We start from the raw sequence: 55,415 nt of genomic DNA, 5'->3' as shown, positions 1-55,415 counted from the left end.
TCGCTGGCGGCGTCGTAGCGCATCGGCTCGGTGAGCCGGCCTTGATATTCGAGCCAGTAATCGCTCTGCTCGCGCAGCTGGCTGACGCTGTAGTGTGCAAAAAAGCTGGCATCGACGCGGCGGGTGGTGGCTTCCCAGTTCACGGCCTTGGCGCCGTTCTCGCAAAACTTTACTGCACCGTCTTCCGGCGAATCGCCCCAGGCGCAGCCTGGGCAGTCGAAGCCACCGTTCTGGTTGGTCTTCAGCAGCGCGCGCAGATTCTTCAGCGGCTGATTACTGTCGAGCCAGGAATACGCGACGCTGCGCAGCGCACCCCAGCCGGCGGCGGCGCCGGTATAGGGCCGATAATGCGGCTTTTCCGGCTGCAGGCTCATTCGTTGTACCCGTCGTCTGTATCGGCGGCCGGGCTGTAGACCCGTGGCGGACTGCGGTGGGGAATGTGAATCAGGTTGATGTTATGTCGCTGTGCCCATTGGGTCGCCAGACCGGTGGGCGCCGAGAGGCTGACCAGGGTGGGGATGCCGGCGCGCTGAACCTTGTGGATCAGCTCCAGGCTACAGCGGCTGGTGACCACCGCGACGCCGCCCGTGACGTCATGCCCGGCGCGGCTGAGTGCGCCGATCAACTTGTCCAGCGCGTTGTGTCGGCCAATGTCTTCACGGCCCAACAGGATCGAGCCCTGAGCATCCATAAACAGCGCGGCGTGCACCGCCCCGCAGGTCTTGCCGAGCGGCTGGTATTCGGCGATGCGTTGACGCAGGTCTTGCAGCCAATGCGCCGGGGGCAGCGGCGCGATCGGTAGCACCGGCAGCTGCGGCAGTGCCTGCTCCAGCGCCTCGACACCGCACAGGCCGCAGCTGGCACTGCCCGGTAGCTGGCGGCGTTGCTCCTTGAGCTTCCAGAACGCACGACTGGCGATCTCGACATCGGCCTGGCGACCGCTGCCGGTGCCGCTGATGTGAATGTCGTAGATCTCGCTGGCTTCTTCGACGATGCCACTGCCGAGGCTGAAGCCCACCACGAAATCTTCCAGGTTGGCCGGTGAAATCATCATCACCGCCTGGCTGATGCCGTTGTAGGCGATTGCCAGGGCGCATTCCTCGGCCAACTCGACCGGCTCTTGCAGCGTCTCGCCAATGGCCTTGAAGTGATAGCGTTGGCTGGCGTCAGCCGGCGCGCTGCTATCCGGGGAAGCGAGGGGGCGGCGTGGGGCGTTCATGAGCAGGCTCGATGGTTGATCGTTCGAACAGGTTTTTTTTGCCGACCGGCTGACTGTGCGCGGCTTAAGCAGGTTTTTCAACGCGTATTGCGTCTGTGCAGTCATGCGCCGTTCGTCCCGGCGGGCTCCATCACGATGCGTTACCGGCAAGCATCTCGCGCACTCGCGTGGCCAGATGGTCGATGGCGAACGGCTTGCTGATCATATCCATGCCCGCCTCCAGGAACCCGCTGCTGGCCGCCTGCTCGGCGTAACCGGTCATGAACAGCACGCTCAATTCAGGGCGATGCTGACGAGCGATATCCGCCAATTGTCGGCCATTCATTCCCGGCAAGCCGACATCCGAAACCAGCAGATCGATGCGTTCGCCGCTTTCCAGAATTTTCACCGCGGCGTTGGCCTCGGCCGCCTCCAGCGCTCGATAGCCGAGCATGCCCAGCACATCCAGCACCAGTTGACGCACGGCGGGATCGTCTTCGACCACCAGCACGGTTTCGCCTTGCAACGCCTGTGGCGGTTGCTCAGCCGGGTTGTCAGCCGCTGCCGGCATCGGCAGCGCATGGTGCGCCGGAAGATACAGCGTGACCTCGGTGCCTTTACCGATTTCGCTGCGGATCTGCACGTGACCACCGGCCTGGCGGGCGAAGCCGTAAATCATCGACAGCCCGAGTCCGGTGCCTTGGCCGATCGGTTTGGTCGTGAAGAACGGCTCGAATGCGGCGGCCAACACCTTGGGCGACATGCCGCAACCGCTGTCGATCACGCTGAGGGTGACGTAGCGACCCGGCGCCAGTTCGCCCACTTCAGCTTGACGCAACAGCTGCACATTGGCGGTGGCGATATACAGGCTGCCACCGTCGGGCATGGCATCGCGGGCGTTGATGACCAAGTTGAGCAGGGCGCTCTCTAGTTGGTTTTCGTCGCTGTTGGCGGCCCACAGGTCCGGCTGCAACTGGGCGTCGACCAGAATATGGCTGCCAAGGGTACGCACCATCAGGTCGCGCATCGATTCGACCAGCGCGTTCAGGTCGACCCGCTTGAGGTTCAGCGGTTGACGCCGGGCAAACGCGAGCAGGCGATGGGTGAGCGCCGCGGCACGGTTGGCCGAGGTGGCGGCGGCATCGATGAAGCGCTGGGTTTCGGCGTGACGACCGGTCTGGTTATAGCGCTGTATCAGATCCAGTCCGCCAATGATGCCGGTGAGCATGTTGTTGAAGTCATGGGCGATGCCGCCGGTGAGCTGGCCGACCGCTTCCATTTTCTGCGCCTGACGCAGGGCTTCCTGCGCCTGTTCGCGGCTGGCCATTTCCTTGAGTAGCCGCTCGTAGACCTCGGCCAGTGCGGTGGTGCGCTCCTGCACGCGGCTTTCCAGGGTTTCGTTGAGTTCGCGCAGGGCCTGTTCGGCGCGCCAACGCTCGGTGACATCCTGCGTCAGGACAAAGAAACCTTGCACCTTACCTTCGCCGTCATGGTGCGGCAGGTAATGCATCCAGGCCCGGCGCAGCTCACCGTCGCGGTGGGGCATGGACGCCTCGAAGATGGCTTCTTCGCCGATAAGGGCGGCCTTGATCCGTTCGCGGCGCTCGTTATAGGCGCGCTCGCCGATCACGTCTTTCAGATGCATCCCATAAATGGTGTCGGGAGGCTGGCCGAACCAGGTTTCATAGTGGCGGTTGTTAAAGCGATAGCGCTCGTCCCGGTCGACGTAGCCGATGAGCACCGGCAAGGCGTCGGTGATCATGCGGATCTTTTCTTCACTGCGGCGTAGCGCTTCCTCTTCGCTACTGCGCAGGCACAACAGTTGCCCGGCGATCTCCTGGCCATCGCGGATGGGGCTGAGGGTCAGATCGAGCCAGACGCCGTCAGATGCGCCCTCTCCAGGCAGGCAGTGATTGCGCAGCAGGCATGCCTGGCTGCGTTGATGGCCGTTGCAGGCATCGACCAGCGCTGCCCAGATTTCACCCCAAGTGGAGGTGACCGATGCACCGAGCGCGGCGGGGTGGCGATCTCCGATCAGTGCCGCGTGGGCGTCGTTGTACAGCTGCACGCCGCTGTCGCCCCAGAGCACGCACATCGGCAACGGCGCTTCGAGCAAAGTGTCGAGCAGCACCCGCAGCGAGACCGGCCAGCTATTGATCGGGCCCAGCGGCGTTACGCTCCAGTCGTGGCGGCGGATGCGGCCGCTCATGTCGCTGTTGTCGTGCGGCCAGAATCGCGGATCTACTGCCATATCTCGTCCATCGATGCGGGTGGGCCATGCGGCGCACGTCGCGTTTAAGCGGCATTCATCTGCCCTATTGGCGCAGCTCGGGGCTGAGCCGCGTTGTATTGTTACCGGTCACCTCGTTATCTCGCTGAGCGGCTGCCTTAGCTCAGGCAAGCATGATCCCGGCAATCAGGCAGGCCAGCGGTATGCCTGCATTCAGGCCGGATAACCCTGCAAGCTGCGAATCAGCTCTAGGTAATCGTCGACGGCACAGAATTCTTCAGTGTTTTTTTGCCCGCGACGGCTGTCCGGTTCGCTGATGGCCAATAAATGCGCGACGCCGAAGCCGCGGGCGCTGCGCAAAACCGGCAGGCTGTCATCGATGAATAGCGAGGTGGCTGGATCGAAATCCAGATCCGCTTTCAAGGCATCCCAAAATTGCGCCTGCTCTTTAGGAAAACCGTAGTCATGTGAACTGATCAGACGGTCGAACCACGGTGCCAGTTCGATGCGTTCGAGTTTTAGAGACAGCGAGTCTCGATGGGCATTGGTGATTAGCACCACGCGTTTGCCGGCCTGGCGCAGGGCGGCGAGGAATTCGTCCGCCGCCGGGCGCAAGGCGATCAGGTCGGCGATCTCGCGCTTCATCTCACGGATCGGCAGGTTCAACTCGCGGGTCCAGTAGTCCAGGCAGTACCAGGTGAGCTTGCCCTCGTGTTCGGCGAAAAGCGGAGTCAGCTCCATTTCGGCCATGGTGCGACTGATGCCGTGCCGTTCGGCGTAGCGCTGCGGCAGGAATTCGAGCCAGAAGTGATTATCGAAGTGCAGATCCAATAGCGTGCCGTCCATATCCAGCAGGACAGTGTCGATCTCGGACCAGGGCAGTGAAGCGATCATGGCGGGCTCTCGTGGTTCGGCAATCGGATAATGGTGCGGCAGTGGTCGGGTCGATGCAAAGCGTTGACGGTCAGTGCAAAAAGCCGGGTTATGATTGCGGTTCGCGTTTCAAGGATATCCCCATGCGCCAGAAACCAACTGTGCTTGCCCGTGAGATCGTCGCCACTAGCCGTCTGTTCCGTGTCGAGGAGCTGCAGCTACGGTTTTCCAATGGCGTCGAGCGCACCTACGAACGACTGGTCGGCAAGGGCACCGGTTATGGCGCGGTGATGATCGTCGCGCTGGAAAGCGACGGCAGGGCGTTGCTGGTCGAGGAATACTGCGGTGGCACCGACACTTACGAGCTGTCGTTGCCCAAGGGGTTGATCGAACCGGGCGAAGATGTGCTGGACGCGGCCAACCGCGAACTGAAGGAAGAAGCCGGCTTCGGCGCGCGCAACCTTGAGCTGCTCACCGAGCTTTCGCTCTCGCCGGGTTATATGAGCCAGAAGATCCAGGTCGTGCTGGCCCGCAATCTTTACCCTGAACAGCTGCCGGGCGACGAGCCTGAGCCGATGCGAGTCGAGCGAATCGATCTGCGTGAACTGTCGAGCCTGGTCCAGAACCCGCAATTCACCGAAGGACGTGCCCTCGCCGCGCTTTACCTGGCGCGTGATCTGCTCACCCAGCGGGGAGAGTTCGGCCAATGAACCATCCTTATCTGACGCGGGTCATCGACCTGGTCCGCGCCGCCGGCGAGGCCATCCTGCCGCACTGGCGCAACGATGTGCAGGTACATGAGAAGGCCGACGCATCGCCCGTCACAGCCGCCGACATGGCGGCTCATCATTTGCTGGCCGACGGCCTGCGCGCGCTGGATGCGAGCATTCCGGTGCTCTCCGAGGAAGATTGTGCGCTGAGCTTGGCCGAGCGTGCCGGCTGGACGCGTTGGTGGCTGGTCGATCCGCTGGATGGCACCAAGGAATTCATTGCTGGCAGCGAAGAGTTCACCGTCAACGTCGCGTTGGTCGAGCAGGGCCACGTGCTGTTCGGCGTGGTGGGCATTCCGGCCAACGGCCGCTGCTATTACGGCGGCGCCGATTTCGGTGCATGGCGCGCCGAAGCCGATGGCGCCGCGCAGCCGTTGAAGGTGCGTCAGAGCCCAGCGGAAGGTTTTACGGTCGTCGCCAGCCGCCGCCATTCCAGCCCGGCGCAGGAGAGATTGCTCGAAGGCTTGCGTCAGCGTTTCGGTGAGCTGGTATTGGCCAACGTCGGCAGTTCGTTGAAGCTGTGCCTGCTGGCCGAAGGTGCCGCTGACTGCTATCCGCGCCTGGCGCCGACCTCGCAGTGGGACACCGCGGCGGCCCAGGGCGTGCTCGAAGGTGCTGGCGGCGAAGTGCTGGATGTCAGCGGCGCGACGCTGACCTACGAGGCGCGCGAAAGCTATCTCAACCCATCCTTCCTGGCGCTACCTCGCGGCGTTGACTGGCGCGCCGGACTGATCGAACTGGCGAACCGCTGAGCGAGGGCTCGCCAACCGGGCAAGCTGGAGCGGGTCCGGTATGGCTGTCTGTTTATGCCAATCTTCGAAGCCAGCCCCGTTGCAGCAGTGTTACGACTGCCGTGAACAGGCCAAACGCATGAATCGGATCGCTGGAGCGGCGTTGTGTCATCGAAAACCCCTACCGGGATACGACAATGGATCTGGCGCGCCTTCGTTCAAAGCGCGCTGATCCCGCTGGTGCTGGTCGAGGTGGTGCTGATCGCGGCCTACCTGCAGACCAACAATGCCATCCGTGATGCGCAGATCGAGCATCTGCGCGAGACCGCGCTGTCCGAATTACAGGCGGCGGCCGACCGTGAGTCGCGAATCATCAGTCAGCAGCTGCAACAAGTGGCGAGCGCCACGACGCTGTTTCGCAATTTCACCATCCGCGCGTTGGACGACACCGGCATCGAACCGCAACCGCCATTAACGCTTGGCTCCGGTGGTGTGCGCTACAGCCCGCGCGATGAGGGCGGTGCGGCGGGCTTCTATTCTGCTGTCACCGCGCCTGAATTGCAGGACCTGGAAAAGGTGGCGCGCTTGCGCCGTCTCGATCCGCTGATGAAGGAGCTGCATGTCGCCAACCCGCTGATCGCCAGCCTCTATTTCAACAGCTGGGATAGCTACAACCACATCTATCCGTGGTTCGACACCGCCGAGCAGTATCCGCCGGACATGGACATCCCGAGCTACAACTTCTATTACCTGGCCAGCTCCTGGCATAACCCTGCGCGCAAGGTCGTCTGGACGGACGTATACCTGGACCCGGCCGGGCATGGCTGGATGATGTCGGCCATCGCGCCGGTGTATCGCGGCGATTTTCTCGAGGGCGTCAACGGCATCGATATCACCGTCAGCGGCATTCTGAAGCAGATAGGCAGTCTGCGGGTGCCCTGGAATGGCTATGGCGTGCTGATCAGTCGCGATCTCAACATCATGGCATTGCCCGAGGCGGGCGAGCGCCAGTTCGGCCTCGACGAGCTGACCGAGCATTCATACGACGAAGCGATTCGCCGGGAAGTTTTCAAACCCGAGGACTTCCGCCTCGGTCGCCGGCCGGAAACCCGCGAACTGGCGCACGCCATCGCCGCGCAAACCGAAGGCGTGCAGCGCCTGAACCTCGATGGCCGCCAGCAGCTGGTGGCCTGGACCACGGTGGAACAGACCGGCTGGCACCTGCTGGCGGTGGTGGACGAGGCCGAAGTGTTCAGCCAGACCAATGCTTTGGCCAGTCGCTATCGGCAGATCGGCTACCTGCTGATCGCCGGGCTGCTGCTGTTCTATCTATTGTTCTTCGCTTATATGTGGCTGCGTGCGCGGCAGCTCAGTCAGGCACTGCTCACCCCCATCGCCAGCATCTCGCGAATGATGGACCAGATTGGCCATGGCCTGTGGCGACCGCAGCCGGTCGCCTCGGATATACGCGAACTCGACGATCTGGCACAGCACACCCAGGCCATCGGCGGGCAACTCGAGCTCAGCGAGGCGCAGCGTTCGCAAGCATCCAAACGTCTCGAACTGGTGCTTGAAAGCGCCACCGAAAGCCTCTGGGAAAACGACATGCGCAGCGCCACGCTGCAGTTCCGCGGGCGCCTGCCGGCCCGCTTCGGGCTGCCCTCGTCGCGGATCAGCGAAGCGCAGTTCCTGCAGCGCATCCATCCGCTCGATGTGCCCAAGGTGCGCGCCGAGTTGGCCCGCATGCATCAGGGCGATGCGCTGCGCTACGAAAGCGAGTTCCGCTTCGTCGATGCTCTTGGACAATATCACTGGCTGCTCAGCCGCGGCCGTGTGCTCGAACGCGACCCGCAGACTGGCGAAGCCACGCTGGTCGCCGGCACCCATGTGGATATCGATGCGATCAAGCGGGTCGAGGAGGACCTGCGCCAAGTCACTCAGCAAGCTCAGGTCGCCAATGAGGCCAAGACTCATCTGATTTCCAGCATCAGCCACGAGCTGCGCACACCGCTCAACGCGATCCTCGGGTTCGCCCAGTTGATGCGCATGGACTGCTCGCCCGAAGCCGATCCGGACGCGGCCGACTACCTCGACGAGATTCTGCTGGCCAGCCGGCACCTGAATCAGCTGCTCAGCGACATCCTCGACTGGTCGAGCCTGCAGGCCGAGCGGCCGCGGCTGGAGTTGAAGCGGGTCGAGGTCACCGCGCTGATGCGCGAATGTACCGAGCTGGTCGCGCTCGATGTGCAGCGCCATGGCCTGCGGCTTGAATTCGATCTGCCGGATGCACCCATCGAAGTACTGGCCGAGCCACGGCGCCTGCGTCAGGTGCTGCTCAATCTGTTGTCCAATGCGATCAAGTACAACACGCCGTCCGGGCAGATCCTGCTCAGCATCGAAACGGTGGCTGGGCAGGTGCGCCTGCTGGTCGAAGACACCGGCTTGGGCATCGACGAGGCGCTGCAGGCGCGGATGTTCGAACCCTTCCAGCGGCTGGGCCGCGAGAACTCGAACATCCAGGGCGCCGGGATCGGGCTGTCGCTGTGTCTGGAGTACGCCAAGCTCATGGGTGGCAGCATTGGCGTGAAGAGCGAACCGGGCGTCGGCAGCCGCTTCTGGATCGCCCTGCCGATGCTGGAGCCGCAACCCGTGCTGCCAGCCCGTGAGCGGCCGCGCATCGTCTATGTCGAAGACGATCCGGCTAGTCAGCTGCTGGTGCGCAAGGCCCTGGCCGACATGGGCGAGATCAGCGTGATCGGTAATGGCCGGCTGGCCTTGGAGCATTTGCTGGCCGATCCGCCGGAGCTGCTTCTGTTGGACCTGAACCTGCCCGAATTGAATGGTGAGGAACTGTTATCGCTGCTGCGCCAGACGCCGGCGACCCGTGAGCTGCCGGTCATCGTGCTCAGCGCCGCCAGCGAGGCGCGCAGCGGTTTCGATTGTCAGGGACGCTTGAACAAACCGCTGGACCTCGACGAATTGCGCCGGCTGGTCCGCGCTTGTTTGCAGGCGCCGGGTCTCAAGCCGAGCTGAATGACTCGCGGGTGTTAATCGGCCCGCTCACCGCAGAGGTCGAGGCCGAACCAATGTTCCACTTCCTTCTGCGACAAGCCGGTGCCGAGCAGCGAGAACAGCTTGCCCAGCGCCGCTTCGCGGGTCATCCCGCCGCCTGATACCAAGCCAGTGGCCGCCAGTTTGCTGCCGGCCGCATAGATGCCGAATTCGACATGACCTTGCGGGCACTGGCTAATTGCCGCCAATACCACGCCGCGTTCATGCGCTTCCTTCAACACACCCAACAGCTCGGCATCATCCGCCGGCCCGGTGCCGCTGCCGTAGCATTCGAGCAACAGGCCCTGCACGCCACTGTTCAACAGCGCGCGTATTTGCGCCGCCTGGATGCCTGGATACAGCGGCAACACCGCGAGGCTGACCGGGCGGCGTGGCTGACGATAATCGAGCACGGCAGGAACATTCGGGGCGCGCTGGCCGTGCCGCTGGCGAGGCGGGGCACCAAAGGCATCCAGCGTGGCGGTGCCACGCTTGCTGGCCCGCGCGCCATGCATCAGCTTGCCGCTGAAATACAGATGCACACCCGGCGCGACACCCGTGTGAAGCGCCTGCATGGCACCGAAGAGATTGCTCCAGGCATCGCTGCCGGACGCACCGGCCGGCAACATGGCGCCCGTCAGCAGCACCGGGACGTCGAGCCCAAGCAAGAGGAAGCTCAACGCCGCGGCGCTGTAAGCCAGGGTATCGGTGCCGTGCAGCACCAACACGCCATCGCAGCCGTCCTGCTCGACGCCGGCACGAATGGCCTCGGCGATCGCCAGCCAGTTGGCTTGGTTCATGTTGGCACTGTCGATGGGGGGTAACAGTTCGCGGAACTGCCAGTGCGGCAATGCCAGCTCGGATTGTTGGTCCTGCTGTTCGCGCAATCTGTTGGCAAAGCCGGAGGCGGGCATCAGGCCTTCCGCGCTCTGCTGCATGCCGATGGTGCCGCCGGTGTACAGCACCAGGATGTTTCTGGAAGCCGGCATAGGGGACTCCTAATAAAAAACAGGGGGCCGAGCCCCCTGTTCACGTGTGATCGCCGGGCGGCTTAGTGCTGATGCGCCTGGGTTCCGGCGAGCGTGCCGTCTGCGGTGGCTTCACCGATGGCCTTGGCCGGCCAGACGCTCGGGTCCAGATCCAGATCGGCGAAATTCTTCGGATCGAACACTGGCGACTCGACCCCCGCCTCGCGCTGGCGATCGTAGTCACGCATCAGGCGCAGGCCGACCTTGAACAGCAGCGCCAGGGCGATCAGGTTGCAGATGGCCAGCAGGCCCATGGTCACATCGGCAAAACCGAACACCGTACCCAGGTCCTGGATCGAGCCCCACATCACCAGGCCGATGACCATGATGCGGTAGACCAGCACCGGCCAGCGCTTGCCGGTAAAGAAGCCCAGCGCGTTCTCGCCAAGGTAGTAGTTGTAGATCAGCGTGGTGAACACGAACAGCAGCAGCGCCACGCTGATGAATACCCGGCCCCATTCGCCGACGACGGCGGCAACGGCGGTCTGGGTCAGGACCACACCGGCCATGTCGCTGCCCGGCTCGAACACACCGGAGAGGATGATGATCAGCGCGGTGCAGCTGCACAGCACGATGGTGTCGATGAACACACTCAGCGACTGCACGATGCCTTGCGCCACTGGGTGCTTCACCTCGGCGACCGCCGCCACGTTAGGCGCGCTGCCAAGCCCCGCTTCGTTGGAGAACAGGCCGCGCTTGACGCCCATGATGATCGCCGCGCCGATGCCGCCGGCAAACGCCGGTTCCAGGCCGAAGGCACTACGGAAGATGGTGCCGAACGCCTCTGGAATCTGTCCGGCGTTGCTGCCGATGACGAAGATCGCCATGGCGATGTAGGAGAACGCCATGATCGGGACGAGCACGTCAGCGAATTTGGCGATGCGCTTGATGCCGCCGAAAATGATCAGGCCGATCACCACCATCAGCACGATGCCGCTGACGAAGGTGGGCACGCCGAAGGTGTCGTTCATCGAACTGGCGACGGTGTAGGACTGCACGGCGTTGAAGCCGAAGCCGAAGGTCACCAGCAACAGCAGTGACACCACGATGCCCAGCCAGCGCTGGCCCAGGCCATGCTGGATGTAGAACGCCGGGCCGCCGCGATAGCCGCCGTCGGCTTCACGGCGCTTGTACAGCTGCGCCAGGGAGCATTCGAAATAGCTGGTGGCCATGCCGACCAACGCCACGATCCACATCCAGAAGATCGCGCCCGGGCCGCCGAGCATGATAGCGACCGAGACACCGGCGATGTTGCCGGCACCGACGCGGCCGGCGACGCTGAGCATCAGCGCCTGGAACGAACTGAGCTGGCCCGGCTGACGTTTGAAGGCCTCGCCGAAGATGCGGAACATGCTGCCGAAGTAGCGAAACTGGACGAAGCGCGAGGCGATGGTGAAGTACAGGCCAAGACCTATCAGCATCACGATGAGCAGCTTGCTCCAGATGAGATCGTTGAGGAGATCGAGCATGGCGGAAGGGTCTCTCTTGTTGTTTTGACGAATGAAAGAACGCAGCCTTGGAATGGTTGGCCAGACGCACCGGTCATGCAATTGCGCGGGTCGCGGCGAACTGGCGCGAGTTGATGCTAGAATCGCGCCGCTCGCATCATCGGAACGCACCATGTACGACCACCTCGGCGCCAATCTCAAGCTGCTCTGCAGTCATTACCGCTCAATCGCCGAGGTCTGCCGCAAACTCGCCATCAATCGTGCCCAGTTCAACAAATACCTCAATGGGCAAAGCCGGCCTACGGCTCATAACCTCAAGCGTATATGCGATTTCTTCGGTGTCGAGGGCTACGAGCTGGGTTTGCCCAGCGAACAGTTCAGCCAGCTGATTGGCCTGCGCAGTCATGACCAGGACCGCGTCGCCGCCAGCGACCCTTTGCTCGAGCTGTTCCAGCCGATGCGTGACAACGCCAGCAGTCTCGCTCGCTATTGCGGTTACTACTTCGAATACGCCAACTGCATGTCGGTGCCGGGGCAGATTCTGCTTTCTTTGGTGCACCTGCACGAGGATCGTGGCAGCTTCGTTTTCGAACGGCAGGAGCGGCAGGAACAATCGCGTGTGGACAGTCCCAAGGCCGAAGACTGGGTAGTGCGCTGCCGCTACCTGGGCGCCGCCTTTTATCTACAGGACCGCCTGTTTCTCATCGACTACGAGTCGCTGACGGGCAATGAGATGAGCCAGACCATCCTCATTCCCAGCTTCAAAAGCCGCATCAATCGCCTCAACGGCCTGAAGACCGGCGTCTCCAGCGGCGACCGGCGCACCCCGGCCTGCACCCGCGTGGTCTGGGAATATCTCGGTACAGAGATCAACCGGGTCAATGCCTACCGGCAGGTGATGCTCTACGGACTGGACGATCCGCGGATCGATCCAGAAATCCGCGAGCGGTTGGCGTCGGCGCAGATGCGCGATGGGTTGTTCGAGATTGAATAGCCGACCGGCGTTCGCCGGGTCCGGTGGAGATATTTCGCGCGGTGTCGGCGCTGATGCCATGGATGTGCTCTTTCTTCGCGAAGTTCTTGCCGCCCTCAGCCATGTTGAAGGGGCGGGAAGTTTTCGGTCTGCCGGACCATCTCATAGCCTTTCGGGAGTTCCGCCTGGGCGAACGCTGCGGCAATGAAAGAGCTGAGCACAGGGTAAGCGTAAGTAGCTTGCGCATGAGGCCACCAGGAAATCTGCGGGGTCTGCAAACCGCGGCTTGTGCCGTATCACGCTTTCGCCAGTAGGGCTGACGCCGCCTCGCCCGGATGGCGGCGCTGTCTGCAGCTTCTGCTGAACCGCCAAGTCAGAGCGGCCCGGCGTCTCTCATTCCTTGTTGCCGCTGTTGTATATGTCCTGATCCAACTCGTTCTCGCTGCGCCCGACCAAGGTGGTGGTCATCAGGTCACCGGCGACGTTCACGGTGGTACGCGCCATGTCGAGGATGCGGTCGATGCCGGCAATCAGCGCCACACCTTCGAGTGGCAGGCCGGCCGAAGTCAGTACCAGCCCGAGCATGATCAGCCCTGCGCCAGGAATGCCCGCAGTACCGACCGATGCCTGGGTCGCGGTGAGGATGATCATCAGATACTGCCCGGCATTGAGGTCGATGCCGAACGCCTGAGCGATGAACAGCGCTAGCACGCCTTGATAGATGGCGGTCCCGTCCATGTTGATCGTCGCGCCGACGGGCAGCACGAAGCCTGCCACGCCTTCCGACACGCCCAGGTTCTTGCGCGCGCACTCGATGGATACCGGCAGGGTGCCGGAACTGCTCGAGGTGCTGAAGGCGACCGCCAACGCCGGCGCGATGCCTTGCAGAAAACGCAGCGGACTGAGCCGACCGACCAGTCCCAGCAGGCCGCCGTAGACCAGCAGAACGTGAGCGATGCTGGCCAGGTAAATCACGCCGATCACCCCCGCCAGCGGCAGCAGGACCTCGGCACCGTGGCTGCCGATCACGCCTGCGGTCAGAGCGAAGACACCGATCGGCGCCACGCGCATCACCAGATCGGTGAGTTTGTAGAAGGTCTCGGCGAACCCATCGAACAGCCTTACCGCTGGCGCAGCGCGTTCACCGACCAGGTTCATGCTCACGCCTAGCGCAATGGCGAAAACGATGATCTGCAGAATGTTGCCTTCGGCGAATGCAGTGACCGGATTGCTTGGTACCAGGCCAACCAGGATGCTCACGAGAGAGGGCGCCTGCTTGGTCTCGGTCGTTGTGCTGGCCACCATGTTCATGCCCTCTCCGGGGCTGAACAGCGCACCGAACAGCAGCCCGATACTGACCGCAAACGCGGTGGTGACCAGGTAGATGACGATGGTTTTGACGCTGATCCGCCCGAGCTTGGCGCTGTCCTGCATGGAGGTGATGCCGGCGACCAGCGAGACGAATACCAGGGGCACGATGAGCATCTTGATGGCATTGAGAAAAAGCGTGCCGATTGGTGCCAGAACCAGTGCGTCCTGCTTGAAGGCGACGCCCGTGGCGATGCCCAGAGCCAGGCCGATGAGAATCTGTTGCCACAGGGCCAAACGGCCGAGCAGGCGCAGGGGTTTAGCGAGGGTGGTGCTCTGATACATGCGGATACCTGTTTGTTGTTCTTATTGAACGAGCCGTTTACCGCGGCTCGATAAGGGCGCCCGGCACATCGGGCGCTCCTTGTAGCGGGGATGCCTGGGTATCAGGCTTTCAGCGGCACCAATCTTGGCGCGATCATGTTTTCCGGGCGCAGGATGTCGTCGAGGGTGGCGTCGTCCAGCAGCTGCTCCTCGCGCACCAGTTCCAGCACGCCGCGGCCGCTGAGCAGCGCCTGACCGGCGATGCGGGTGGCGTTCTCGTAGCCGATGTAGGGGTTCAGCGCGGTGATCAGACCGATGGAGCTTTCCATCAGCTGACGGCAGCGATCCTCGTTGGCGGTGATGCCGACGATGCAATGTTCACGCAGCATGTCCATGGCGCGTTGCAGCAGGCGGATCGAGTCGAACAGTTTGAAGGCGATCAGCGGCTCCATGACGTTGAGCTGCAGTTGTCCGGCCTCGGCGGCCATGGTCAGTGCCAGGTCGTTGCCGATCACCTCGAAAGCCACCTGGTTGACCGCCTCGGGAATCACCGGGTTGACCTTGCCCGGCATGATCGAACTGCCCGGCTGGCGCGGCGGCAGGTTGATCTCGTTAATGCCGGTGCGCGGCCCGCTGGACAGCAGGCGCAGGTCGTTGCAGATCTTCGACAGCTTCACCGCCAAACGCTTGAGCATGCTGGAGAAAGTGACGAATGCGCCCATGTCCGAAGTCGCCTCGATCAGATCCGCCGCCGGCTTGAGCGGGTGACCGCTGATAGTCGCCAGGCGCTGCACGGCCAGGGCTTGATAGTTCGGGTCGGCATTGATGCCGGTGCCGATGGCGGTGCCGCCGAGGTTCACTTCCACCAGCAACTGCGGAGCGATCAGGCGCAGGTGCTCGAGGTCTTCGCCGAGCGTTGTGGCGAAGGCACGGAATTCCTGGCCGAGGGTCATCGGCACCGCATCCTGCAGCTGAGTGCGGCCCATCTTGAGGATATGCGCGAACTCGGCAGACTTGCCGGCGAAGGCTTGCACCAAACTGTCGAGGCTGGCCAGCAAGGTGTCGTGGCCCAGCAGCAGGCCGAGGCGAATGGCAGTGGGATAAGCGTCGTTGGTCGACTGCGCCATGTTCACGTCATTGTTCGGGTGCAGATGACGGTACTCGCCCTTGGCGTGGCCCATGTACTCCAGCGCCAGATTGGCGATCACCTCGTTGGCGTTCATGTTGGTGGAAGTGCCGGCACCACCCTGGATCATGTCGACGACGAACTGGTCATGATGCTCGCCGCGGATCAGGTGCGCGCAAGCCTGGCTGATCGCCGTGTGCTTGGCGTCGCTGAGGTGCCCCAGCTGGCGATTGGCGTCCGCCGCCGCCTGTTTGACCATCGCCAGCGCGACCACCAGCTTCGGGTAATGCGCCAGCGGTACGCCGGACAGATGAAAGTTGTGCACGGCGCGCAGGGTCTGGATGCCGAAGTAGGCGTCAGCGGGTACTTCGAGGGAACCGAGCAGGTCTTTTTCGAGGCGGAATGATGCAGCGGAGGACATGAGGATTCTCATCCGAGAGAAAAGCGGTGCTTACCGCGAAGGCCCATACCATAGGACTTGAGGGCCATAATCGGCCAATGCCGTAAAACGCTGGGTCATGCATTATTGGCATACCGAAGCTGTGACGCCGTTTCGCTGACAAGCGTTATTGCTAGGCATTCGACAGTAAAAACAAGCCAGCCAGGAGCCGACATGAACATCGAAACCAAGTGGCTTGAAGATTTCGTCGCGCTGGCAGCGACGCGAAGTTTTTCCCAGGCGGCAGAGCGGCGCTTCGTCACCCAGCCTGCGTTCAGCCGGCGCATCCGCAGCCTGGAGAACACGCTCGGGCTGACGCTGGTGAACCGTTCGCGCACGCCAGTGGAGCTGACCGAGGCCGGCCAGCTGTTCCTGGTCACGGCGCGAAACATGATCGAGCAGGTAGGTGAGGCGGTGCGCTACCTGCACAATCTCGAGGGGCAGCGCGGCGAAGTCTTGCAGTTCGCCGCCGCGCATTCGTTGGCGCTCGGTTTTTTTCCGGAATGGCTGGCTCGGCTGCGGCGTGATGGCGTCCCGGTAAGCAGTCGGCTGGTGGCGACCAACGTGGGGGAGGCGGTGCACTCGCTTCGCGAAGGTGCTTGCGACCTGATACTCGCTTACTACGACCCGGACGCAGCGCTGCAAATGGATCCGGAGCTATTTCCCTCTTTGTCGCTGGGCCGCACCGAGATCGTGCCGGTCTGTGCGGTGGATGCGGCTGGTGGGCCTCTGTTCGATCCCGACAGCGGCCAGACGGTGCCGCTGTTGGCCTACAGCGCTGGTGCGTCCCTGGGCCGCTCGGTGAATCTGCTGCTGCGCCAGCGCGGTCTGCGGTCGTCCACGGTGTACGAGACGGCCATGGCCGACAGCCTGAAAAGCATGGCGATGCAGCGGCTGGGTCTGGCCTGGGTACCGCGGCTGAGCGTGACCGCGGCGAACTGGTGATTTGCGGCGACGAACAGTGGCGGGTGCCGCTGGAGATTCGCCTGTATCGCTGTGCACTGGTGCGCAAGGCGCCGGTGCGACTGCTCTGGCGCAAGCTGGAAAGCGGTGCGGGGCAGGGCGTAGAAGGTCTGCTGGAGCGCTGAGCGAATTCCGAATCGGCGGCCGGTGGTCATCGTCTGCTGAGCGGACGTTCGGTCTCGGGTGCCGGCAGGCCAGGCCTTGCGATATACTGCGCGGCCTTCGGTCGGACCGATTCCGACCTTGTTCTGCACGGCCGCGCTGTTACCCAGCGCGGCCGTTGTTCCTGATGCGCCCAGGGCGCAAGCGAAGAGGCACGACGATGACCGCACTGGTAGGCGTGATCATGGGCTCCAAGTCCGATTGGTCCACCCTCAGCCACACCGCCGAGATGCTGGAAAAACTCGGCATTCCGCATGAAGTCACCGTGGTGTCCGCACACCGCACCCCCGATCTGCTATTTCAGTACGCCGAAGAGGCCGAAGCGCGCGGTCTGCGCGTAATCATCGCCGGTGCTGGCGGTGCCGCTCACCTGCCGGGCATGTGTGCCGCCAAGACTCATCTGCCGGTGCTTGGTGTGCCAGTGCAATCGTCGATGCTGTCGGGTGTGGATTCGCTGCTGTCCATCGTGCAGATGCCCGCTGGCGTCCCCGTCGCCACGCTAGCCATTGGTAAGGCCGGGGCGGTCAACGCGGCGCTGCTTTCGGCCAGCATCATCGGTCATGAATTTCCCGAGTATCACGCGGCGCTGAAGAAATTCCGCGACGAGCAGACGCAAACGGTGCTGGACAATCCAGATCCGAGGAACGCGTAAATGAAAATTGGCGTGATCGGTGGTGGCCAGCTCGGCCGCATGCTCGCCCTGGCGGGAACGCCGCTGGGCATGAACTTCGCCTTCCTCGACCCTGCGCCGGACGCCTGTGCCGCCGCCCTTGGCGAGCATCTGCGAGCGGACTATGGCGATCAGGACCACCTGCGCCAACTGGCCGATGAAGTGGATCTGGTGACCTTCGAATTCGAGAGCGTGCCGGCCGAAACCGTGGCCTTCCTTTCGCAGTTCGTTCCGGTCTATCCGAGTGCCGAGGCGCTGCGTATCGCTCGCGACCGTTGGTTCGAGAAGTCCATGTTCAAGGATCTCGGCATTCCCACACCGGAATTCGCCGACATCCAGTCTCAGACCGATCTCGACGCCGCGGCAGCCAGCATCGGCCTGCCGGCAGTACTCAAGACCCGTACCCTGGGTTACGACGGCAAGGGCCAGAAGGTGCTGCGCAAGGCTGCCGATGTCGCCAATGCCTTTGCCGAGTTGGGCAGCGTGCCATGCATCCTGGAAGGCTTCGTACCCTTCACTGGAGAAGTGTCGCTGATTGCCGTGCGTGGCCGTGATGGCGAGACCTGCTTCTATCCGCTGGTCCACAACACGCATGAAGAGGGCATCCTGCGGCTGTCGGTCGCCAGCAGCAATCACCCGCTGCAGTCGTTGGCCGAGGACTATGCCGGGCGCGTGCTGACCAAGCTGGACTACGTCGGCGTGCTGGCCTTCGAGTTCTTCGAAGTCGACGGTGGCCTCAAGGCCAACGAGATTGCGCCGCGCGTGCACAACTCCGGCCATTGGACCATCGAAGGTGCCGAGTGCAGCCAGTTCGAGAACCACCTGCGCGCCGTCACCGGTCTGCCGCTGGGCTCGACGGCAAAACTGGGCGAAAGCGCCATGCTCAACTTCATCGGCGAAGTGCCGCCGGTAGCGAAGGTCATCGCCGTCGAAGATTGTCACCTGCATCACTACGGCAAGGCATTCAAGACCGGTCGCAAAGTCGGCCATGCCACGCTGCGCTGCCCGGACCGCGCCACGCTGGACCGGCAGATCACCGCAGTCGAGTCGCTGATCGCCCGCGACTGACCCCGGCCGTCTGGCTTGCCGCATCCGGCAGCGAACTGCCTGGCCCGCCTCAGGTCCGAAGATACGTGACGCGTATTTTTCGGACCTGAGGAGACTGCCAATGGGCATCATCGGAACCATCATCATCGGCCTGATCGTAGGCCTCATCGCACGCTTCCTGAAACCTGGTAATGACAGCATGGGCTGGATCATGACCATCCTGCTGGGTATCGGCGGTTCGCTGCTGGCCACTTATGGCGGTCAAGCCCTTGGGCTCTACCAGGCCGGTGAAGGCGCAGGCTTTATCGGTGCGGTGGTCGGTGCGATCATTCTGCTGGTGATTTACGGCATGGTTACCAGCCGTAAACACTGATCCGTCGGGGCCGCGCCTTTGGCGGCCCCGTTCTCTTCGAATTCTTCGGTTCTCATGCGCTCGATAGTCATCTCTCTGCTGTTGTGTCTTGCCTCCGTCGCTCACGCTGCGCCAGCTGAAATCGATTGGCTCGAACTGATGCCCGCCGAGGACCGCAAGGCGCTGGAGGAGATGCCGGAAATCGAGCACAACTCCCCCGAAACAAACGGCTTCAGCGATCAGGGTGGGCTCAAACAGGAGGCCGGTCTGCCTGAGGTGATGTATTCGGCCAAGACCGTGCCGTCACTCAACGGTCAGCAGATTCGCCTCGGCGGCTATCCGGTGCCACTGGAAACCGACAGCAAGGGTCGCAGCACCGAGTTTTTCCTGGTGCCCTATCCGGGGGCCTGCATCCATGTGCCGCCGCCACCGCCGAACCAGATCGTGATGGTCCGCTATCCGGCTGGCATCGCTCTGGAGGACATTTACGCACCGCTCTGGGTGGACGGCACGCTGCGGATCGAGCCAGTCAGCAACGACCTGGCCGATGCCGCGTACGTGATCACCGCGGCCGAGGTGTCCCTGGTGGATGAAAGTGACCTCTAAGCCGAAACGGCCCCCAATACCGCTCGATCAGGCACAGCGTGAAGCGTTCCGCGCGCTCGCGGCCCAGACCGAAGGCATCGATGTACCGATCTATCAGAAATTCGAAAAGGACCCGCTGGAGCCGATCATCGGGCTCGGTCGCGCCGACGCGCCTATCGCCTTCTTCGGGCGGGATCCCGGTCGTGAAGAGGTCCGCTATGGCGAGCCATTCATCGGTGGCGGCGGCCAACTGGTGCGACGCGTGCTTTACCGGTATTTAAACGGCGAAGACATGCCGGATTTCGAGGCAGGCCGTGCGCTTGGCGCAGCCTTCTTCTGGATCAACACCGTGCCCTACAAACCGCTCGGCAATCGTGCCTGGTCGATGGCGGTCAAGCGTCGCTTTCACCCGCTCATGCGGCGGTTGCTCATCGATAACTGGCAAGGACGCGACATTGTCACGCTCGGTCGCGAGGCGTTTTTCTGGTTCGGTTTGGAGCAATCGCGCGAGCTGCGCCAACAGCTGGATGCATATTGGCAGCGCGACGACCGATTCACAGCGCATTTTGATATCGAACTGGCGACGGAGCAGGGCGTCACGCGGGCGTTTCGTCTGCATCCGTTGCCGCATCCCTCGCCGCGCAACCTGGCCTGGTTCAAACGTTTTCCGGCATTGCTGGAGGCGCGTCTGCAGCAGTTGCTCGATTGAACGACGTCAGTCTTCAGCGCCGTGCTGGCGCATGAAGCTACGGTCGATGTGATCTTTCCAGCGACCCAGCAGCTTGCCTTCAGCGGCCACTCCCGCCCAGCTCAGCATCGCTCCGTGGTGGCCGTCGGCCAATAGGGCGAGACTATGCGCCGGTGGATGATAGTGACGCAGTGGTTGGCCGATCGCCGCCTGGCCCAGGTTGGTCGCCAGCACGCCGGCCTGACGCACCGCTTGGACGCCGTTGCGTGCGGCGCCGGGAAGGCCCGCGCAGTCGCCGCTGGCAAACACATGCGGATGCGAGCGGCTCTGCAGCGACGGCGATATCTCGATGAAGCCGCGTGCATCCAGCCGCAGTCCAGATTCGCGCAACCATTCCAGTGGGCTGGGGCCGGTCGCGACGACTAGGCGTCGACCTTGCCAGCGGATCTGTCCGTCGCCAATCAGCGTGTTGCCATGCACCGCCTGGATCGGCGTCTGCTCGTGAACCTCCACTTTGGCATGTTGCAGGTGATGCAGCGCCAGGCGGCGCAGGCGCGGCGGATGTCCGGCAAGCAACTCGCCCTCGGTGAACAAGCTGAGTGCCGGCACCCGCCCGGCCATGGCCAGCGCCAGTTCGACACCCGCCGCACCGCCACCGAGCACCGCCACCCCTTCGGGAATTTCCTCCCACTGCTGCCAGCGGCGAATGAACTCGGCGAATGGCTTGACCGAAAGCAGCTCCATGCCGTCGCCGGTCTGTACTGGCAACCACGGCAAGGAGCCCAGGTTGAGCGACAGCCAGGTACTGCGCAACGTCGCGCCAGTTGCCAGCAACAGTTCGGGTGTTTCCGGAAGCAGCGCGACCATGGTGCCCTGGATGAACTCCACTTCTGCCGCTGCGCAGAGCTTGGGTAGCGCGACGCGGCACTGGCGCGTCTGGTATTGCTCGGCGATAAGGCCCGGCATCATGCCTGAATACCAGGCATGGGGTTCGGCCGAGACCAGGCCGATCCGGCCCATGGGGCGTTCCCGACTGGCCCACTGGCGCAGCACGCCGAGGTGGCTGTGACCCGCGCCTGCAAGTAGCAGGTCGTAGTCGTTATTCATGGCGCATCAGGCTAGAACTGATGCAAATGGGGTCGAGTTGATTGAGGTCTGTTCGTAGCAGCGTGGCATCCATGGAAATCCCCCTCCATAGCATTGCAACTGGCCGGCAAGCTCGCATCAGCCGCTACCGGATAGCCGTTTGGGCCAGCGGTTCGATGCTCGCTTGCAGTATAGATTCAATGCCGCGGAATACCTTGATCTCAGACGGGTGAAGGTCCTACAGCGCCTCGACGCCAATCGAGACGCTTAGGGTATGGCTGGCGCCGGCGTCCAGCCGGACCATGTCGTCCAATACATTTGCGGTCTCAATACAGACCATGCGCTGCCAGGCATCATCGGCGAATTGCGACAGGCGCTGCGCCTTGTTGATCCAGGGATTCCAAAGCACGGCCGAACGGGAGCCGCGGGTTTCCAGGGTTATTCGGCGATTGAGGCGCGGATCGCGCAGGCTCAAAGTCGGTGGCAAATCAAGGTAGATGCGATCGGTTTCGCCATTGAAACTGAGGCCGCCCTCTTGCTGGCGTTGCTGCCAGTTATCCAGAGTTTCGATATAGGGACGGCCATCCAGACCCTCCACCGTGACCTGATGGATATCGCTGATCGCGAAGTAGCTGTGCAGCGCCTGGGACAGAGCGACCGGGACGTGGCCCTGGTTGCGGCTGGTGAGCGACAGGTGCAGGCGCTGATCCAGGCGGATCTGCAGGCTCAGCTGGACGGCGTGCGGCCAGCCGGGCAGGGCGCCGTCGGCGTTGCAGATAAACTCCAGGGTGGCGCTGTTGGCATCGCTGCGTGAGCTTTTCAGCACCCAATCGATATTGCGCACCAAACCGTGCGCCGGGACCGGTTGGCTGCCTTGATATGCGTCCTGTATTGCTTGCGGATTGCGGGTGAGATCGCCAAACCAGGGCCAGCACACCGGAACGCCGCCACGCACCGCCTGACCCTTCTCGAATGCGGCCTCTTCGCTGAGCCAGATGATCGGTGTCGCATCGCCGTGGCGGTAGCTGAGCACTTGCGCGCCTTGCTCGGCGACGATCACCTCGGCATCGCCGTTGCGGAGGCGCCAGCAGGCAAGTTGATCCATTTCGATGCGCTGAATGTCGACGGGCATGGGCAGTCTCGTTATGGAATTAATGGCAGCTATTCCGACCTTACGAGGTCGGCGGGATTCCCCGCGACCTGGCCGTCGGACTGTCTATGAGAACTACCAGCTGGCAGCGAGGAACAAAGCGTCAGCCTCCAGCCGCTTCACCGCCCCTGACAGGCATCCACGCGCAGCCAGCGCTCCACCAGCTTGAAGCCCTGCATCAGCACGAACGCGATGATCAGATAGATCAGGCCAGCGGTGAGAAACATCTCCTCGTGCATATAAGTGCGTGCAGCGATCTTGCGCGCCATGCCGGTCAGTTCCAGCAGGGTGATGGTGCTGGCCAGGGCGCTGGCCTTGAGCATCAATATCACTTCGTTGCTGTACGCCGGCAGGCCGATGCGTGCTGCGCGCGGCAGGATGATGTGCCACAACGCCTGGCGACGGGACATGCCCAGTGCGCGAGCGGCTTCGACCTCGCCTGCGGGGACATTCTGGATCGCGCCACGCAGAATCTCAGCGATATAGGCGGCGGTGTGCAACGTCATGGTGATGATCGCGCACCAGTAGGGATCACGCAGAAAAGGCCACAGCACACTATCGCGCACGGCCTCGAACTGCGCCATGCCGTAATAGACCAGGAACAATTGCACCAGCAGCGGCGTGCCGCGGAAGAAGAAGATGTAGCCGTAGGGCAACGCGCGCACCGCGAAAATGCGCGAAGACCTTGCGATGCCCAGCGGCAAAGCAAGGATCAGCCCTGTAACGACCGACACGCCGACCAGCTGCAGCGTCAGCCAGGCGCCTTCGAGAAAGTCGGGTAGCCACTTGATGAACAATTCCCAACTCATGCGGCGCTCCTGACAAAACCGCGGCCGGCGCGCTTTTCGAGAAAGTACATGCCAGTCATGGCGATCACAGTCAGGCCCAGGTAGATGAGGGCGGCGACGACGAAGAAGGTGAAGGGCTCCTTGCTGGCGGTCACGGCGATTTGCGAGCTGCGCATGATCTCTTCCAAGCCGATCACCGAAACCAGCGCGGTGTCCTTCATCAATATCATGAAAAGATTGCCTAGGCCGGGCAGGGCCAGGCGCCACATCTGCGGCAGAATCAGCCGCAGGAAGATGCGGCGTTTGCCCAGACCCAGCGCCAAGCCAGCTTCGCGGTGGCCCTTGGGAATGGCGAGCAGGGCGCCGCGGAACACTTCGGTCGCATAGGCGCCGAAGCACAGGCCGAGGGCGATGGTGCCGGCGGCGAAGGGACTGAGGGCAAGATTCTCGATACCGAAAATCTCACCGATACCGCGTACCAGGCCGATGGTGCCGAAGTAGATCAGCAGTACCCAGAGCAGCTCGGGTACGCCGCGCACGATGGTCGAATAAGTGCCGCCGACCCAGCGCAGGGTCGCGTACGGAGAAGTCTTGGCGAGTGCGCCGAGCAGACCGAGCACCAGGCCCAGGGCCAGGGATGCGAGGGCCAGCTGAATGGTCATCCAGGTGCCGGCGATCAGCGCCGGACCGAATCCATGAAGGTCGGGAATCATATGGGCTCAAACACCAAAGCCCGGCCTACCAGTTGGGCGGCCGGGCTTTGATTCAGACGGGTCAATAAATGTTGAACGGGAAATATTTGGCGTTGATCTTCTCGTAAGTGCCGTCGGCAACGATTTCCGCCAGTGCCTTGTTCAGCTTCTCGCGCAGTTCATCGTTGTCCTTGCGCACGGCCATGGCGATCTTGTCGTTGTCGAACACCGGCTCGCCCTTGAATTCGAAGTCCTTGCCGGCGTCGCTCTTGAGCCATTCCCACTGTACGAAGGAGTCGGCGAGGATGCCATCGACGCGGCCCGAGGCCAGATCCAGATAGGCATTTTCCTGGGTGTCATAGAGCTTGATGTCGACGACGTCGTCCATGTTGTCTTCCAGCCAGGTGCCCGCAATGGTGGCGCGCTGGGCACCGATGACCTTGCCATCGAGATAGTCTTCGTCAGTTTTGAAATCGACCGATTTCGGTGCCACGAATTGCAGCTTGTTGGTGTAGTAATGATCGGTGAAGTCGACAGCCTGCTTGCGCTCCTCGGTGACGGACATGGAGGCCGCGAGGAAGTCGAACTTGCCGGCGTTCAGCGCAGGGATGATGCCGTCCCAGTCGGAGGTGACCACTTCGCACTCGACTTCCATCTTGGCGCAGAGGGCGTGGGCGATATCCAGGTCGAACCCGACCACTTGGCCGCTGGCATCGATCAGGTTGAAGGGCGGGTAGGCGCCCTCGGTACCGATACGCAGCTTGTCGGCGGCGAAGGCATTAGCGCCAATCATGAGGGTGGCGGCGGCGGTCAGCAGAATCTTCTTATAGCTTTTCATGCGGTGTTGCTCCATTAGCGATGGCTGGACATGAACTGTTTACAGCGTGCCGATTGCGGGTTGTCAAACACCTGCTCGGGCGTTCCTTGCTCTTCGATCCGGCCCTGGTGAAGAAAAACCACTTCACTGGAAACCTGTTTGGCGAAGTTCATTTCATGCGTGACGAGCAGCATGGTGCGACCTTCGTCGGCCAGCGACCGGATCACTGCAAGCACTTCTTGTACCATTTCCGGGTCGAGCGCCGAGGTCGGCTCGTCGAACAGAATCACTTGCGGCTGCATCGCCAGGGTGCGCGCGATCGCTGCACGTTGCTGCTGGCCGCCGGACAGCTGGCTGGGATAAACATGACGCTTGTCGGCGATGCCCACCTTGGCCAATAGCGCTTCGGCGCTTTCGGTGGCTTCGGCCTTGCTCAGGCCAAGCACGCGGCGTGGCGCCTCGATGATGTTGTCCAGCACGCTCATGTGCGGCCAGAGATTGAAATTCTGAAACACGAAGCCGAGCTTGCTGCGCATCAGATTGATCTGCTTGGCGTCCGCGGCAACCAGATCGCCGTCTTTGGCACGCTTCAGGCGCAACTGTTCGCCGGCGACGAGGATCTCGCCCTCGTTGGGGTTTTCCAGCAGATTGATGCAGCGCAGGAACGTGGATTTTCCGGAGCCGGACGAGCCGAGGATGGAGATCACATCACCGTCGCGCGCTGTCAGCGAGATGCCCTTGAGTACTTCCAGATCGCCGTAGCGCTTGTGCAGGTTGCGGATTTCCAGTGCGGATATGGCCTCAGCCATTGAGCTTCCTCTTCCCGGACCAGGGCATTGCATGGTCCTTTTCTGTGTAAATTGCGCTCCGGCCGACTGCTCGCCATCCTGGCGAGGCGCAAACCTAGCATGGGCTGGGGCATGCGCCAAGCGCGGCGCCATGCCGAACTTCGTGACCGGTTGGTCAGCAAGTGCTGGTCCCGTTGGCGTGCCCTTCTATGTATAGATTAATTTGCCGCTACCGGCGCGAAACGATGAGCGGAACAGCGAGATCGCTACGACTGCCGTCTGCGGAGTTCCTGCAGACGGCACGGCCGCGCGTGGCTTCGCTCATGGCTGATCGGATTTGGGCAGGTCGGGCTCGCCGCCCAGCATCTCGTCGTGCGCTTCCATTTTCCATGGCAGGCTGCCTGGGGAGATATGCAGGAAGTGCAGGTATTTCTCGAACTGATCGAGTATGTCGCTGATGATGTCCTGCTGGTCGTAGCCGTAGATGTCGTAATGCTGGCCACCGCGGCGCAGGAAGACCTCGGCGCGGTAATACTGCTCGTCGGCATCCGGCCCCTCCGAGAGCGCAAATGCGGGCATGGCATAACCGACCATGCGGATCTCGTAAATGAAATCCACCTGATCTTCCTTGATGACTTCCAGATAAACACGGGAGTTGGCCTCGTCTATATGCACCTCGGCGTTCCATTCCTGTCCGCTGAGCTCGCGCTGCACCCGGCGCATGGCCTTGAGCACGGTGCTGCCCATGAATTCCACGACATTGCCGCGATCCGGAAAACTGACCATGCCGGCCAGACGCTTCTTCCACAGGCCCGGGCCCGCGTTGCTGGCCAGGCGGCTGCCCTGCATATGACTTTGCAAGCTGGTTTCATGGTGGCCTTCGATGATCAGTGCGCGCCACATGCCCAGCGCGGCGATCAGCATGATGATGGCGAACGGCAGCGCGCTGGCGATGGTCATGGTCTGCAAGGCACTAAGGCCGCCCGCAAGCAGCAGGGCCGCCGCGACCACGCCCTCGGTTGTCGCCCAGAACACCCGCTGCCAGACCGGCGTATGAATGGCGCCACCGGCGGCCAGCGAGTCGATCACTAGCGAGCCGGAGTCCGACGAGGTCACGAAGAAGGTGACGATCAGCACCACCGCCAGGAACGAGGCGATGGAAGTCATGGGCAGCAGTTCGAACAGCTTGAACAGCGCGATGGCGTTGTCCGCCTGCACATCGGCGATCAGCGAGGTATAGCCTTCGACCATGATCAGGTGCAGTGCGGTATCGCCGAACACCGAGAACCAGAGGAAGGTGAAGATTGTCGGCACGAACATCACGCCGAAGACGAACTGGCGTATCGTCCGGCCGCGGCTGATCTTGGCGATGAACAGCCCGACGAAGGGCGACCAGGCGATGGTCCAGCCAAAGATGAACAGCGTCCAGTTACCGATCCAGTCGCTGCGCGAATAGGCCTGCAGATTGAACGTGCGTTCGATGATGTTGTTCAGGTAACTGCCGGTGTTCTGCAGGAAGGTCTCGAGAATGAAGATGGTCGGGCCGGCGAGGAACACGAACAACAGCAAGGCGATTGCAAGAATCATGTTTAGCAGCGAGAGGTTCTTTACGCCCTTGTCGAGTCCGGCTACCACCGAGCAGATCGCCATGGCGGTGATGACGACGATGGCGATGATCTGCACACCGATGCTGACCGGAATTTCCGGCCATAGATAGTTGATGCCGGCGTTGATCTGGGTGACGGACAGGCCCAGCGTGGTAGCGATACCGAACATCGTGCCGAGGATCGCAAATACATCCACCACATGGCCGATCGGCCCGTAGATGCGCTCCCCAATGATCGGATACAGCGCCGAACGCATCGAAAGCGGTAATCCATGACGGAACGAGAAATAGGCTAGCACCAGGCCGGTCAGCCCGTAGATTGCCCAGATGTGAAAGCCCCAATGGAAGAACGCGATCTGCATCGCCTGCTTGGCGGCATCGACCGTTTCCGGTGCGCCGGCGGGTGGGGAGGCGTAATGCAGCACCGGTTCGGCCACGCCGAAGAATAGCAGCGCGATGCCATAGCCTGCCGAAAACAACATGGCGAACCAAGCCGGGAAACTGTATTGCGGCTCGGCATGGTCCGGTCCCAGCTTGATGTTGCCCCACGGCGTCATGGCGATGCCGACGATGAAGATCAGAAAGAAGGCCACCGACAGCATGTAGAACCAGCCGAAGTTGGTGGTGATGAAGGCCAGCGTCGCGCTGAACACCTCGCCTGCCAGCTCGGGATTGCTCATCGTGCCGACCACCAGCAGCAGGGTCACGACCACTGCCGGGATGAATACGGGGAAGAGAATGATGGCCTTGGGTAGCTTCTTGTCTGCTTCCATATGTCGTTCTGGACTCTTGTTGGAGAGTGGGGCGGAAACGCGCTATGGCTCCGAAAACGAAACTGCTGTCAGAAGGGTAGACGGTGATTTGCCGGGGAATGCTCACCCGGTAATCGGAATCGATGAAGATGCGTTCGCATCAGTCAATTGAGAGAGGGTCGTCAGCGCGCACATGACTGGCGCGACCTTAAGGATTGAGTAACGGATGGCTTGTGCCGATCGAGACGATGCCAGCATGTTGTCGAAGCGGTTAATAAGCTGGTTCCAGCTGGTAGCGACGCAGTATTTTGGGCACCGTGCCGTCTGCTATGGCCGCACTCAGCGCCCGCTCGAAAGCATCGAACTGCGCCGCGCTGATCGTCTTGCGCGACAAGCCGATGCCGTAGGAGACCGCCTCAAGCTCTCCCGCCTCGCGCACGCCGTCGAGTTGTTCATCTTTGATCAAATGCCAAGCCACATCCTGATTGAGCACCGCCAGACCTTCTTCGCCGAAGCGCCCCGACTGCAGCATGTGCAGCAGGCGGCGATTGTTGGCGGTCAGTTGCATTTGCACGTCGGCAACCGATTTGAGGCGTTCGGACAGCACGAAGGAAGTGCCGGATGGGCCGTAGACGCCAATAATCCGACCGGCCAGATCGCTCGGCTGGCTGAATACGAAGGAACTGCCCTCGCGGGCGAAGACACTGTAGCGTGACGTTACCAGCATGCGGGTAATATGAAATTCGCGCTCGCGCTGCGGTGAGCGAACCACGGTGAAGATGCCATCGACTTCGCCCTGTTCGGCCAGGCGCAGCGCCCGCCGCCATGGGTGAACGACAATCGAGCATCCTTGGCGTAGACGCTCGCAGACCGCTTGCACGATTTCCACCAGCGGGCCATTTGCCTGATGTATTTCGGAATCGGTTTGGCTGAAGCCCTCGACCGCATAAGTGAAGGGTGGGAAATCCTCGGTGACAAACGTCCAATCTGCCGCTTTCGCCTGGACGCTAAGCATTAGCCAGATCAGTAAAATCGAGGGGAACGTCCGCACTGCTTGTGCTCCTGCCTGACCGGCCATCCTAGCTATCTGCCGTCCTGAATAAACTGAGACCTTTATATGTCATATTCGGCTAAATGGCAGCCTAGACCAGAATATCGTGGCGTCGACAGAAAAAATCCAACGTGTATATGGCGGGTCCGAGGCCTTGTTTATGGAAGGCGCACAAGAAGCGCAACCAGCCAAGCTTCCAGCTCCGGGTGAACGACAGGCTGACCGCAGCCGAGTAGCGCCATTCCCACCTGAGGTCCTTCACGTACTGCCAAGGTACGAAGTCAAGAAACGCTTCCTGCTTGTCTGAGAGCGCCCTGTAGGGGCCTCGGGCTATGTTGGCCGGATCGTCTCCCGAACATAGCGGGCCGCTGGCACAAATCGCAGGCAATAAAAAACCCCAAGGAGGTTAATTCGCTTGGGGTTTCTCGGTATTAGTGGTGCCAGGGACGGAATCGAACCGTCGTCTGTACCCCTTGCAGTTTCTGGCTTCGACCGATTCGTAAACTGGTCGGTGCCCCTAAAAATGCCCCTAAAACAAAAAATGCCCCGGTTTCGGGTCAGAATCTTACCTACCAGTGCCTACGCCTGCCAGCCTCACGCACGCGCAACGAGGAAACCGGGTTAGCGTTCAATCCGTAGGGCGGGACCGGTGTCGCAACGGACTGGCTCAGATTTCCACCCCCTCCAGGCGTATCGTGACGTTACCGTGTGGTCTTAGTGCTTCACTGGCCTGCCTGCTCCGGCCTGCTGTCAGGTGATCGGAATCTAAACCGATCTACTTTGGAAACCGTGGGGGCGCTTGATATACGTTGATTGTTTTTCAGCCTCACCCCTTGGGGCAACCTTGGGGTGCCTCCCCGTAATCACCCCGTCACCCTTGCACTAACCTTGCTGTGTCGCCTTGTTGCGATCTTGTTGTTCATCTCGCCCAATATCGCCCCAGCGCCTTTCCCTAATCTTACCGTCCGCCTCACCCTGATATCACCCTTCTGGCCTCGCGCGCGTACTGGTCACTAAACCGGCTTTCATGGGGTTGATGCCCCGAAACGGGGTAGTGCGTGAAAAGTGCGCGTGAACGTGCGCACTTCCGTGCGTACCAGCTTGCGCACCAGGACTGCGAACCAATAGCGCGAACATTGCACAGCCCTGCCGTGGTCGGCTTAGCGGGCCATGCCGGAATGCGGATTTTGGGGAAACAAGAATGTGGCTCCCCCTTCGTTCGGGCTGCCAGTCGCGTGAACTCTTGAGCCACCCCCCTTATAGGTTCTCCCGGTGGGGCCGTAGGGCTGCGGGTGATTCGTGCCGTGACCGTTCGCTATATACGGCGCTGGCTGGTGGGTTGGTTGTTGTTTCGTTGTCTCGCTCCAGGCTTCGCAGGTCGGGCGCTGGTGCTGGGCAATAGGCCAACTTGCGCCGGTCGTTTCCGCGTGGCTGGTAATCGTTGCGGGCTTGCTGGCGGGGCTTCCAGCGGAAGGCGGAACCGGAAGCGGGGTCAGCCCGGAAAAGTCGGTATGAAGCGAAAAGGCGGGGCGCGAATCACCCGTGACGGTGCCGGGGGCGGGGGAGAACCTAAGGGGAGTCCTCCCGTCCATAGTGGCCATGCCCGCGCCATCGTGCGCGGTATTCTAGGTTCTAGTCTGCGCTATGGCGCACTAACGGCGCTCGGCTCGCCCGACTCCCTTAGCTGTTCAAGAGCAATGCTGCAAAATATCTCCGCGACAACCGAAAACCCGGTTCCGCTACCAAACATAAATGGAGCGTCTCCGTTGTGCTTGCCGTCGGGGCTAGTCATGGTCAGCTTGCCCTTCTCTTTGATGCAATCAGAAATGCCGATACTCATTTCATATAGCGATACGGACTTTCCATCTGCAGCGGTGAAACGGGTATCAGCGGTAACAATGAGTCTGTTGTGCTCGTCCCGCCCCAAGCTCGCTGAGCCAGGCTTTCCATGGAGCACCGCGCCGCCATCTAAATCGACTAGCTTTGGCCAATCTTCGGCCGCTGCCGCGCCGCTAAGGCAGAGAACAATGAGAAGTAGTAGTTTCTTCATGGGACTTCCTGTCGCGTAGATATTGTTTGCCATCATAGCTAAGCGCACCCTGACCTTGCGCCAAGGCACGCTCGCTATCGCTCCAGCAGTTCGCAAGCATGCGACCAGTTCTGGCGTTCTTACTGCGCCATAAGAACTGGCGCGGCCTTGGTTATGCCTAGAAGCCCTTTTTGGACCGCCTGCTGTGTGCCGGGGCTGTTGCCTTGACCGAGCACAGCAGAGCGCAGCAAACCACTGTTCAGCGCAGAGTTTGCCGCCCTGCCAGCGCCCAACAGACCTATGCCGATAGGAATGCCACCTGCCCCCGCCCCGACACCAATACCGGTAGATCCGATAATCAACCGCTGAAGTGCGCCGTGAGGGCTCTCGCGAGTGACCATGAACTGTGCCGCAATGTCCGCCAGCTCCTGCAGGTCAGGGCTATTGACGTTCTTCATGTTCGCTAGACGAGCGATGGAGATATCACCCTCCGCGCCGTTCTTGGCGATCTTCTCCAGCTTAAGCATGTTGCCGTACTGCTGGCGAGTCGCTGCAAACTTGGCTGCCTCTTCCGGGCCAAGGCTGCGATCCAAGGCGCCCATTAGCGACTTTTTCAGGTCAAGCGCGTAATACGCCTCGGGCGAGTTGCGCTTGCCGATTCGATCCAGAGTGCGCTTGATGTTGTATGCCGCTTGCCCGTCAATCTCGCCGGACGCCGCCTTGGCAATAATGTCGTCTATCTGGCTCTTGATTATCCGCTCGCCATCGCTGCCAAGCTCTCGAGAAGCACGGTTTGCATGCTCTGCCAAGTCGTCAAGGAACGTCTGGTCGACGCGCACGCGGTTGTTCCTCAGCACGTCATCGAACTTACTGCCAAGCTCGGCGCCGGCCTTTCGCAGTGCCATGGTCACGTTGTCCGAGTCCTGCCCGAACGTGCGCGACAAGGCGCGGTTGAGCTGGCTCGTCATACGCTCCTGCGTTGCTGCGCGACCGCTCAGCGGCATGTATTCCAGCGAGGCCGCCAGGGCATTCAGTGGTTTGCTGTTGGCAATGCGGTCTGCAGGGATTTGCACGCCGAGCGCCTTGGCCCGGTCAGCCAATGCGACAACCTCGGGCGCGACGCTGCCACGAATGGCACGGCCGGCATGACGCACTCCGCTGATACCAACAGGCAGCGCTCCGCCCATCAGTGCGCCTAGCCCCGCGTCCTCCGGGTTAATGAGCCCTGCGGCGGCTGCTCCCGTTATCGCTCCGCCAGCGCCACGAGTGGCCAAGCCTGCAAGGCCAGTTTTACCTGCCACGTTGAGTCCGCCAGACGACAGCGCGCTGGCCAGTGACGGAGCAGCGCCTGCCGCGCGCGCGCCGCCAGCCAGAGCCGGTCCGGCGCCTGCGGTCCCGGCGATCTCGCCAGCAATCTTGCCGGTTTTGTAGAGCATGGAATCAGGCTGCGCGCCCATCTCGCGCAGACCGCCATCGATGCCTGCGCGTCGCTCGCGGTTGGACTCGAGCGACAGCCCTTTGCCGGCCAGCGCGTCTTTGGCCATGTCGTAAGGCGCAAGGATGGTCGAACCAATGGAGCCAGCACCGCGCACGGCGCCCGCCAGCAGATTGCCGGCCCCCTGGCCAACAGACTGGAGCATTGATGGTTCGGGTTCGTCCCATACAATCGAAGCAGGGTCGATAGCGGGCCTTTTGGGAGCCTCGTCCCAAATGACTGTGCTCGGATCTGGCCGGCTAGATTCTTGCTCAAGCCGGGCGCGAAACTCGAATTCTTCTTCCTCGTTTAGAGGGGTGAGCATTTTCATGCGGCTATGGCCTCCGCTGGCGGCAAAAGCCTTTCTGCCAAGGCAATTAACGCGGCGCAGGCTTGAATGTCGCCCGCAGCGGCGGCATCGCGAAGCCGATTTCGGGCCGCCTCTACTTCGTGCTTGGTCAAATCCCTTGCGCGACCCCGCCGTTTGTTTGGTTGCTGATCTTCTGAGAAGGCCATCGTTAGCGTCCTGTAATGAGTAGCTGAGAAATACATGTCGTGTAAGTTTACATGCTAGCAAAGACCGTGCTTATCACAAGTTTTTGCTGTGTATCTGTCCAGTATTGATGGGGCGGCTTGCCTGTCGCTGCCGCCAACCAAGCCGCGCTTCCGTCTCGATGTGGAGCGCCATCCGTGGCGCCTGCGATCAAACCACGCGCAGCACGGGCGGCAGCTTCGGCCCGGAGGGGGCGCCGGGTGCGAACGGATCGGGTAGCGCTCCCTCTGGTGCGTTGCGGATGAAGTCAGCCATAGCCAGTAGGCAGGCTTGATACAGCGGCCCGCCGTCGCCCCAGGCTGCGCCGTGGCCTGTTGCGCTGTCCTCCAGGCAGGCAATAAGCACCAGCTCGTGTAGCCCGGTGTCGCCGTCGCGGATCGCTTGTGCTCGATGCGCCGGGTTCACGCTCAGCAGATCGCACAGCCGGCCAAAGCCAAGTGCCGCCGTGGTGCTGGTGCTTTGCAGGATGACGGCCCGGCCTATCCCGATCAGCGCCCGGTTCATACCTTCCAGCGATTCGGCTAGATGGTCGCTGGCTTGCTGCTCCAGGTCGGCAACGGCTGCGGCAGTGAATGGCAGAAAGGCTTTCAGTTTCGCGGCTTTGCGTCTCAGTGCGCGCCGTTCTTGGTGGATCGTTGCGCGCTCATGACAAAAAAGGCGACATATCCGGCGCGTGGCGATCAGTTGCGTGCTCACGCTGGCGCCTGGCTTGTCGGCTATGTTGGCGAGTGCTCGAATCTGGCTGGCTTTCATGGGTTCGGCTCCTTTGGTGCGCCGTCTAGTTCGGCATCAGCCCAGCGCCAGCGAGCGGCGGCAAAGGCTTCGGAATAGGTCATTGGCTGTCCGACCATGTAACCAATCGGCTGGCCTGCTCGGGTGATCCTCCAGGCGGCGCGCTTCGGCTCGCTGGTGGCCTCTGGTGCGGTTGGTCGTGCTGGTGCGCTGGTCGGCTGCTGCGGATCGTTTGCGGCGGGTTGAACAGGTGCGGTAGCTGGTGCTGGTCGCGGATCGTTCGATAGCCCCAGGTGCTCGGCAAGCTGTGCAAGTGCGCTCATTTCGCTTTTCCTTTTGTGTTTTGCCGTGGGGACAGAGGGGACAAAGGGGGCAGCCAGTAACGGCGCGGGCTGTAGCTGTCCCCTATGCCTGTCACTGGGTGGGGGCAAAGGGGGCAAATTGTCCGGCCTGTCCCCACTGTCCCCTTGCCTTTGCAGCGGGTGGGGGCAGCTCTAGCCCTTGCGGCACTAGGGCGCCCCCGCTGTCCCCACTGTCCCCAGTAGGAAATGCAAGGTTCGTTTACTGTTCCGGCTCCAGCCTGGCGGCGTCGATCCAGTACAGTTTTTCCTTGCGCCCGCTGGGCAGCCGCTTGGTGGCTTGGGCACGGCCCGGTTCACGCTTGGCAATTGCTCCGACCGACTCCAGTGCCAGCACCACGCGCCCCAGGTCGTAACCTTTGGCGGCTTCCTCCAGGCCGGGGCGGTTGAATAGGTACAGGCGCCCGGTCGGGCTGTCCTCCCAATACCCGGCGCGGTCCCTGGCTTCGCCTTCGGGGTCATCGGCGGATGAAAACCGGGTGTCGCCGTGGCGGGCGATGAAGTCAGCGATTGCGCGCAATATCTGCCGATCCTCGCTTGGGCCTTGCCCCCGGCCTGCTCGCCATACCTCAAACAGCCCCAACATTGCGTCGCGGGCTGCGCCAGTCGGAAGGGGGAGAATGCCAAAGCTGATAGCCAGTTCCCCCGCCATAGCCACCAGGGCGAAGCGTTCGGCAGCGCGGCTTTCCTGCCCGCTGGTGCTCGGGTACTGGTTGCAGAGTTGCGCCAGCAGCGCGGGCAAGTCGTCCTGCTCGCCAAGCTCCAGCAGCTTGCGGATAAACTGCGGCCCGGCGTGCCCGTAGTGCGTCACGCTGGCGCGCTGTATCGCGTCGGAGAACTCCCGGCCCCCGGTCATGCCGTGCAAGTTGTCCCAGGCGCCGAAGGCGCGTCGGGCGGGTATATCCAGCAGGCGGATTTCCTGTCCGGCCCGGCTGCGCTTGCCGCCTTCGGCCATCAGCGCCGATAGCCCCAGCTCACCAGATGAAAACAGCATGACGCGCCAGCGCTTCGCAGCCCGTGCCGAACCGTTGCGGCTGGCTCTGGCCTTGCCGGTGCCGTTCGCCATCGCGTAGACCACGGCGCCTATCTCCCGTGGGTCGGCCTCGCCTATCTCATCCAGCGCCAGCAGCGTGTCATTGCGTTGGCTGGCAATGCCTTCCAGCCCGTTGCCAGTAGCGCGCCAAGTGCGCTTGAAGTCTTCACCGTGCCCCCATACCGAAGCCCCGGCCAGAATGGCGGAACTCTTGCCGGTGCTGGAATCGCCGACGATGTGAAAGCCCCCGCCTTGCCGTTGGACGTGGTACAGCAGCGGCCCGGCAAGAGAAGCGCACACGCTCAGCACCAGCAACGGGTTGCCCTCGCACTTGGCGCCGATGCTGTCTTGCCAGCCTTCCAGGGTCCCGCCTTGGCGGTAGTCGTCACCGTTGGCGGCTTCGCTCTGGAAGATCGCTTTGCCCTTGCCTATGTTCTGGCGCGGCATGATGAAAAGTTCGCGGGTGTGCCAGCCGGTAGACGTGGCCGCTATCACGCGGTCCTTTGGGTATTGCGCGGCGATGTACTGGCAGACCTTGGCGCGGCGCTGGTAATCAACGTCCAGGCCCATGCCCAGCAGAACGGACAGGATCGAATCGGGCTTGCCCGCCAATAGCTCGTTGGGCATTGCCCAGGTCAGTTCGCGGCGGTCGGCGTTGCGGAATCGCAGCAGGCGCCCGTAATCGCCGTCCTGGCCTTCGTTGCGGGTGACGGCTTCGACATGCAAAGGCCCGCACAGCCATTCATCGAACGGCAGATACTCGCCGCTTTGCTTGTCCAGGCTTTGCCCGTGATACCAGACGCCGGGGCGCAGCTTCACGCCGTCCAGTGTGATGGCGTGTTCATACACCCGGTAGCAGGGGCGCTCGATGGCTGGCGCGACGGCTTCCGGCACAATCGGGGTGACGATGGCTGCGCTCATTGTGCGGCCCTCCAGTTGGCTAGATCGTTGAAGTCCGAAAGCTCCAGCGGGGCATCAGCGGGAAAGGGTGGCAGTACCAGCCCACAGCCCAGTACGGCGGCGGCTTGGGTGGCTGCGGCGCGCCCGGGGTTCCCCTTGCCCTCGGCTTCGGTCTGGCGGTCGTCATCCCCCGCGATAATCAACGGGCTGTCCGGGTGGTGCCGTTGAAGCTGGCGCCCGACTTCAAGCAGGTTGCCCGCATTCATGGCGCAGGCCACGGCGGCGCCGGTTTCGGCATGGATGGTCGCCCCGGTTGCCCAGCCTTCGCAGACATACAGCGGCTGGCCTGGCTCCAATACGCCAATAGGCGAATAGGCACCCTTTACCCGGCCTCCAGATAGGAAACGCTTACTGCCGTCCGCTGCTATGCGTTGCAGGTTGCACAGGTAGCCATCGGCATACAGCGGCACCAGCAGAACGTCACCACGTTGGCGCATGCGATGCGGGGCAATGCGCTTGCGGGTCAGGTAGGGGTGCTCGGGGGCAGCCGGTCGGGCCTCGCTCCATAGCGTGCCCGCATAGCTGGCTGTCGCAATCTGGCGCCGGGTCTGGTCGGCTTCGCGTTGCTCCCGTGCCTGCTCGACGCGCTGGCGGATCAATTCGGCTTCCATCGGGTCGGCGGGTTTGCGGCTGCTCCAGGTGCTAGAACCTCCCGCCTTCCAACTACCGAACGCACCCGATGCGATGCCGTCCAGGTGTAAGACGTACCAGCCGTTGAGTGTGCCGGCCTTGTCGTCTGGCACGCGGAAGCGGTGAATGGTGCCGTCTGCCACAGGCAGCCAATCCAGCGGTCCGAACGTGGCTTGCAGGGCGTCGCGGAAGGCCAGTTCGGCTTTCTCCAGGCAAGCCGATCCCCTCGGCGCGCGGGCGCCGTTTTGAATGGTCATGGTTAGCCCTCTGCGGTCGGGTTCGGTGAGGCGGCCTTGCGGCGCTCCAGCTCGTACTCGGCGCCGTTCGCAACGTCCACGAGCCTGCCGGACAGGGTGCCCAGCGAGTTGATAAGCCAGCCGATATTGCGGGCGGTATCGTTGGATAGCTCGCCAGCGTCGGCAGTCCAGGCCAGCAGCTCACCGATAGCGGAAATGCCGTGCGCCACGGTCAGCGCCTCGCATTCAGCTGTGCGCTCGATGGCGTCCAGATCATCAGTGGACAGACGGCCCATGCGCAAAGGATCGGGCAGCAGGTGACTCCAGCAGACGGCGCTCATTGGGCACCCCCTACGGCGTCGGCCTTCTCTTGCAGCTCACTGGCGCGGCAATCCATGTAGTTAGCCAGATCGTCGGCCAGGTACTGCCCCAAGCTGGCCAAATCCTGCACACGGCTTGCGCGTGCCTCCAGCAGTGCGGGGCTTGGCTCAAGCTCCCGGTGAATCGCAGTCATCAGGGCGGCGAGCCATCGGGCGTGCTCCTTCCCATAACGGACCTGTTCGATTGCGTCGTCTGCGACGCTGGCCATAGCGGCGAGGCGACTGCTCATTGCACACCCCCTACGGTTTCCAGGGAACGGGCGCGGGCCATCGCTTCGTTGTAGCGGCGCAGGCGGACGGACAGGGACGAATCGGAACGCAGCGCAGCGAAGGCGCGGGCCTTCCAGGCGGCGGCATGGGTGGACGGATTGCGGGTGGTTTGCATGGGTGGTGCTCCTTGGATTGTGGAGCTGCCACGAACCGTCGCCAAACGATTAGGGGTGGCAGCTGTACGCGGGTTGGCGAACCGGCATCCAAGGGAACCGGCAGACCTTTCGGTCTCCCACGCACAGCCGCCATAACGGACTGCGGGCACAAAAAAAGCGCCAGCTGTCTGCGGTGCGGCGCTTGTGCGCCTTGGATAGTTCGGGTCGCCAAACCCGGTCGCTGAATTTGCAGCAACGGGCGAACCATAGCGCTGCTGGTGCTGGCTGGCAAGTGCAAAGGCGATCATGCGGCCACCCCCTTCGGCTTGCAGGTCAGGGCCACCAGAACGGCGCGGGCGCGCTTGTGCTGGCTCGGCGGCAGACTGTAGCGGGTCACGGCGCAAGGGGCGCCCCAGCGGTTCGGGACGCGCTCTTGTTTGCGCTCGATTGCCAGCCCGTAGCGATTCGCCAGAACTGCAATGGTGCTAGGCAAACAGTGATCGCCGATGCGCTCGGCTTCGAAACGGTTAACGCTGGCGCCGCTCAGCATGTGCGCCAGAATGCGAGCAATCTTGCTCGGGCCTTCGGTGGTAGCATTTGCCTTGCGCGGGCGGCTTTGTTCTTCGGGACGGGTCGCCTTTTTCATTTCAGGCTACCTCCCGCTGTGCGGCCATTTCATCGCACCAAGCCAAGATTTCAGCCTCGACAAAACAGCTTGATTTCGGACCTAACTTGACCTGCTTCGGAAAGGTTCCGGCAGCAATTCGCCGGTAGATTTCAGACGTGGAAAGGCTCGTGTACTCCTTCACCGTGGCCAGCTTGATAAAGCGGCGGGGAAGTTGGGCGGGGTTGGTATGTGCGGCCATATCGTGTTGCCTCTTGGGCTTTGTTGAACACGATTGGTATTGAATACACCGAAGGGGCCTTGCACCATGCCGAGATTTAGCCGTCGAGTTGTTCCGGAAAGAGTCGTCGGACGGGTTATTCCGACTGCGCCTCGATACTTGCAAGAGCCTCCAGTTCCGCGAGGCTATCCATTAATTCTGCGGCCAGCTTAGGCACTGTTTTCCGGAAACTGTCACCACCTTTGCGGTAGCCAACAGCCTCTGCCATTAGATGATGAGAAATTTGGTTGCCCGTTTCCTTCGCCCAGATGAAGAGATCGAGATAAGGCAATAGGCCGTAACGCCCCCAGTCCTTATATGCGGGGCGCTCCCTCTTGCTAGTACCGCTCGGTCGCTCGGCGCGGGCAGTTCTGAGCCAGTCGGCAAAAGCTTCAATCAGCACAGGGTCAGAGGCTTGGAGGTCGACCATTACTGGATAGGCAGAATCAAAGAGCCTCGTTATCGTGCCTACGCGTGCTTCAAGAGCCCAATTATCACAGTTGCCCGCTGCGACGTGCTCCCATAAACAAGTTCGGCTCTCGTCGCCTCTATCATGCTGCGCTTGCCAAGCTAGATCTTGGAATATCAATGGACGTATCGGCATTGAATGGCCGCACACTCCCTCCTCGATTGGTGAACTTCGCAATGCCTCCAAAACAGCAGGAAGCCACTCGTGGATCTGCGGATAAAGCTCCATCGGAAGACGGTGGTTTTCCATCACGCCGAAGCAGTCTAGGATTACGGAGCGGGTTTCCAGATTGTTTGCCCATCGCGCAGCGTTAAACGACTCACACTCGCGGTATTTCTCCAACCGGAACCACTCCGGTAGCTGTGCAAGCGTTTCGATCTTTGCCAATACCATGCCCTCCCAGGCGCCCCACGTCCTGAATAGATCGGCTGGTCAGGCGGGTGGGAAGTCCGCTTTTCGCTCCGTCGAGCTAGGCCAGCCAAAACCATTAAGCCTTGCGCTTGATACTCACCACGTTGGTGCCGCCACATTGCGCGTCTATCGAATCAGCCCAGGCTTGCATCATTTCCCGGCGCTGCTCCAGGTAGGTCGCGTGGTTGTAGGTGTCGCGGATTTCGTCGTTGTCGCCGTGGGCTAGCTGGCGCTCGATCCAGTCCCGGTTATAGCCGCGCCCGTTGAGTTCGGTACTCAGCAGGTGGCGGAAGCCGTGGCCGGTCTGGCGGCCCTCGTAGCCCATCAGGCGCAGCGCCTTGTTAATCGTGTTCTCGCTCATTGGCCGGTCGGGGTTTTGCTGGCCTGCGAACACTAGCGGGTAATCGCCCGTGATTTCCTTGAGCTGGCGCAGGATGGCAACGGCTTGGCGGGGCAGGGGCACCACATGCGGGCGGCGGGCTTTCATGCGCGCTTTCGGAATGGTCCAGGTGGCGCCGTCCAGATCGAACTCCGACCAGGGCGCCTGGCGTAGCTCTCCAGGCCGAACGACTGTCAGCACCAGCAAGCGGATGGCGCAGCGGGTCAGGGTGTTAAGCGTGGTCGATTCGATCTTGCCCAGCAGCTCGGGCAGTTCGGCAAAGGCAACGTGCGGATGGTGCCGGGTGGCTTTTGGCGGTGCGGCTACCACGTCCAGATCGGTGGCCGGGTTGGCTTCGACCACGCCACTAGCCAGACCGAAGCGGAATATCTGGTGTAGCCATTGGCGAATCTTGCCAGCGGCGTTCAAGGTGCCGCGCGCTTCGACCTTGCGCACCAGCTCGACCAGCTCCGGGCGGCTGATAGCTTTAACCGGGCGCGCGCCGATGCCGGGTATCAGGTCGTTTTCCATGTACAGCTTCGCCTTGTAGGCGGTGCTTTCGGCCCAGCGTGGCGCGTTGTAGGCGTACCACTCTCGCGCCAACGTCTCGAATGTCATGCCATCGGCCCGTTGCGCTTGTTTGGCGGCTTTTTTCTCTGCGCTGGGGTCAGCCCCTTGGGCCAGCAGCTCGCGTGCGTCTGTGCGCCTCTGGCGGGCTTGCTGTAGAGACACGGCAGGGTAAGCGCCCAAGGCCAGCCGCTTTTCCTTGCCATCGAAACGGTACTTGAGGCGCCACAGCTTCGAGCCGTTGGGCGTGACCTCCAGATATAGCCCTTGGCCGTCGGTCAGCTTGTAGGGACTGTCCTTGGGCTTGGCTACCTTGATCGCGCTGTCCGTCAGCGGCGTGGCTTTCCGTGGCATGGGGCGCACCTCGTAGGGGCATAAATTTGACCGAACCGGCCATGCCCCAAAGAATGCCCCTAAAGATTGGGGCTTACAAGGGTTTCCACGGGAAGTATAGACAACAAAAAACCCGCACTAGGCGGGCTTCTTGTGGGCTTTCGGGTGATGCTGACACCACCTGAAAACGAAAGGTGGTGCCCAGGGACGGAATCGAACCGCCGACACGGGGATTTTCAATCCCCTGCTCTACCGACTGAGCTACCTGGGCAACGGGGCGCTATTAGACGGATTTGGCTTTTGCCTGTCAAGCGCGGCCGGGAAAATATTTAGCCAGAACGGGCGTTTAGCGCTGTGCTCGGTCTTTATCAGCCGCTTCCGGTAGGTCTCGGGGAAGGCGGGCATGACAGAGCGCCGTGCGCTTTGGCTACGACGGCTTATTCGCTTGGCGGTACGTAACCTTCGGCCTGGGCGTAATCGTCACCGGAGAAGAATTTGTCCATCTCGGCCTGCAGGAACTTGCGATCCTCGGTATTCATCATGTTCAGGCGACGTTCGTTGATCAGCATAGTCTGGTGCTTTTGCCAGTCATCCCAGGCCTTCTTCGATACGTTGTTGTAGATATCCTCGCCCTTTGGTCCCGGATACGGTGGGCGGTCGAGGCCGGGGAGTTCTTCTTTGTATTTGCGGCAGTTCACGGTGCGAGTCATGACATTTCTCCTGCGTTCAATTCAGCGGCGGCGCGCTTGAGCAGCGTCTTTACCGGGGCGGGAAGTCCCAGTCGCGGCGGGGTGGCGAGGTTATACCAGAGCCAGTCCGCCTCGGCCACGGCACCGGCCCTGGACTGAACCTGAATCAGCCAAGGCTCTATGGCCAGTTGAAAATGGCTGAAGGTATGGCTCAGGCCAGGTAGCTCGCGACGATCCTGCACCTGCAGGGCGTGACGTTCGGCGAGCGGGTCGAGGGCGGCGAGATCGTCCAGCTCCGGCAGGCTCCAGAGCCCGCCCCAGAGGCCGGTCGAAGGACGGCGATAAAGCAGGATGGCGCCCTCATGGTTGGCCAGCAGCGGCATCAGGGTGCGCTTCTGCGGCAGCGCCTTGCGGGGTTTGGGTATCGGAAATTCGGTTTCGCGACCGAGCAGATGGGCGCGACAGCCGGCTTTCAGAGGACAGAGCAGGCAGCTGGGTTTGCTGCGCGTGCAGAGCGTCGCGCCCAGATCCATCATGGCCTGGGTGTAGTGGTTGACCCGTTCCCGAGGGGTAAGGCGCTCGGCGACATCCCATAGCTGCCTGGCGACTTTGGGTTCGCCCGGATAGCCATTCTGGGCCATATAGCGGGCGAGCACGCGTTTGACGTTGCCGTCGAGAATCGGGGCGCGCAAGCCCATGCTCAGGCTGGCGATCGCGCCGGCGGTGGAGCGGCCGATGCCCGGCAACTCTGCCAGTTGATCCACACATTTCGGGAATTCACCGCCATGCTCGGCGACGACCAGTTTGGCTGTCTTGTGCAGGTTGCGTGCACGGCTGTAGTAGCCGAGTCCGGTCCAAAGATGCAGCACTTCGTCTTCAGCGGCGCCGGCCAATGCTTCGACCGTGGGCAGGGCGTCCATGAAACGATCGAAATAGCCGAGTACGGTGCTGACCTGGGTCTGTTGCAGCATGATCTCCGAAACCCAGACCCGGTACGGTGTGATGCGTTGCTGCCAGGGCAGATCCTTGCGGCCGTGACGGTCGTACCAGTCGAGAACGGCTGCGCCGAACTGCTCTGAATTCATTGGTTCCGCATTCATCGGTTGAACAGGCCCTTCAATGCGTCTTTCAGCTCTGGGCTGACCTTGTCGCCGAGCTTCTCCTCGATCGTCTCGTTGAGTTTATCTCCGGCGAGCCTGGCGGCGATCTTGCCGAGGCCGTCCTTGTCGAAGCGGCATGCCTTGGCGCCCAGTTCCAGCGGGCCTCGGCAGCGCAGCGGCCATTCGATACCGACATAACGATCGTTTACTTCGCAGGCCGGGTCGGGCATCGCACCGTTGTCGCCCTCGATGACGATGCCGACGCGGTAGTCCATGCCCAGCACGGGTAGATCGACATCGCCGTTGCCGTTCACGGTCAGGCCGGGGATGCTCGCCTTGAGGTCGGGGTTGCTGGCCACGCCGTTGCGCAGGGTGAGATTGCCCTTCAGCTCGCGGAAAGGGGTGTCTTTGCTGCGCGGCTCGCTGGTAAGCGGCTTGCGGTTGAGCGTGGCTATGGCGCGGCAGAGCTGTTGTTCGAGGTTGGCATCGACGAGGATTCCGTTGTCGACGATGAAGCCGATCTTGCCGTTGAGGTTGTCGATCCAGGCCTTCTGGCTATTGCCCTGGGTGCGAATGTCGCTGTCCAGATTGAGCAGGCCCTTGATCACCACCTTTTCGTCCTGGCTTTCGAGCAGGCGCTCGACCGGCACGCGAGCGAGGCGCGCCTGGGCGGTGATCAGAGGTACCTCGGGTCTTACATCGAGGCTGGCCGAGGCTTCCATCCGGCCGTTGTAGATACCGCCGCGCATTTCTTCCAGCGCCAGCAGGCCGCCCGCGGTGCGGGCCTTGAGTGAAAAGCCGTCGAGCGGCAGTTTCATTGCCGTGAGGCTGTCGATGTCCAGATTGACTTGCGTGTCCAGGCTGCGCAGCGCGCCGATCGGCAGCACCGAGGCCTCGCTCCAGGCCTGCTGGGTGGGCTTGTCCGGTAAAGGTGTGGTGCCAGTGCCAATTACGGCTGCTTCGGTGGCGTCTACCTCGCTCTGGCGTGCGGCGCCGGCCGAGTCGTCCGCACTTGGCGGCGGCAGATAACGGTCGAGGTTGAGTCGATCGCCCTTGAGATTGACCCGCAGTGCCTGCTTGGTGAAATCGCTGATGCCGACCTGGCCGGTGAAGGTACTGTCGTCCAGCTTCAGATTGAGCTCTTCGAACGTCAGGCTGGTCGAGGTGCCGGCCAGACGGGTGACCAGTTCGGCTTTGCTCAAGGCAGTAGTGTCGGCCATTGCCGGGAGCTGCTGGCCGAGGCCGTCGAGGAATGCGCGCAGGTTGAGCTCGGCGATCGACAGGGTGCCGGCAATCTTCGGCTGATCCTGCAGGTCGCGTGCTTTCAGCTCGCCAAGACCGCGCAACTGGTTGGCGGTGAACTTGAGGCTGGTCCACTCAGCGATATCGGCCGCCAGGTCGACCAACAGCTGTCCCTGAGCACTGAAGGATAAGGTCTTGCCTTGCAATGGCTCGCCGGAGGCCTCGCCGCTCAGGCGCAGATTTTCGAGCTGGTAACGCTGCAGTTTGTTATCGAAGCGCAGCGCCCCTTGTAGTTCGGTACGTGCACGCATCACTGGTTTGTTGCTGCCGAAGAATGCGTTGAGCTTGACCGGAATCGATGTAGCTTCGCGAATCGCACCAGTCGTCAGCTCGATACCTTCGGCGCTGAATTGCTGACCGCTCCGCGCGTCATGGTAGGCCACCCGCGCATCGCTGACAGTCAGGCTATCAATGTCGAGGCGCAGCGGACGGCTGGGTCTGTCCGGCTCCTGCTCGTCGGCAAGGGGCTCGGTCTGCTCCGCTGGCGGTGTCTCATCGGGCTGTTCGTCGCTAGCGGCCGGCTGGCCTACGCCTTCCCAGTTGCCCTTGCCGTTTTCGTCGCGCGCTAGGGTCAGGTTGAGGCCGTTGAGGGTAATGTCGCTCATTTGCACTTCGCGGCTGAACAGTGGCAGGACCCGTACCGAGAGGCCAAGCATGCGCAGGTCGGCGAAGGGCTGCTGCGGTGTGCGCGCACTGGCCAGGGTGGTGTCGTGCAGTTCCAGGCCGAGCCAGGGAAACAGACTCCAGCCGATATCGCCCGCGATATTCAGCTCAAGCCCGGCCTTGTTGCGGGCGAGCTCGCGGATCTCGTCTTTGTAATCGTTGGGGTCGAACAGATGCGTCAGGGCGAAGCCCAATGCGACGAGGAGCAGCAGCAATCCGAGAATTACCAGGCCCAGGATCTTGCCGAGCGCTTTCATGGACAGGTCCTTTGTGTTTGGCGTTCAAAAGCAGCGAGTATAGCGCCGCGAGCCATGGCTTACGTGGCAGCTGCCGTTTGAGTGGCGCCTGTGGCTGTGGTTCCTGCGCGGTGACCGATGCGTTCTCAAACTCCGGCAGGCGCGGCTACGCCGATGATCGGATAGCGCTACAGCGGATCCAGCGGCAAGTGCATCCGCGCCGCCAGTGCCTGGGCTTCGAGCTGTTCCGGCGGCGCTGCCAGATGCAGCATCTTGCCGGCTTCGCCTGCCAGGCGCTGGCTTTCCTCAAGGATGCGTTTGCCTACACCACGACGGCGTGTGATCTTGCGTACGCACAGGTGTGACAGGCGCCAATGCTGCTCGCCGCGTTGCAGCAGGGCCGCGCCGAGCAGGCGATCGTTGAAGCGACCGGCAATCAGGTTGCCATTGGCCAATGCCGCCTCGATCAGCGCTGCGGCATCGGCATAGGGCGCCAGGAGCCAAGCAGGGGCATCAGCGAAAATCTTCGCCAGATCGATGCGATCCTGCTGGCTGGGCTCGGTGAGCGTTTCGACGAATACAGGCATGCTGACCTAGTGCTCTTCATGGGTGCCGACAAGCATAACCGTGCCTGTTTGCAAGCGCACGACACCCCGACTCGATTGGCGTCCCAGTTCGCCAAGCTTTCGGGCGCCCGTTGGGCAGAGTCTGGATTTAAGTTCGATGCGCAACGCACCGGCAAATAGTGTCAGCTTCCGGACGCACGCCGAACGGCGGGCGCGTATCCCCGCTGGAGGGTTTGAGCCTATAATGCGCCTCTTTTTTAGCCCCACGATCAGCGGAGCTGTCGATGTCCGAACGTACGGCATGCGTAGAGCGCAATACCCTGGAAACCCAGGTCAAGGCCACCATCAACCTGGACGGTACCGGCAAGAGCCGCTTCGCCATCGGCGTGCCTTTTCTCGAGCACATGCTCGATCAGATCGCCCGCCACGGCTTGATCGATCTGGATATCGAGTGCAAGGGCGACCTGCATATCGATGATCACCACACTGTCGAGGACGTCGGCATCACCCTCGGCCAGGCATTCGCCAAGGCCGTCGGCGACAAGAAAGGCATGACCCGTTACGGGCATTCCTACGTGCCGCTGGACGAGGCGCTGTCGCGCGTGGTGATCGATTTCTCCGGGCGCCCGGGATTGCAGATGCATGTTCCCTACACCCGTGCGACCGTCGGCGGTTTCGACGTCGATCTGTTCCAGGAATTCTTTCAGGGCTTCGTCAACCATGCCTTGGTGACCTTGCACATCGACAACCTGCGCGGACACAACACCCATCATCAGATCGAAACCGTGTTCAAGGCATTCGGCCGCGCGTTGCGCATGGCGGTGACGCTGGATGAGCGCATGGCCGGACAGATGCCATCGACCAAGGGTTGCCTGTAATGCAGACCGTCGCTGTCATCGATTACGGCATGGGCAATCTGCACTCGGTCGGCAAAGCGCTCGAGCACGTCGGCGCCGGCCGGGTGTTGATCACCAGCGATGCCCAGGTGATTCGCGAGGCTGACCGCGTGGTGTTCCCCGGCGTCGGTGCGATCCGCGATTGCATGGCCGAAATTCGTCGCCTGGGCTTCGACGAGCTGGTGCGTGAAGTCAGCGTCGACCGTCCCTTCCTCGGTATCTGCGTTGGCATGCAGGCGCTAATGGAGCGCAGCGAGGAGAATGGCGGTGTCGATTGCATCGGATTGTTTCCTGGCCAGGTGCGCTTCTTCGGCAAGGACTTGGAAGAAAATGGCGAGCGCCTCAAGGTCCCGCACATGGGCTGGAACGAGATGGAGCAAGCGATTAGCCACCCGTTGTGGCACAACATTCCTGCCGATGGCCGCTTTTATTTCGTGCACAGCTATTACATCGAGGCGGGCAACCCGCGCCAGGTAGTCGGTCGCGGCCGTTATGGCAAAGACTTCGCGGCGGCTCTGGCTGACGGCTCGCGCTTCGCCGTGCAGTTCCATCCCGAGAAGAGCCACACCCACGGGCTGCAGTTACTGCAGAACTTCGCCGCTTGGGATGGCCGATGGTAATGAGTCGGGCCAAGCTCAAGGCACCTGTCCTGACGCTGGATACCGCTCAGGAGCAGGCTGCGCAGCAGATCATCAAGCGCTTTCTGGAAGATCGCTTCGAGCTGGAACTCGGCTCTTTCGAGGCGCAGGAAGTGCTTGATCTGTTCGCCCGTGAAATTGCTCCGCTTTACTACAACAAAGCGATTTTCGATGTGCAGACTCACCTGAAAGAAAGGTTCGAAAGCATCGAAAGCGACTTGTGGGCGCTCGAAAAAAGCTGACCTTTTAACCGACACCGATTTGAACAGGTTCGAACCATGCTGATTATTCCCGCGATCGATCTCAAGGACGGCGCCTGCGTGCGTCTGCGTCAGGGCCTGATGGACGACGCCACGGTGTTTTCCGATGATCCGGTAGCAATGGCCGCCAAATGGGTCGAGGCCGGCTGCCGCCGCCTGCACCTGGTCGACCTCAATGGCGCCTTCGAGGGCCAGCCAGTCAATGGTGAAGTAGTCACGGCGATTGCCAAGCGCTACCCGAATCTGCCGATCCAGATCGGCGGCGGCATTCGCTCGCTGGAAACCATCGAGCATTACGTCCGCGCCGGCGTCAGCTACGTGATCATTGGCACCAAGGCGGTCAAACAGCCGGAATTCGTCGGCGAAGCGTGCCGTGCGTTTCCGGGCAAGGTCATCGTCGGTCTGGATGCCAAGGATGGGTTCGTCGCAACCGACGGCTGGGCGGAAGTCAGCAGCGTGCAGGCCGTTGATCTGGCGCGCCGCTTCGAGGCCGATGGCGTCTCGGCGATCGTCTACACCGACATCGCCAAGGACGGCATGATGCAGGGCTGCAACATCGAAGCCACGGTGGCCCTGGCCAACGCCAGCCGCATTCCGGTGATCGCCTCCGGCGGCATCCACAATATCGGCGACATCCAAAAGCTGCTCGATACCAACACGCCCGGCATTGTCGGCGCTATCACTGGCCGCGCGATCTACGAGGGCACCCTCGACGTGGCCGAGGCGCAGGCGCTCTGCGACCTGAAGTTCAAAGACGAATAAAAGCGCTGAAGGCTGGAAGCTGGACGATTACCGAGCTGCCTTTTCGTCCAGCCTCCAGCCTTCAGCCTCCAGCGGTTTTTATGTAGGAGGCCGCATGGCCCTCGCCAAACGCATCATCCCCTGCCTCGACGTGGACAACGGCCGCGTGGTCAAGGGCGTCCAGTTCGAGAACATTCGTGACGCTGGTGATCCGGTGGAAATTGCCCGTCGCTACGACGAGCAGGGCGCTGACGAGATTACCTTTCTCGACATCACCGCCAGCGTGGACAACCGCGACACCACGCTGCACACCGTCGAGCGCATGGCCAGCCAGGTGTTCATTCCGTTGACCGTGGGTGGGGGCGTGCGCAGCGTGCAGGATATCCGCAACCTGCTCAACGCCGGCGCTGACAAGGTCTCGATCAACACCGCTGCGGTGTTCACACCGGAATTCGTCGGCGAGGCGGCTGAGCGTTTCGGCTCTCAGTGCATCGTCGTCGCCATCGATGCCAAGCGGGTTTCCAAGCCGGGCGAAGCGCCGCGCTGGGAAATCTTCACCCATGGCGGCCGCAAGCCCACCGGGCTGGACGCGGTGCTCTGGGCGCAAAAGATGGAAGCATTGGGTGCCGGCGAAATCCTGCTGACCAGCATGGATCAGGACGGCGTCAAGAGCGGCTACGACCTCGGTGTGACCCGCGCCATCAGCGAAGCGGTGCATATTCCGGTGATCGCCTCCGGCGGTGTCGGCAACCTTCAGCATTTGGCCGACGGCGTCATCGAAGGCAAGGCCGATGCGGTTTTGGCGGCAAGCATTTTCCATTTTGGCGAATACACCGTGCCCGAAGCCAAGGCCTATATGGCCAGCTGCGGCATCGTGATGCGTTGAGTCCCGCCCGCCTTGGCTGTTTAGATCTCTTCTCCACGACCTAAACGTCGGAGCGCGAACCACTAAAACCGCTCAACTCGCTGCGTGACCACGAGAACGCCGCCAAGCCGTTCACGCAGCAGGTTTTGAGCGAGATGAAGAGTGACGGCTCTGTAGACGTCCTTCTGGGCCGCTATCTCTGAGGGATCACTCAGCGGTAGATACCGCCCGCGCCGTGAGCGAGCATTGCTCGATTGCCCCGCGTGGCGATCATCTGACCGATGTCCACCCAGTCGACTCCCGCCGCTTGCAGGCGCGGCAGCTCGCGTTCAAGAAGCGCCAGCGTGCTGGCGTGAGGATGTCCAATGATCACCACTGAACCCTGTTTGCGCGCCAGTTTCACGGCCGCGTGAAACTGCGCGGCAACGGCGGCGGGGCTGGGGTCGTCATCTAGAAAGATATCGCGGGACAGGCTGGCCAATCCGACGCGTTGCGCGACGGCCGCTGCGACCGTGCCGGTGCCGGTGCGGCTGTCGAGAAAGAACAGGTGACGCTGCTGCAGCTCGGTCATCAGCGATGCCATGGGCTGCTGCCGATTGGTCATCTGGCTGCCCATGTGATTGTTTACACCGCTGGCATGAGGAACCTTCGATAGCGCCCTGTCCAGGCGCCGCGCCAGCTCCCCTGGCTGCAGTTGGGGCTGCCAGGCGTAGGGGCCGTCGGCGGGAGCCATCGGCAGATGCAGCATGACAGTCTTGCCTGCCGCGTTGGCTCGTTCAGCCAGTGCGGTGGCGTGACGGGTGTCCGGCAGAATCGCCATCGCCACCGGACCTGGCAACGCCAGAACGCGTCCGTCCCGGGTGGGGTTCTGGCCCAGATCGTCGATCACCAAGGCCAGTTTCGGCATTCTCGATACTGCCGCCAGGCGTTCCGTATCAGCGTGTCGCGGTCCCGTGGGGTCGCTGGCGCCCCCCGGAGCGCCAGCTACGAATAACGGCGACAGGATACCCACTAGCAGACCTGCAAGCCGGTACATCCGTTATTGGCCGCGGGTGAGATTCAATCCCTTGAGCAGATTCAGCGCCTGGCCGAGTTGGAAATCCTCATCCTGAGGGCGCGGAGAATCGCTGGCGATCTGGGTGCTGGTAGGGCGTTCCGGGCCGCCATTGCCGTTGCCCAGATGGCCGGCGAGATCCGCCTCGCGAACGCCTTCGGCCGTCTGTTCGCGGGTGAGCTTGGCGCGGGTCACTTCGATATCCGGCTCGATGCCCTGGGCCTGGATGGAGCGGCCGTTGGGGGTGTAATAAAGGGCCGTGGTGAGTTTCAGCGCGCGGTCGTTATTCAGCGGCAGTACGGTTTGCACCGAGCCTTTGCCGAAGCTATCGGTGCCCATCACCACGCCGCGCTTCTGGTCCTGCAGGGCGCCGGCAACGATTTCCGATGCGGAGGCGCTGCCACCATTGATCAGCACCACCAGCGAAACACCTTCGCTGGCATCGGCGGGATCGGCATTGAAGCGCAATTCGGAGTTGGCGATGCGGCCTTTTGTATAGACGATCAGGCCGTCGGTGAGGAAATGATCGGACACCTCCACCGCCGCCTGAAGCACGCCGCCGGGGTTGTTGCGCAGGTCGAGCACCAGTCCGTTGAGCTTTTTACCGTTTTCCTTGCGTAGCCGCGCGAGCGCTTTGCCGACTTCCTCGCCGGTATTGATCTGGAACTGCGTGACGCGCAAATAGCCGTAGCCGGGTTCGAGCAGTTGGCTCTTGACGCTGTTGACCTTGATTACCGCGCGGGTGAGCTTGACCGTGAAGGGCTTGCCGCCCTCGCGCACCAGCGCCAGCGAGATGTCGCTGCCGGGCTTGCCACGCATCATGCCGACCGCGTCCATCATCGACATGCCCTTGGTCGGCTTGCCATCGATCTTGACGATCAGGTCGCCAGCCTCGATGCCGGCCTTGGATGCCGGCGTATCGTCTATCGGAGAAACGACTTTAATGAAGCCGTCTTCGATGCCGACCTCGATGCCGAGGCCGCCGAACTCGCCGCTGGTGCTTTCCTGCAGCTCGGCGAAGGCTTCGGGTTCGAGATAGGCGGAGTGCGGATCGAGGTTGCTGAGCATGCCCTTGATGGCGTTTTCCAGCAGGGTCTTGTCGTCGACCGGCTCGACATACGCGGCCTTGATCCGGTCCAGCACCTCGGCGAAGGTGCGCAGCTCTTCCAGTGGCAGCGGTGCCTTGTTGGTCGGGGTGTCCAGCGTGATCGGCTCTGGTGCCAGCTCTGCCGGTGGTTGCTGGGCCCAGGCGCTACCGTACAACCCCAGCATGACGGCCAGGGCTAGGGCGGATGGATGGGCGAAACGGCACAGGTGCAGCATGTCTGACTCCAGTTGTGAGGGGCGCGCTAGCAGCCGAACCGGCCTATCCTTGCGCACGACACCATTGTGCCGGGTCGCTCGGGCGGCCCTGTTGGCGAATGGCGAAATACAGTGCGGCAGATTCCTGCCCGCCACTGTTTCCTACGGTGGCGATCGGGTCGCCCGCCTTGACGATTTCTCCTGCGTCGCGCAGCAGGCTTTGGTTGTGGCCATACAGGCTCAGGTAACCATTGCCGTGGTCGAGAATGACCAGCAGACCGGCGCCACGCAGCCAGTCGGCAAATACCACCCGGCCGCCATGCACCGCATGAACCTGAGTGCCGATGTCAGCGCCGATCAGGACGCCGTCCCACTTGGTTCGAGCGTCGCCGCCGCGTGGAGTGCCGTAGCGAGCCACCAATCTTCCATCCACCGGCCAGGGCAGCTTGCCTTTGGCCGTGGCGAAGGGGCCGCCGAAGCTGCCGCCCGCACTCGATACCAACGGGCCGGAAGGTGCCGAAGCGGTACTGTCGGAACGCTGCTGGCGCGTCTGCTGCTCACGCGCAAGGGCCAAGGCTCGCTGCCGTTCCTGTTCGGCTTCGCGTGCCTGGCGGGCTAGGGTTTCCTCGATGGTTTTGAGGACCCGCTCGAATTGCGCCTGTTCTTGCTTGCGGGCTTTGATTTTCTGATCACGACTGGAAATGTCCCGGTCGAGCTTGGCCAGTGTCAGCTGACGTTCCTTGCTTACTTCGGCGAGTTGGGCGCGGCGCTCCTTCAAACCATCCTGCTGCTCAGCGAGTGTGGCCTGTTGCGCCTCGATGCCCGCTTCGACATTGGACAGCTGGCTCAGCGTTTCGTTAAAACTCTCGACCTGCTCGAAGCGCGCCTTGCTGAGGTAGTCGTAGTAGGTCAGGGTGCGGCTGAATTTTTCCGGGTTCTGCTGGTTGAGCAGTAGCTTCAGATATTCTTGCCGGCCGCTTTGGTAGGCGGCGCGTGCCTGGATGCCAATCAAGCGCTGCTGCTCGATGCGGGCACCTTCGAGCGTAGTCTTCTCTTCGTTGAGACGTTCGAGCTCCGCTTCGCTGCGATCAATTTCCTGCTGCAGTGAATCGGCCTGTTTTTCAAGCTGGCCCATCTCGCTTTCGGTGGTCTGTAGCTGCTTCTGAACGGCAGACTTCTCCTGTTCGATCTGCTTGAGCAGCTTCTGCAATTCGGCTACGTCCTTGCGTGCCGCTTCGATCTGTTTGCGGGCATCGGTGCGCTCGTCGGCCATGGCCGGGCCAAGCAGGCAGAGCAGCGCGAATGCGAGAAGAATACGAGGCATGGGAGGGCGTAACCGAGAGTTCAACGACCGTCGTAGTATGCCTAAAAATCCAGCTGGAAGCTTGAGGCGTGAAGGCCGGACGAAAAGCAGCGGCAGGCGGCGGGCAGAATTAGGGTGGGTTGCAACCCGTCGAAACGGAGCTGGCGTCCCGCGCGTCTCGAGGGTTTCACCCGCTCTAAGATTTCTCCAGTCTCCAGTCTCCAGTCTCCAGTCTCCAGCCTCCAGCGTTAGCGTTCTAATTCGACAATCGAGCGGCCGGTCATTTCTGCAGGTACCGGCAAGCCCAGCAGGGTCAGCATGGTTGGGGCTACATCGGCGAGTACGCCACCTTCGCGGATTTTCAGCGGGCGCTTGCCGACATAGATGAAGGGTACCGGTTCGCAGGTGTGTGCGGTGTGCGCCTGGCCGGTCATGGCGTCTTCCATCTGCTCGACGTTTCCGTGGTCGGCAGTGATCAGCGCTTCGCCGCCCACCTTCGCCAGCGCCTCGACGATGCGGCCAACGCACGCGTCCAGACATTCCACAGCTTTCACTGCTGCCTCGAAGACCCCCGTGTGGCCGACCATGTCGCCGTTGGCGTAATTGACGATGATGACGTCGTACCGCTGATTTTCGATAGCGTCGACGATGCGATCGGTGACCTCTGGCGCGCTCATTTCCGGCTGCATGTCATAAGTAGCAACCTGCGGAGATGGGATGAGAATGCGCTCTTCTCCAGCGAAGGGCTCCTCGCGACCACCCGAGAAGAAGAAGGTGACATGGGCGTACTTCTCGGTTTCGGCGATGCGAAGTTGAGTCTTGCCATTGTTGGACAGGTATTCGCCCAGCACGTTGGTCAGCGCCTGCGGCGTGAAGGCGCTCGGAGCTGGAATGCTCGCAGCGTACTGAGTGAGCATGACGAAGCCGGCCAGCTGCGGCACGCGGGCGCGTTGGAACTCGCTGAAGCCGGGCTCGACGAAGCAGCGGGTCAGCTCGCGCGCGCGATCGGCGCGGAAGTTCATGAACACTACGGCATCGCCGTCTTCCACTCGCACCGGTTCGCCGATGGTGGTGGCCTTGACGAATTCGTCGCTCTCACCGCGCTCATAGGCGGCAATCAGGCCATCGACCGCGTAATCGGAGTGGTAATCGGCGTTGCCGTCGACGATCAAGTGGTACGCCTGCTCGACGCGATCCCAGCGGTTGTCGCGATCCATAGCGAAGTAGCGGCCGATCAGGCTGGCGACACGACCCTTGCCCAGGCGAGTGAACGTGGCCTGCATCAGCTCGATGGAGTGCTGTGCGCTTTTTGGTGGCGTATCGCGTCCGTCGAGAAAGGCGTGCAGATAGATTTTTTCGGCGCCGCGCTTGGCAGCCAGTTCCGCCATGGCAACCAGATGGTCCTGATGGCTGTGCACGCCACCATCGGACAGCAAACCGAGGATATGCACCGCCTTGTCGGCGCCGGCGGCCTTGTCGACCGCGGCGCAGATGTTCGGGTTCTCGAAGAAATCGCCATCGCGAATGGATTTCGTCACCCTGGTGAAATCCTGATACACCACACGGCCTGCGCCCAGGTTCATGTGACCGACCTCGGAATTGCCCATCTGCCCGTCCGGCAGACCCACGTCCATGCCACTACCGGAGACCAGTCCGTGCGGCTGAGTGGCGCACAAGCGGTCGTAGACGGGCTTGTTGGCGGCGTGAATAGCGTTGAACTCCGGGCTATCGCTATGTCCGAAGCCGTCGAGGATGATCAATACCAGGGGTTTGGGCGCGGCAGGCATGTGTCTGGCTCCTTGCACGGGGGCGCGTAAAATGGCGGCGAGTCTACTGGCAAGCCGGTTTGGCGTCACGATTCGCTAGGGTTCAGCCTAAAGGGGTGGGCTGTGTATACTGGCCCGCATTTTATCCCCTGGGTACCCTGTTGATGGTCGCTAACCTGATTGAATTTGTCTCTAACCACTATGTTCTGGTCAGCATCTTTCTGGTGCTGTTGGCCCTTCTGGCCTTTACCGAGGCGCGAAAGGGCGGCAAGAGCCTGAGCAATCGCGAGCTGACCGGCCTGGTCAACCGCGAAGAAGGCGTGGTCTTGGACGTGCGGGCGAAGAAGGAGTTCGACGCCGGCCACATCGTCGATTCATTGAACATTCCCTACGAGAAACTGGTCAGCCGACTGGGCGAGCTGGAAAAGCACAAGGGCAAGACGATCGTTGTCGTCGATGCCATGGGCCAGCACGCCGGAACGGCCTGCCGTGAGCTACAGAAGGCGGGCTTCACAGCCGCCAAGCTGTCCGGAGGGATTTCCAGCTGGCGCGGCGAGAATCTGCCAGTGGTCAAGTAACTATGCCTAAAGTCGTCCTCTATACCACCGCCTGGTGCCCATTCTGTGTTCGAGCGAAGAGCCTGCTCGATCGTAAGGGCGTCAATTACGAAGAAATTGCCGTAGACGGCAAACCCGCGTTGCGCTCGGAAATGGCAAGCAAGGCCGGGCGTACGTCGGTTCCGCAGATATGGATCGGCGACGAGCATGTCGGCGGCTGCGACGAGCTGCATGCGCTGGAGCGGGCCGGTAGACTGGATGCGATGCTGCAGGCTTGATTCGATTTAACGGAACCTGCTGAGGCGCCGGTAAGAGCCGGCGCCCCAGGGCGACTCACAACGACACGCATAACAAGAAGGCTTCACATGACTGAACAAGCAAACAATGGCGCTGCCGCGGCTCAGGAAGAGCAGGGTGCACAGTTTTCCCTGCAGCGGATCTATGTTCGTGACCTTTCGTTCGAGGCACCCAAGAGCCCTGAGATTTTCCGTCAGGAGTGGAATCCAAGCGTTGCGCTGGATCTGAACACCAAGCAGAAGTCCCTCGAAGGCGATTTTCATGAGGTCGTGCTTACGTTGTCTGTTACGGTCAAGACCGGTGAAGAAGTGGCCTTTATCGCTGAGGTTCAGCAGGCCGGCATTTTCCTGATCAAGGGGCTCGAAGCGCAGGCCATGAGCCATACCCTTGGCGCGTTCTGCCCGAACATCCTGTTCCCCTATGCTCGCGAGACGTTGGACAGTCTGGTCACTCGCGGTTCATTTCCGGCATTGATGCTGGCGCCGGTGAACTTCGATGCGCTCTACGCTCAGGAAATGGCGCGCGTGCAGCAGGCAGGCGACGCTCCGGCTACTGCTCATTAATAAAGGCAGCGGTAAGCTTTAAGCGAGAAGCTGGAAGCAACGCAAGGCTTGACGGTCCTCCGATCCAACCCATGCTTCCAGCTTCCAGCTTCCAGCTTCCAGCTTCCAGCTTCCAGCTTCCAGCTTC

Annotated in this window: 54 protein-coding genes, 1 tRNA gene and 1 pseudogene (1 of these 56 running past the window's edge); 18 read left to right on the top strand and 38 right to left on the bottom strand. The window is 62.0% G+C overall.

The genetic code is table 11. The annotated features are described in order from the left end of the window. The 4 genes from AC2LD7_RS16345 to yrfG form a co-directional block, all read right to left on the bottom strand. Positions 1-374: the start of an FdhF/YdeP family oxidoreductase gene (locus AC2LD7_RS16345; RefSeq protein WP_484598783.1), read on the bottom strand. 1,963 nt of this gene lie to the left of the window's left edge; 374 of the gene's 2,337 nt are visible here — the first part of the coding sequence; it begins with the start codon at positions 372-374; the stop codon falls past the left edge of the window. Beyond that, complete coding sequence (gene fdhD, locus AC2LD7_RS16340) at positions 371-1,219, bottom strand: formate dehydrogenase accessory sulfurtransferase FdhD (protein ID WP_484598782.1); 849 nt, start codon at positions 1,217-1,219, stop codon at positions 371-373. The genes AC2LD7_RS16345 and fdhD overlap by 4 nt, the downstream gene beginning before the upstream one ends. 130 nt (positions 1,220-1,349) lie before the next feature. After that, on the bottom strand, positions 1,350-3,449 hold the full coding sequence (locus AC2LD7_RS16335) for a hybrid sensor histidine kinase/response regulator (protein ID WP_484598781.1): 2,100 nt from the start codon (positions 3,447-3,449) through the stop codon (positions 1,350-1,352). 192 nt (positions 3,450-3,641) lie between these two features. Then, a complete protein-coding gene (gene yrfG, locus AC2LD7_RS16330; RefSeq protein WP_484598780.1) occupies positions 3,642-4,322 on the bottom strand; it encodes a GMP/IMP nucleotidase in 681 nt (226 codons plus the stop codon). A gap of 122 nt (positions 4,323-4,444) precedes the next feature. Between yrfG and nudE the strand changes: the two genes are divergently transcribed. The 3 genes from nudE (at position 4,445) to AC2LD7_RS16315 (ending at position 8,835) form a co-directional block, all read left to right on the top strand. Beyond that, complete coding sequence (gene nudE, locus AC2LD7_RS16325) at positions 4,445-5,011, top strand: ADP compounds hydrolase NudE (protein WP_484598779.1); 567 nt, start codon at positions 4,445-4,447, stop codon at positions 5,009-5,011. Beyond that, entirely contained in the window at positions 5,008-5,823 is an 816-nt protein-coding gene (cysQ, locus tag AC2LD7_RS16320; RefSeq protein WP_484598778.1) for a 3'(2'),5'-bisphosphate nucleotidase CysQ, read from the top strand. The genes nudE and cysQ overlap by 4 nt, the downstream gene beginning before the upstream one ends. 144 nt (positions 5,824-5,967) lie before the next feature. Beyond that, positions 5,968-8,835, top strand: a complete 2,868-nt coding sequence (locus AC2LD7_RS16315) for an ATP-binding protein (protein ID WP_484598777.1) — start codon at positions 5,968-5,970, stop codon at positions 8,833-8,835. A gap of 14 nt (positions 8,836-8,849) precedes the next feature. Here AC2LD7_RS16315 and AC2LD7_RS16310 read toward each other — a convergent pair whose 3' ends face one another. Both AC2LD7_RS16310 and AC2LD7_RS16305 read right to left on the bottom strand, forming a co-directional pair. Further along, positions 8,850-9,842, bottom strand: coding sequence for an asparaginase (locus AC2LD7_RS16310; protein WP_484598776.1), 993 nt, complete (start codon positions 9,840-9,842; stop codon positions 8,850-8,852). Positions 9,843-9,904: 62 nt separating this feature from the next. After that, positions 9,905-11,350 carry an alanine/glycine:cation symporter family protein gene (locus tag AC2LD7_RS16305; RefSeq protein WP_484598775.1) on the bottom strand — a complete coding sequence of 482 codons (1,446 nt, stop codon included), beginning with the start codon at positions 11,348-11,350 and terminating at the stop codon, positions 9,905-9,907. A 151-nt stretch (positions 11,351-11,501) separates the two neighbouring features. Here AC2LD7_RS16305 and AC2LD7_RS16300 point away from each other — a divergent pair, with 151 nt between their 5' ends. Continuing rightward, complete coding sequence (locus tag AC2LD7_RS16300) at positions 11,502-12,323, top strand: helix-turn-helix domain-containing protein (protein WP_484598774.1); 822 nt, start codon at positions 11,502-11,504, stop codon at positions 12,321-12,323. Between the two features lie 372 nt (positions 12,324-12,695). Here AC2LD7_RS16300 and AC2LD7_RS16295 read toward each other — a convergent pair whose 3' ends face one another. After that, complete coding sequence (locus AC2LD7_RS16295) at positions 12,696-13,955, bottom strand: dicarboxylate/amino acid:cation symporter (protein ID WP_484598773.1); 1,260 nt, start codon at positions 13,953-13,955, stop codon at positions 12,696-12,698. Positions 13,956-14,056: 101 nt separating this feature from the next. Further along, complete coding sequence (locus tag AC2LD7_RS16290) at positions 14,057-15,481, bottom strand: aspartate ammonia-lyase (protein WP_484598772.1); 1,425 nt, start codon at positions 15,479-15,481, stop codon at positions 14,057-14,059. A 192-nt stretch (positions 15,482-15,673) separates the two neighbouring features. On the opposite strand from AC2LD7_RS16290, the pseudogene AC2LD7_RS16285 reads away from it, so the two are divergent. The 6 genes and pseudogenes from AC2LD7_RS16285 (at position 15,674) to AC2LD7_RS16260 (ending at position 19,987) form a co-directional block, all read left to right on the top strand. Next, positions 15,674-16,587: pseudogene (locus tag AC2LD7_RS16285) on the top strand (LysR substrate-binding domain-containing protein). 197 nt (positions 16,588-16,784) lie between these two features. Then, complete coding sequence (gene purE, locus AC2LD7_RS16280; RefSeq protein WP_484598771.1) at positions 16,785-17,276, top strand: 5-(carboxyamino)imidazole ribonucleotide mutase; 492 nt, start codon at positions 16,785-16,787, stop codon at positions 17,274-17,276. Continuing rightward, positions 17,277-18,362 (top strand): 5-(carboxyamino)imidazole ribonucleotide synthase, encoded by a 1,086-nt coding sequence (locus AC2LD7_RS16275; protein WP_484598770.1) that lies wholly within the window; start codon positions 17,277-17,279, stop codon positions 18,360-18,362. Between the two features lie 100 nt (positions 18,363-18,462). Beyond that, complete coding sequence (locus AC2LD7_RS16270; protein WP_138406381.1) at positions 18,463-18,714, top strand: GlsB/YeaQ/YmgE family stress response membrane protein; 252 nt, start codon at positions 18,463-18,465, stop codon at positions 18,712-18,714. 54 nt (positions 18,715-18,768) lie between these two features. Further along, complete coding sequence (locus AC2LD7_RS16265) at positions 18,769-19,299, top strand: DUF3299 domain-containing protein (protein ID WP_484598769.1); 531 nt, start codon at positions 18,769-18,771, stop codon at positions 19,297-19,299. Continuing rightward, complete coding sequence (locus AC2LD7_RS16260) at positions 19,283-19,987, top strand: uracil-DNA glycosylase family protein (RefSeq protein WP_484598768.1); 705 nt, start codon at positions 19,283-19,285, stop codon at positions 19,985-19,987. The genes AC2LD7_RS16265 and AC2LD7_RS16260 overlap by 17 nt, the downstream gene beginning before the upstream one ends. Before the next feature lie 6 nt (positions 19,988-19,993). On the opposite strand, the gene AC2LD7_RS16255 is transcribed toward AC2LD7_RS16260, so the two are convergent. From AC2LD7_RS16255 to panM, 26 genes are all read right to left on the bottom strand, one after another. Then, a complete protein-coding gene (locus tag AC2LD7_RS16255; protein ID WP_484598767.1) occupies positions 19,994-21,073 on the bottom strand; it encodes an FAD-dependent oxidoreductase in 1,080 nt (359 codons plus the stop codon). Positions 21,074-21,290: 217 nt separating this feature from the next. Further along, positions 21,291-22,184: a D-hexose-6-phosphate mutarotase gene (locus AC2LD7_RS16250; protein ID WP_484598766.1), complete on the bottom strand. Its 894-nt coding sequence runs from the start codon at positions 22,182-22,184 to the stop codon at positions 21,291-21,293. Positions 22,185-22,321: 137 nt separating this feature from the next. Then, positions 22,322-23,011 carry an ABC transporter permease gene (locus AC2LD7_RS16245; protein ID WP_484598765.1) on the bottom strand — a complete coding sequence of 230 codons (690 nt, stop codon included), beginning with the start codon at positions 23,009-23,011 and terminating at the stop codon, positions 22,322-22,324. Beyond that, a complete protein-coding gene (locus tag AC2LD7_RS16240; protein WP_484598764.1) occupies positions 23,008-23,703 on the bottom strand; it encodes an ABC transporter permease in 696 nt (231 codons plus the stop codon). Before AC2LD7_RS16240 ends, AC2LD7_RS16245 begins: the two co-directional genes overlap by 4 nt. A 61-nt stretch (positions 23,704-23,764) precedes the next feature. Beyond that, positions 23,765-24,520 (bottom strand): ABC transporter substrate-binding protein, encoded by a 756-nt coding sequence (locus AC2LD7_RS16235; RefSeq protein WP_484598763.1) that lies wholly within the window; start codon positions 24,518-24,520, stop codon positions 23,765-23,767. Positions 24,521-24,534: 14 nt separating this feature from the next. Continuing rightward, on the bottom strand, positions 24,535-25,308 hold the full coding sequence (locus AC2LD7_RS16230; protein WP_484598762.1) for an ABC transporter ATP-binding protein: 774 nt from the start codon (positions 25,306-25,308) through the stop codon (positions 24,535-24,537). A 300-nt stretch (positions 25,309-25,608) separates the two neighbouring features. Further along, positions 25,609-27,666 carry a BCCT family transporter gene (locus tag AC2LD7_RS16225; RefSeq protein WP_484598761.1) on the bottom strand — a complete coding sequence of 686 codons (2,058 nt, stop codon included), beginning with the start codon at positions 27,664-27,666 and terminating at the stop codon, positions 25,609-25,611. Between the two features lie 250 nt (positions 27,667-27,916). Then, a complete protein-coding gene (locus AC2LD7_RS16220) occupies positions 27,917-28,723 on the bottom strand; it encodes a substrate-binding periplasmic protein (protein WP_484598760.1) in 807 nt (268 codons plus the stop codon). A 1,615-nt stretch (positions 28,724-30,338) separates the two neighbouring features. After that, positions 30,339-30,746, bottom strand: a complete 408-nt coding sequence (locus AC2LD7_RS16215; RefSeq protein ID WP_484598759.1) for a hypothetical protein — start codon at positions 30,744-30,746, stop codon at positions 30,339-30,341. 119 nt (positions 30,747-30,865) lie between these two features. After that, positions 30,866-32,365 (bottom strand): hypothetical protein, encoded by a 1,500-nt coding sequence (locus AC2LD7_RS16210; protein WP_484598758.1) that lies wholly within the window; start codon positions 32,363-32,365, stop codon positions 30,866-30,868. A gap of 537 nt (positions 32,366-32,902) precedes the next feature. Continuing rightward, entirely contained in the window at positions 32,903-33,505 is a 603-nt protein-coding gene (locus tag AC2LD7_RS16205) for a hypothetical protein (protein WP_484598757.1), read from the bottom strand. Further along, positions 33,502-33,807, bottom strand: coding sequence for a hypothetical protein (locus tag AC2LD7_RS16200; protein WP_484598756.1), 306 nt, complete (start codon positions 33,805-33,807; stop codon positions 33,502-33,504). The genes AC2LD7_RS16205 and AC2LD7_RS16200 overlap by 4 nt, the downstream gene beginning before the upstream one ends. Before the next feature lie 238 nt (positions 33,808-34,045). After that, entirely contained in the window at positions 34,046-35,797 is a 1,752-nt protein-coding gene (locus AC2LD7_RS16195; protein WP_484598755.1) for a DUF927 domain-containing protein, read from the bottom strand. Further along, a complete protein-coding gene (locus tag AC2LD7_RS16190) occupies positions 35,794-36,723 on the bottom strand; it encodes a toprim domain-containing protein (protein ID WP_484598754.1) in 930 nt (309 codons plus the stop codon). Before AC2LD7_RS16190 ends, AC2LD7_RS16195 begins: the two co-directional genes overlap by 4 nt. 2 nt (positions 36,724-36,725) lie before the next feature. Continuing rightward, positions 36,726-37,043, bottom strand: coding sequence for a hypothetical protein (locus AC2LD7_RS16185; protein WP_484598753.1), 318 nt, complete (start codon positions 37,041-37,043; stop codon positions 36,726-36,728). Then, entirely contained in the window at positions 37,040-37,312 is a 273-nt protein-coding gene (locus tag AC2LD7_RS16180) for a hypothetical protein (RefSeq protein WP_213662106.1), read from the bottom strand. The genes AC2LD7_RS16185 and AC2LD7_RS16180 overlap by 4 nt, the downstream gene beginning before the upstream one ends. Further along, positions 37,309-37,467 carry a hypothetical protein gene (locus AC2LD7_RS16175; RefSeq protein ID WP_167134062.1) on the bottom strand — a complete coding sequence of 53 codons (159 nt, stop codon included), beginning with the start codon at positions 37,465-37,467 and terminating at the stop codon, positions 37,309-37,311. The genes AC2LD7_RS16180 and AC2LD7_RS16175 overlap by 4 nt, the downstream gene beginning before the upstream one ends. A gap of 284 nt (positions 37,468-37,751) precedes the next feature. After that, positions 37,752-38,093, bottom strand: coding sequence for a hypothetical protein (locus AC2LD7_RS16170; protein ID WP_484598752.1), 342 nt, complete (start codon positions 38,091-38,093; stop codon positions 37,752-37,754). A gap of 1 nt (position 38,094) precedes the next feature. Then, positions 38,095-38,313 (bottom strand): helix-turn-helix transcriptional regulator, encoded by a 219-nt coding sequence (locus tag AC2LD7_RS16165; protein WP_484598751.1) that lies wholly within the window; start codon positions 38,311-38,313, stop codon positions 38,095-38,097. A 115-nt stretch (positions 38,314-38,428) separates the two neighbouring features. Further along, positions 38,429-39,187 carry a DUF6387 family protein gene (locus tag AC2LD7_RS16160; RefSeq protein ID WP_484598750.1) on the bottom strand — a complete coding sequence of 253 codons (759 nt, stop codon included), beginning with the start codon at positions 39,185-39,187 and terminating at the stop codon, positions 38,429-38,431. A 100-nt stretch (positions 39,188-39,287) separates the two neighbouring features. Beyond that, entirely contained in the window at positions 39,288-40,511 is a 1,224-nt protein-coding gene (locus tag AC2LD7_RS16155; protein WP_484598749.1) for a tyrosine-type recombinase/integrase, read from the bottom strand. A gap of 174 nt (positions 40,512-40,685) precedes the next feature. After that, a tRNA-Phe gene (locus AC2LD7_RS16150) sits at positions 40,686-40,761 on the bottom strand. A gap of 166 nt (positions 40,762-40,927) precedes the next feature. Continuing rightward, on the bottom strand, positions 40,928-41,200 hold the full coding sequence (locus AC2LD7_RS16145) for an oxidative damage protection protein (protein ID WP_484598748.1): 273 nt from the start codon (positions 41,198-41,200) through the stop codon (positions 40,928-40,930). Next, positions 41,197-42,264, bottom strand: coding sequence for an A/G-specific adenine glycosylase (mutY, locus tag AC2LD7_RS16140; protein WP_484598747.1), 1,068 nt, complete (start codon positions 42,262-42,264; stop codon positions 41,197-41,199). The genes AC2LD7_RS16145 and mutY overlap by 4 nt, the downstream gene beginning before the upstream one ends. An 11-nt stretch (positions 42,265-42,275) precedes the next feature. Then, positions 42,276-44,501: an AsmA family protein gene (locus AC2LD7_RS16135; protein WP_484598746.1), complete on the bottom strand. Its 2,226-nt coding sequence runs from the start codon at positions 44,499-44,501 to the stop codon at positions 42,276-42,278. A 167-nt stretch (positions 44,502-44,668) separates the two neighbouring features. Further along, a complete protein-coding gene (panM, locus tag AC2LD7_RS16130) occupies positions 44,669-45,067 on the bottom strand; it encodes an aspartate 1-decarboxylase autocleavage activator PanM (protein WP_484598745.1) in 399 nt (132 codons plus the stop codon). A gap of 263 nt (positions 45,068-45,330) precedes the next feature. Here panM and hisB point away from each other — a divergent pair, with 263 nt between their 5' ends. The 5 genes from hisB (at position 45,331) to hisF (ending at position 48,467) form a co-directional block, all read left to right on the top strand. Further along, complete coding sequence (gene hisB, locus AC2LD7_RS16125) at positions 45,331-45,924, top strand: imidazoleglycerol-phosphate dehydratase HisB (protein WP_484598744.1); 594 nt, start codon at positions 45,331-45,333, stop codon at positions 45,922-45,924. Continuing rightward, positions 45,924-46,562 carry an imidazole glycerol phosphate synthase subunit HisH gene (gene hisH, locus AC2LD7_RS16120; protein ID WP_484598743.1) on the top strand — a complete coding sequence of 213 codons (639 nt, stop codon included), beginning with the start codon at positions 45,924-45,926 and terminating at the stop codon, positions 46,560-46,562. Before hisB ends, hisH begins: the two co-directional genes overlap by 1 nt. Next, positions 46,562-46,822, top strand: coding sequence for a DUF2164 domain-containing protein (locus AC2LD7_RS16115; RefSeq protein ID WP_484598742.1), 261 nt, complete (start codon positions 46,562-46,564; stop codon positions 46,820-46,822). The genes hisH and AC2LD7_RS16115 overlap by 1 nt, the downstream gene beginning before the upstream one ends. A 36-nt stretch (positions 46,823-46,858) precedes the next feature. Continuing rightward, positions 46,859-47,602, top strand: a complete 744-nt coding sequence (gene hisA / locus AC2LD7_RS16110) for a 1-(5-phosphoribosyl)-5-[(5-phosphoribosylamino)methylideneamino]imidazole-4-carboxamide isomerase (RefSeq protein ID WP_484598741.1) — start codon at positions 46,859-46,861, stop codon at positions 47,600-47,602. A 94-nt stretch (positions 47,603-47,696) separates the two neighbouring features. Next, entirely contained in the window at positions 47,697-48,467 is a 771-nt protein-coding gene (hisF, locus tag AC2LD7_RS16105) for an imidazole glycerol phosphate synthase subunit HisF (RefSeq protein ID WP_484598740.1), read from the top strand. A gap of 190 nt (positions 48,468-48,657) precedes the next feature. Here hisF and AC2LD7_RS16100 read toward each other — a convergent pair whose 3' ends face one another. From AC2LD7_RS16100 to gpmI, 4 genes are all read right to left on the bottom strand, one after another. Continuing rightward, complete coding sequence (locus AC2LD7_RS16100; RefSeq protein ID WP_484598739.1) at positions 48,658-49,353, bottom strand: divergent polysaccharide deacetylase family protein; 696 nt, start codon at positions 49,351-49,353, stop codon at positions 48,658-48,660. Positions 49,354-49,485: 132 nt separating this feature from the next. Then, positions 49,486-50,823: a S41 family peptidase gene (locus tag AC2LD7_RS16095; RefSeq protein WP_484598738.1), complete on the bottom strand. Its 1,338-nt coding sequence runs from the start codon at positions 50,821-50,823 to the stop codon at positions 49,486-49,488. 43 nt (positions 50,824-50,866) lie between these two features. After that, the gene (locus AC2LD7_RS16090) at positions 50,867-52,126 is read right to left on the bottom strand and encodes a murein hydrolase activator EnvC family protein (protein WP_484598737.1); all 1,260 of its coding nucleotides are present in this window, start codon (positions 52,124-52,126) and stop codon (positions 50,867-50,869) included. A 227-nt stretch (positions 52,127-52,353) separates the two neighbouring features. Further along, a complete protein-coding gene (gene gpmI, locus AC2LD7_RS16085; protein WP_484598736.1) occupies positions 52,354-53,892 on the bottom strand; it encodes a 2,3-bisphosphoglycerate-independent phosphoglycerate mutase in 1,539 nt (512 codons plus the stop codon). Between the two features lie 143 nt (positions 53,893-54,035). On the opposite strand from gpmI, the gene AC2LD7_RS16080 reads away from it, so the two are divergent. From AC2LD7_RS16080 to secB, 3 genes are all read left to right on the top strand, one after another. After that, the gene (locus AC2LD7_RS16080; protein ID WP_484598735.1) at positions 54,036-54,449 is read left to right on the top strand and encodes a rhodanese-like domain-containing protein; all 414 of its coding nucleotides are present in this window, start codon (positions 54,036-54,038) and stop codon (positions 54,447-54,449) included. A 2-nt stretch (positions 54,450-54,451) separates the two neighbouring features. Beyond that, entirely contained in the window at positions 54,452-54,706 is a 255-nt protein-coding gene (gene grxC, locus AC2LD7_RS16075; protein WP_484598734.1) for a glutaredoxin 3, read from the top strand. 87 nt (positions 54,707-54,793) lie between these two features. Further along, positions 54,794-55,288, top strand: coding sequence for a protein-export chaperone SecB (gene secB / locus AC2LD7_RS16070; protein WP_484598733.1), 495 nt, complete (start codon positions 54,794-54,796; stop codon positions 55,286-55,288). Positions 55,289-55,415 lie beyond the last annotated feature (127 nt).

Source organism: Stutzerimonas sp. (genome assembly GCF_982611455.1).
Note: the sequence above shows the minus strand (reverse complement) of the source record. Positions and strands in the feature narration are given on the sequence as shown.

What these genes read in the sequence shown, in the direction of transcription:
- AC2LD7_RS16165 (WP_484598751.1), bottom strand. Translation starts at nt 38,313, where the DNA reads ATGGCCGCACATACCAACCCCGCCCAACTTCCCCGCCGCTTTATCAAG.
- AC2LD7_RS16245 (WP_484598765.1), bottom strand. Translation starts at nt 23,011, where the DNA reads ATGAGTTGGGAATTGTTCATCAAGTGGCTACCCGACTTTCTCGAAGGC.
- gpmI (WP_484598736.1), bottom strand. Translation starts at nt 53,892, where the DNA reads ATGCCTGCCGCGCCCAAACCCCTGGTATTGATCATCCTCGACGGCTTC.
- AC2LD7_RS16180 (WP_213662106.1), bottom strand. Translation starts at nt 37,312, where the DNA reads ATGAGCAGTCGCCTCGCCGCTATGGCCAGCGTCGCAGACGACGCAATC.
- AC2LD7_RS16240 (WP_484598764.1), bottom strand. Translation starts at nt 23,703, where the DNA reads ATGATTCCCGACCTTCATGGATTCGGTCCGGCGCTGATCGCCGGCACC.
- AC2LD7_RS16270 (WP_138406381.1), top strand. Translation starts at nt 18,463, where the DNA reads ATGGGCATCATCGGAACCATCATCATCGGCCTGATCGTAGGCCTCATC.
- AC2LD7_RS16275 (WP_484598770.1), top strand. Translation starts at nt 17,277, where the DNA reads ATGAAAATTGGCGTGATCGGTGGTGGCCAGCTCGGCCGCATGCTCGCC.
- AC2LD7_RS16255 (WP_484598767.1), bottom strand. Translation starts at nt 21,073, where the DNA reads ATGAATAACGACTACGACCTGCTACTTGCAGGCGCGGGTCACAGCCAC.
- yrfG (WP_484598780.1), bottom strand. Translation starts at nt 4,322, where the DNA reads ATGATCGCTTCACTGCCCTGGTCCGAGATCGACACTGTCCTGCTGGAT.
- cysQ (WP_484598778.1), top strand. Translation starts at nt 5,008, where the DNA reads ATGAACCATCCTTATCTGACGCGGGTCATCGACCTGGTCCGCGCCGCC.
- AC2LD7_RS16220 (WP_484598760.1), bottom strand. Translation starts at nt 28,723, where the DNA reads ATGGCCGGTCAGGCAGGAGCACAAGCAGTGCGGACGTTCCCCTCGATT.
- hisA (WP_484598741.1), top strand. Translation starts at nt 46,859, where the DNA reads ATGCTGATTATTCCCGCGATCGATCTCAAGGACGGCGCCTGCGTGCGT.
- AC2LD7_RS16225 (WP_484598761.1), bottom strand. Translation starts at nt 27,666, where the DNA reads ATGGAAGCAGACAAGAAGCTACCCAAGGCCATCATTCTCTTCCCCGTA.
- AC2LD7_RS16235 (WP_484598763.1), bottom strand. Translation starts at nt 24,520, where the DNA reads ATGAAAAGCTATAAGAAGATTCTGCTGACCGCCGCCGCCACCCTCATG.
- nudE (WP_484598779.1), top strand. Translation starts at nt 4,445, where the DNA reads ATGCGCCAGAAACCAACTGTGCTTGCCCGTGAGATCGTCGCCACTAGC.
- AC2LD7_RS16155 (WP_484598749.1), bottom strand. Translation starts at nt 40,511, where the DNA reads ATGCCACGGAAAGCCACGCCGCTGACGGACAGCGCGATCAAGGTAGCC.
- hisH (WP_484598743.1), top strand. Translation starts at nt 45,924, where the DNA reads ATGCAGACCGTCGCTGTCATCGATTACGGCATGGGCAATCTGCACTCG.
- AC2LD7_RS16250 (WP_484598766.1), bottom strand. Translation starts at nt 22,184, where the DNA reads ATGCCCGTCGACATTCAGCGCATCGAAATGGATCAACTTGCCTGCTGG.
- purE (WP_484598771.1), top strand. Translation starts at nt 16,785, where the DNA reads ATGACCGCACTGGTAGGCGTGATCATGGGCTCCAAGTCCGATTGGTCC.
- grxC (WP_484598734.1), top strand. Translation starts at nt 54,452, where the DNA reads ATGCCTAAAGTCGTCCTCTATACCACCGCCTGGTGCCCATTCTGTGTT.
- AC2LD7_RS16175 (WP_167134062.1), bottom strand. Translation starts at nt 37,467, where the DNA reads ATGCAAACCACCCGCAATCCGTCCACCCATGCCGCCGCCTGGAAGGCC.
- AC2LD7_RS16200 (WP_484598756.1), bottom strand. Translation starts at nt 33,807, where the DNA reads ATGAGCGCACTTGCACAGCTTGCCGAGCACCTGGGGCTATCGAACGAT.
- mutY (WP_484598747.1), bottom strand. Translation starts at nt 42,264, where the DNA reads ATGAATTCAGAGCAGTTCGGCGCAGCCGTTCTCGACTGGTACGACCGT.
- AC2LD7_RS16290 (WP_484598772.1), bottom strand. Translation starts at nt 15,481, where the DNA reads ATGTCCTCCGCTGCATCATTCCGCCTCGAAAAAGACCTGCTCGGTTCC.
- hisF (WP_484598740.1), top strand. Translation starts at nt 47,697, where the DNA reads ATGGCCCTCGCCAAACGCATCATCCCCTGCCTCGACGTGGACAACGGC.
- AC2LD7_RS16260 (WP_484598768.1), top strand. Translation starts at nt 19,283, where the DNA reads ATGAAAGTGACCTCTAAGCCGAAACGGCCCCCAATACCGCTCGATCAG.
- AC2LD7_RS16265 (WP_484598769.1), top strand. Translation starts at nt 18,769, where the DNA reads ATGCGCTCGATAGTCATCTCTCTGCTGTTGTGTCTTGCCTCCGTCGCT.
- AC2LD7_RS16135 (WP_484598746.1), bottom strand. Translation starts at nt 44,501, where the DNA reads ATGAAAGCGCTCGGCAAGATCCTGGGCCTGGTAATTCTCGGATTGCTG.
- AC2LD7_RS16335 (WP_484598781.1), bottom strand. Translation starts at nt 3,449, where the DNA reads ATGGCAGTAGATCCGCGATTCTGGCCGCACGACAACAGCGACATGAGC.
- AC2LD7_RS16215 (WP_484598759.1), bottom strand. Translation starts at nt 30,746, where the DNA reads ATGAAGAAACTACTACTTCTCATTGTTCTCTGCCTTAGCGGCGCGGCA.
- AC2LD7_RS16170 (WP_484598752.1), bottom strand. Translation starts at nt 38,093, where the DNA reads ATGAAAAAGGCGACCCGTCCCGAAGAACAAAGCCGCCCGCGCAAGGCA.
- AC2LD7_RS16295 (WP_484598773.1), bottom strand. Translation starts at nt 13,955, where the DNA reads ATGTATCAGAGCACCACCCTCGCTAAACCCCTGCGCCTGCTCGGCCGT.
- AC2LD7_RS16195 (WP_484598755.1), bottom strand. Translation starts at nt 35,797, where the DNA reads ATGAGCGCAGCCATCGTCACCCCGATTGTGCCGGAAGCCGTCGCGCCA.
- AC2LD7_RS16230 (WP_484598762.1), bottom strand. Translation starts at nt 25,308, where the DNA reads ATGGCTGAGGCCATATCCGCACTGGAAATCCGCAACCTGCACAAGCGC.
- AC2LD7_RS16145 (WP_484598748.1), bottom strand. Translation starts at nt 41,200, where the DNA reads ATGACTCGCACCGTGAACTGCCGCAAATACAAAGAAGAACTCCCCGGC.
- panM (WP_484598745.1), bottom strand. Translation starts at nt 45,067, where the DNA reads ATGCCTGTATTCGTCGAAACGCTCACCGAGCCCAGCCAGCAGGATCGC.
- AC2LD7_RS16185 (WP_484598753.1), bottom strand. Translation starts at nt 37,043, where the DNA reads ATGAGCGCCGTCTGCTGGAGTCACCTGCTGCCCGATCCTTTGCGCATG.
- fdhD (WP_484598782.1), bottom strand. Translation starts at nt 1,219, where the DNA reads ATGAACGCCCCACGCCGCCCCCTCGCTTCCCCGGATAGCAGCGCGCCG.
- AC2LD7_RS16210 (WP_484598758.1), bottom strand. Translation starts at nt 32,365, where the DNA reads ATGCTCCAGTCTGTTGGCCAGGGGGCCGGCAATCTGCTGGCGGGCGCC.
- AC2LD7_RS16115 (WP_484598742.1), top strand. Translation starts at nt 46,562, where the DNA reads ATGAGTCGGGCCAAGCTCAAGGCACCTGTCCTGACGCTGGATACCGCT.
- secB (WP_484598733.1), top strand. Translation starts at nt 54,794, where the DNA reads ATGACTGAACAAGCAAACAATGGCGCTGCCGCGGCTCAGGAAGAGCAG.
- AC2LD7_RS16310 (WP_484598776.1), bottom strand. Translation starts at nt 9,842, where the DNA reads ATGCCGGCTTCCAGAAACATCCTGGTGCTGTACACCGGCGGCACCATC.
- AC2LD7_RS16080 (WP_484598735.1), top strand. Translation starts at nt 54,036, where the DNA reads ATGGTCGCTAACCTGATTGAATTTGTCTCTAACCACTATGTTCTGGTC.
- AC2LD7_RS16205 (WP_484598757.1), bottom strand. Translation starts at nt 33,505, where the DNA reads ATGAAAGCCAGCCAGATTCGAGCACTCGCCAACATAGCCGACAAGCCA.
- AC2LD7_RS16300 (WP_484598774.1), top strand. Translation starts at nt 11,502, where the DNA reads ATGTACGACCACCTCGGCGCCAATCTCAAGCTGCTCTGCAGTCATTAC.
- AC2LD7_RS16100 (WP_484598739.1), bottom strand. Translation starts at nt 49,353, where the DNA reads ATGCCGAAACTGGCCTTGGTGATCGACGATCTGGGCCAGAACCCCACC.
- AC2LD7_RS16090 (WP_484598737.1), bottom strand. Translation starts at nt 52,126, where the DNA reads ATGCCTCGTATTCTTCTCGCATTCGCGCTGCTCTGCCTGCTTGGCCCG.
- hisB (WP_484598744.1), top strand. Translation starts at nt 45,331, where the DNA reads ATGTCCGAACGTACGGCATGCGTAGAGCGCAATACCCTGGAAACCCAG.
- AC2LD7_RS16095 (WP_484598738.1), bottom strand. Translation starts at nt 50,823, where the DNA reads ATGCTGCACCTGTGCCGTTTCGCCCATCCATCCGCCCTAGCCCTGGCC.
- AC2LD7_RS16305 (WP_484598775.1), bottom strand. Translation starts at nt 11,350, where the DNA reads ATGCTCGATCTCCTCAACGATCTCATCTGGAGCAAGCTGCTCATCGTG.
- AC2LD7_RS16190 (WP_484598754.1), bottom strand. Translation starts at nt 36,723, where the DNA reads ATGACCATTCAAAACGGCGCCCGCGCGCCGAGGGGATCGGCTTGCCTG.